Origin of the sequence: Streptococcus caprae, assembly GCF_042649745.1 — a bacterium.
Taxonomy (GTDB): domain Bacteria; phylum Bacillota; class Bacilli; order Lactobacillales; family Streptococcaceae; genus Streptococcus; species Streptococcus caprae.
Window position 1 is genome coordinate 200,889 of record NZ_JBHRZV010000049.1, and the last position, 46,610, is coordinate 247,498.

General features: G+C 44.2%; 49 protein-coding genes (1 of these 49 only partly in view). 39 read left to right on the forward strand and 10 right to left on the reverse strand.

Annotated elements, in window-relative coordinates:
- Positions 1 to 1,000: the 5' portion of a sensor histidine kinase gene (locus ACFORF_RS07220; protein WP_380426816.1), read on the reverse strand. The gene continues 362 nt to the left of window position 1, outside the view; the window shows 1,000 of its 1,362 coding nt (coding positions 1-1,000); its start codon is at positions 998 to 1,000; its stop codon lies off the left edge, out of view.
- Complete coding sequence (locus ACFORF_RS07225) at positions 997 to 1,650, reverse strand: response regulator transcription factor (protein WP_380426818.1); 654 nt, start codon at positions 1,648 to 1,650, stop codon at positions 997 to 999. The genes ACFORF_RS07220 and ACFORF_RS07225 overlap by 4 nt, the downstream gene beginning before the upstream one ends.
- 236 nt (positions 1,651 to 1,886) lie before the next feature.
- Here ACFORF_RS07225 and ACFORF_RS07230 point away from each other — a divergent pair, with 236 nt between their 5' ends.
- Positions 1,887 to 2,594, forward strand: coding sequence for a cytochrome c biogenesis CcdA family protein (locus tag ACFORF_RS07230; RefSeq protein WP_380426820.1), 708 nt, complete (start codon positions 1,887 to 1,889; stop codon positions 2,592 to 2,594).
- Between the two features lie 10 nt (positions 2,595 to 2,604).
- Positions 2,605 to 3,189, forward strand: coding sequence for a TlpA family protein disulfide reductase (locus tag ACFORF_RS07235; RefSeq protein ID WP_380426822.1), 585 nt, complete (start codon positions 2,605 to 2,607; stop codon positions 3,187 to 3,189).
- 226 nt (positions 3,190 to 3,415) lie between these two features.
- Here the strand turns inward: ACFORF_RS07235 and ACFORF_RS07240 are convergent, their stop codons facing one another.
- The 4 genes from ACFORF_RS07240 to ACFORF_RS07255 all read right to left on the reverse strand — a co-directional run bounded on the left by ACFORF_RS07240 (position 3,416) and on the right by ACFORF_RS07255 (position 6,852).
- The gene (locus ACFORF_RS07240; RefSeq protein ID WP_380426824.1) at positions 3,416 to 3,934 is read right to left on the reverse strand and encodes an RDD family protein; all 519 of its coding nucleotides are present in this window, start codon (positions 3,932 to 3,934) and stop codon (positions 3,416 to 3,418) included.
- Between the two features lies 1 nt (position 3,935).
- Positions 3,936 to 4,955, reverse strand: coding sequence for a signal peptide peptidase SppA (sppA, locus tag ACFORF_RS07245; protein ID WP_380426826.1), 1,020 nt, complete (start codon positions 4,953 to 4,955; stop codon positions 3,936 to 3,938).
- A gap of 348 nt (positions 4,956 to 5,303) precedes the next feature.
- Positions 5,304 to 5,861: a sugar O-acetyltransferase gene (locus ACFORF_RS07250; protein ID WP_380427094.1), complete on the reverse strand. Its 558-nt coding sequence runs from the start codon at positions 5,859 to 5,861 to the stop codon at positions 5,304 to 5,306.
- 16 nt (positions 5,862 to 5,877) lie between these two features.
- Positions 5,878 to 6,852 carry an alpha/beta hydrolase gene (locus ACFORF_RS07255; RefSeq protein WP_380426828.1) on the reverse strand — a complete coding sequence of 325 codons (975 nt, stop codon included), beginning with the start codon at positions 6,850 to 6,852 and terminating at the stop codon, positions 5,878 to 5,880.
- A gap of 134 nt (positions 6,853 to 6,986) precedes the next feature.
- Here ACFORF_RS07255 and ACFORF_RS07260 point away from each other — a divergent pair, with 134 nt between their 5' ends.
- On the forward strand, positions 6,987 to 7,907 hold the full coding sequence (locus tag ACFORF_RS07260) for a LysR family transcriptional regulator (protein WP_380426830.1): 921 nt from the start codon (positions 6,987 to 6,989) through the stop codon (positions 7,905 to 7,907).
- A 130-nt stretch (positions 7,908 to 8,037) separates the two neighbouring features.
- Here ACFORF_RS07260 and cysK read toward each other — a convergent pair whose 3' ends face one another.
- The gene (gene cysK / locus ACFORF_RS07265; RefSeq protein WP_380426832.1) at positions 8,038 to 8,967 is read right to left on the reverse strand and encodes a cysteine synthase A; all 930 of its coding nucleotides are present in this window, start codon (positions 8,965 to 8,967) and stop codon (positions 8,038 to 8,040) included.
- Between the two features lie 94 nt (positions 8,968 to 9,061).
- A complete protein-coding gene (locus ACFORF_RS07270; protein WP_380426834.1) occupies positions 9,062 to 9,691 on the reverse strand; it encodes a YigZ family protein in 630 nt (209 codons plus the stop codon).
- A 37-nt stretch (positions 9,692 to 9,728) separates the two neighbouring features.
- Here ACFORF_RS07270 and ACFORF_RS07275 point away from each other — a divergent pair, with 37 nt between their 5' ends.
- The 9 genes from ACFORF_RS07275 to ACFORF_RS07315 all read left to right on the forward strand — a co-directional run bounded on the left by ACFORF_RS07275 (position 9,729) and on the right by ACFORF_RS07315 (position 18,804).
- Positions 9,729 to 11,024, forward strand: coding sequence for a DEAD/DEAH box helicase (locus ACFORF_RS07275; protein ID WP_380426836.1), 1,296 nt, complete (start codon positions 9,729 to 9,731; stop codon positions 11,022 to 11,024).
- 242 nt (positions 11,025 to 11,266) lie between these two features.
- Positions 11,267 to 11,686, forward strand: a complete 420-nt coding sequence (locus tag ACFORF_RS07280) for a ComF family protein (RefSeq protein WP_380426838.1) — start codon at positions 11,267 to 11,269, stop codon at positions 11,684 to 11,686.
- A 78-nt stretch (positions 11,687 to 11,764) separates the two neighbouring features.
- Positions 11,765 to 12,313 (forward strand): ribosome hibernation-promoting factor, HPF/YfiA family, encoded by a 549-nt coding sequence (gene hpf, locus ACFORF_RS07285; RefSeq protein WP_380426840.1) that lies wholly within the window; start codon positions 11,765 to 11,767, stop codon positions 12,311 to 12,313.
- Between the two features lie 167 nt (positions 12,314 to 12,480).
- The gene (gene tkt, locus ACFORF_RS07290) at positions 12,481 to 14,466 is read left to right on the forward strand and encodes a transketolase (RefSeq protein ID WP_380426842.1); all 1,986 of its coding nucleotides are present in this window, start codon (positions 12,481 to 12,483) and stop codon (positions 14,464 to 14,466) included.
- Positions 14,467 to 14,863: 397 nt separating this feature from the next.
- The gene (gene ftsW / locus ACFORF_RS07295) at positions 14,864 to 16,099 is read left to right on the forward strand and encodes a cell division peptidoglycan polymerase FtsW (protein ID WP_380426844.1); all 1,236 of its coding nucleotides are present in this window, start codon (positions 14,864 to 14,866) and stop codon (positions 16,097 to 16,099) included.
- Positions 16,100 to 16,322: 223 nt separating this feature from the next.
- On the forward strand, positions 16,323 to 16,778 hold the full coding sequence (locus ACFORF_RS07300; protein ID WP_380426846.1) for a CopY/TcrY family copper transport repressor: 456 nt from the start codon (positions 16,323 to 16,325) through the stop codon (positions 16,776 to 16,778).
- Complete coding sequence (locus tag ACFORF_RS07305) at positions 16,771 to 16,977, forward strand: heavy-metal-associated domain-containing protein (RefSeq protein ID WP_380426848.1); 207 nt, start codon at positions 16,771 to 16,773, stop codon at positions 16,975 to 16,977. The genes ACFORF_RS07300 and ACFORF_RS07305 overlap by 8 nt, the downstream gene beginning before the upstream one ends.
- Before the next feature lie 392 nt (positions 16,978 to 17,369).
- Entirely contained in the window at positions 17,370 to 17,999 is a 630-nt protein-coding gene (locus ACFORF_RS07310; protein ID WP_380426850.1) for a trimeric intracellular cation channel family protein, read from the forward strand.
- Positions 17,992 to 18,804, forward strand: a complete 813-nt coding sequence (locus tag ACFORF_RS07315; RefSeq protein WP_380426852.1) for a Cof-type HAD-IIB family hydrolase — start codon at positions 17,992 to 17,994, stop codon at positions 18,802 to 18,804. Before ACFORF_RS07310 ends, ACFORF_RS07315 begins: the two co-directional genes overlap by 8 nt.
- 91 nt (positions 18,805 to 18,895) lie before the next feature.
- On the opposite strand, the gene ACFORF_RS07320 is transcribed toward ACFORF_RS07315, so the two are convergent.
- Positions 18,896 to 19,450, reverse strand: a complete 555-nt coding sequence (locus ACFORF_RS07320; protein ID WP_380426854.1) for a TetR/AcrR family transcriptional regulator — start codon at positions 19,448 to 19,450, stop codon at positions 18,896 to 18,898.
- A gap of 136 nt (positions 19,451 to 19,586) precedes the next feature.
- Here ACFORF_RS07320 and ACFORF_RS07325 point away from each other — a divergent pair, with 136 nt between their 5' ends.
- Positions 19,587 to 20,432 (forward strand): DegV family protein, encoded by an 846-nt coding sequence (locus ACFORF_RS07325; RefSeq protein ID WP_380426856.1) that lies wholly within the window; start codon positions 19,587 to 19,589, stop codon positions 20,430 to 20,432.
- A gap of 74 nt (positions 20,433 to 20,506) precedes the next feature.
- On the opposite strand, the gene ACFORF_RS07330 is transcribed toward ACFORF_RS07325, so the two are convergent.
- Complete coding sequence (locus tag ACFORF_RS07330) at positions 20,507 to 21,067, reverse strand: peptidase (RefSeq protein WP_380426858.1); 561 nt, start codon at positions 21,065 to 21,067, stop codon at positions 20,507 to 20,509.
- Positions 21,068 to 21,277: 210 nt separating this feature from the next.
- Here ACFORF_RS07330 and rplK point away from each other — a divergent pair, with 210 nt between their 5' ends.
- From rplK to essC, 26 genes are all read left to right on the forward strand, one after another.
- Positions 21,278 to 21,703, forward strand: a complete 426-nt coding sequence (rplK, locus tag ACFORF_RS07335) for a 50S ribosomal protein L11 (protein ID WP_380426860.1) — start codon at positions 21,278 to 21,280, stop codon at positions 21,701 to 21,703.
- Between the two features lie 61 nt (positions 21,704 to 21,764).
- Positions 21,765 to 22,454, forward strand: a complete 690-nt coding sequence (gene rplA, locus ACFORF_RS07340) for a 50S ribosomal protein L1 (RefSeq protein ID WP_380426862.1) — start codon at positions 21,765 to 21,767, stop codon at positions 22,452 to 22,454.
- Between the two features lie 180 nt (positions 22,455 to 22,634).
- Positions 22,635 to 24,005, forward strand: coding sequence for an MATE family efflux transporter (locus ACFORF_RS07345; protein ID WP_380426864.1), 1,371 nt, complete (start codon positions 22,635 to 22,637; stop codon positions 24,003 to 24,005).
- Between the two features lie 548 nt (positions 24,006 to 24,553).
- Positions 24,554 to 25,624, forward strand: a complete 1,071-nt coding sequence (hisC, locus tag ACFORF_RS07350) for a histidinol-phosphate transaminase (RefSeq protein ID WP_380427096.1) — start codon at positions 24,554 to 24,556, stop codon at positions 25,622 to 25,624.
- Positions 25,625 to 25,635: 11 nt separating this feature from the next.
- Positions 25,636 to 26,625, forward strand: a complete 990-nt coding sequence (locus ACFORF_RS07355) for an ATP phosphoribosyltransferase regulatory subunit (RefSeq protein WP_380426865.1) — start codon at positions 25,636 to 25,638, stop codon at positions 26,623 to 26,625.
- Positions 26,610 to 27,257, forward strand: coding sequence for an ATP phosphoribosyltransferase (hisG, locus tag ACFORF_RS07360; protein WP_380426867.1), 648 nt, complete (start codon positions 26,610 to 26,612; stop codon positions 27,255 to 27,257). Before ACFORF_RS07355 ends, hisG begins: the two co-directional genes overlap by 16 nt.
- Entirely contained in the window at positions 27,254 to 28,537 is a 1,284-nt protein-coding gene (gene hisD / locus ACFORF_RS07365) for a histidinol dehydrogenase (protein ID WP_380426868.1), read from the forward strand. Before hisG ends, hisD begins: the two co-directional genes overlap by 4 nt.
- Complete coding sequence (serB, locus tag ACFORF_RS07370) at positions 28,524 to 29,171, forward strand: phosphoserine phosphatase SerB (RefSeq protein ID WP_380426870.1); 648 nt, start codon at positions 28,524 to 28,526, stop codon at positions 29,169 to 29,171. The genes hisD and serB overlap by 14 nt, the downstream gene beginning before the upstream one ends.
- The gene (locus ACFORF_RS07375) at positions 29,171 to 30,667 is read left to right on the forward strand and encodes an ATP-dependent nuclease (protein ID WP_380426872.1); all 1,497 of its coding nucleotides are present in this window, start codon (positions 29,171 to 29,173) and stop codon (positions 30,665 to 30,667) included. Before serB ends, ACFORF_RS07375 begins: the two co-directional genes overlap by 1 nt.
- A gap of 10 nt (positions 30,668 to 30,677) precedes the next feature.
- Positions 30,678 to 31,262 carry an imidazoleglycerol-phosphate dehydratase HisB gene (gene hisB, locus ACFORF_RS07380; RefSeq protein ID WP_380426874.1) on the forward strand — a complete coding sequence of 195 codons (585 nt, stop codon included), beginning with the start codon at positions 30,678 to 30,680 and terminating at the stop codon, positions 31,260 to 31,262.
- Between the two features lie 46 nt (positions 31,263 to 31,308).
- The gene (gene hisH / locus ACFORF_RS07385) at positions 31,309 to 31,923 is read left to right on the forward strand and encodes an imidazole glycerol phosphate synthase subunit HisH (protein ID WP_380426876.1); all 615 of its coding nucleotides are present in this window, start codon (positions 31,309 to 31,311) and stop codon (positions 31,921 to 31,923) included.
- A gap of 129 nt (positions 31,924 to 32,052) precedes the next feature.
- Positions 32,053 to 32,778 carry a 1-(5-phosphoribosyl)-5-[(5-phosphoribosylamino)methylideneamino]imidazole-4-carboxamide isomerase gene (hisA, locus tag ACFORF_RS07390; RefSeq protein WP_380426877.1) on the forward strand — a complete coding sequence of 242 codons (726 nt, stop codon included), beginning with the start codon at positions 32,053 to 32,055 and terminating at the stop codon, positions 32,776 to 32,778.
- Positions 32,772 to 33,536, forward strand: a complete 765-nt coding sequence (hisF, locus tag ACFORF_RS07395; RefSeq protein WP_380426879.1) for an imidazole glycerol phosphate synthase subunit HisF — start codon at positions 32,772 to 32,774, stop codon at positions 33,534 to 33,536. Before hisA ends, hisF begins: the two co-directional genes overlap by 7 nt.
- Entirely contained in the window at positions 33,529 to 33,849 is a 321-nt protein-coding gene (hisI, locus tag ACFORF_RS07400; RefSeq protein WP_380426881.1) for a phosphoribosyl-AMP cyclohydrolase, read from the forward strand. The genes hisF and hisI overlap by 8 nt, the downstream gene beginning before the upstream one ends.
- 18 nt (positions 33,850 to 33,867) lie before the next feature.
- A complete protein-coding gene (hisE, locus tag ACFORF_RS07405; protein WP_380426883.1) occupies positions 33,868 to 34,182 on the forward strand; it encodes a phosphoribosyl-ATP diphosphatase in 315 nt (104 codons plus the stop codon).
- Positions 34,183 to 34,275: 93 nt separating this feature from the next.
- A complete protein-coding gene (locus ACFORF_RS07410) occupies positions 34,276 to 34,707 on the forward strand; it encodes a GNAT family N-acetyltransferase (RefSeq protein ID WP_380426885.1) in 432 nt (143 codons plus the stop codon).
- Between the two features lie 181 nt (positions 34,708 to 34,888).
- Entirely contained in the window at positions 34,889 to 35,674 is a 786-nt protein-coding gene (yghU, locus tag ACFORF_RS07415; protein ID WP_380426887.1) for a glutathione-dependent disulfide-bond oxidoreductase, read from the forward strand.
- 146 nt (positions 35,675 to 35,820) lie between these two features.
- A complete protein-coding gene (gene pyrH / locus ACFORF_RS07420; RefSeq protein ID WP_380426889.1) occupies positions 35,821 to 36,552 on the forward strand; it encodes a UMP kinase in 732 nt (243 codons plus the stop codon).
- 12 nt (positions 36,553 to 36,564) lie between these two features.
- Entirely contained in the window at positions 36,565 to 37,122 is a 558-nt protein-coding gene (gene frr / locus ACFORF_RS07425; protein ID WP_380426891.1) for a ribosome recycling factor, read from the forward strand.
- Between the two features lie 186 nt (positions 37,123 to 37,308).
- Positions 37,309 to 38,166 carry a CvfB family protein gene (locus ACFORF_RS07430; protein ID WP_380426893.1) on the forward strand — a complete coding sequence of 286 codons (858 nt, stop codon included), beginning with the start codon at positions 37,309 to 37,311 and terminating at the stop codon, positions 38,164 to 38,166.
- Between the two features lie 277 nt (positions 38,167 to 38,443).
- The gene (locus ACFORF_RS07435; protein ID WP_380426895.1) at positions 38,444 to 38,740 is read left to right on the forward strand and encodes a WXG100 family type VII secretion target; all 297 of its coding nucleotides are present in this window, start codon (positions 38,444 to 38,446) and stop codon (positions 38,738 to 38,740) included.
- Between the two features lie 345 nt (positions 38,741 to 39,085).
- Positions 39,086 to 42,208, forward strand: a complete 3,123-nt coding sequence (gene esaA / locus ACFORF_RS07440; RefSeq protein ID WP_380426897.1) for a type VII secretion protein EsaA — start codon at positions 39,086 to 39,088, stop codon at positions 42,206 to 42,208.
- Positions 42,205 to 42,660: a hypothetical protein gene (locus ACFORF_RS07445; RefSeq protein ID WP_380426899.1), complete on the forward strand. Its 456-nt coding sequence runs from the start codon at positions 42,205 to 42,207 to the stop codon at positions 42,658 to 42,660. Before esaA ends, ACFORF_RS07445 begins: the two co-directional genes overlap by 4 nt.
- Complete coding sequence (locus tag ACFORF_RS07450; protein ID WP_380426901.1) at positions 42,661 to 42,903, forward strand: EsaB/YukD family protein; 243 nt, start codon at positions 42,661 to 42,663, stop codon at positions 42,901 to 42,903. It abuts the gene before it with no gap.
- On the forward strand, positions 42,900 to 44,165 hold the full coding sequence (gene essB, locus ACFORF_RS07455; protein WP_380426903.1) for a type VII secretion protein EssB: 1,266 nt from the start codon (positions 42,900 to 42,902) through the stop codon (positions 44,163 to 44,165). Before ACFORF_RS07450 ends, essB begins: the two co-directional genes overlap by 4 nt.
- 11 nt (positions 44,166 to 44,176) lie before the next feature.
- A partial coding sequence (gene essC / locus ACFORF_RS07460) for a type VII secretion protein EssC (RefSeq protein WP_380426905.1) occupies positions 44,177 to 46,610 on the forward strand: 2,434 nt, incomplete at its 3' end.

Here is a 46,610-nt window from a genome sequence, read left to right on the forward strand (position 1 = left end):
CTTGTTGGTTGACAATTGCTAATGCTTGGTAAGTCGGTAAGATTTCCTCTAGCATGGCCTTGGCTGAAAACTGGTCCTGTTCAGGATTCAGCAGTAAGTCTAATTTTGAAGCCTCTAAAATGGACTGGACAAGGCTGGCTTGATCTTTCAAAATTTCATAGCAGTGCTCCAGATATTTGTCACGGTCCTTAAAATCTCCGACATTATAACGCATACCTTCGATCATTCCCATCATACTGGTGATGGGAGTTTTGAGTTCATGGGAGGTCATACGTAAAAAGGCAATCTTTTGTTGCTCACGTTCTAAGGCATGTTGGTTCTCCAGTTCCAGCTCTGCAATGCTCTCCATGAGACGCGCATAAAGGCTGTTAATATCTTCAGCTAGATGGGAAATTTCATCCTGTCCTGAAACGGTGCAAGACAAGGTTTTATCCAACTCTTGTAACCGACGAGTCTCCATAGACAAATCTCGGATGCGCTTGGTCGACCATCGACTATAGAAAAAGGCAGCTGCAATAGCAATCACAACGAAGAGTAAGATAACAAAGGGATAAAGGGTTAGTAGGGTCTGGCTGATGGTGGTCAGAGAAGGGAAAATATATTGGCCTGTCAGAATGATATAGGTTCCCTCGGCAGTCTCAAGAGTTTCAGTCCAATAGCCATTTTCAGTATGATCTGTTTCGAGCCAATTTTCGTCATTAGAACTGTCGTTACTCAATGCCTCTTCATCGGGATAAAATACGGTGCCATCACTACTGGCTAAGGTAAAGTAAATTTCCTTGTAACTCTTGTCATCGTTTTTTAGCTGAGTTACCATTTCAGCTCGTGTTTTTCCTTGCAAACTTTGTAAGACCTGGTTAAAGGTTTGGTGCAGTTCTTCTTTTTTGGTTTGGTTGTAATAAATCGGGAGGGTAAAGTAGGAAATGGCTAAGAAGAAGATGAGAACAAGGCCCAGGGTTGCGCTGAGACCAACGAAGTGTTTACGTGTAATTGTCTTCATCCATCCACCTCAATCTTATAACCGCGACCAATGACTGTCGTTAAGGGAAGAGTCGGGATTTTTTTACGAAGATTTTTGATATGATTGTCTAGAACCCGACTATCCAATTCATTATAGCCCCAAATGGTATACATGAGGTTGTCCCTGGTAACGAGCTTGCCACGTCGCTTAAAGAGAACTTCTAAGATATCATATTCGGTTTTGGTTAAATGCACCTCCTGTTTATCCATATAGGCTGTTGTATTTTCCAGGTCTAATCGAATATTGCCCATCCGAATATCGGTGTTTTTTTGTGAACTTCTTAGAATATTTTCTACCCGTTTCATAAGAATGAGCGGTGAGAAAGGCTTGACTACGTAGTCGCTAATCAGTTGATTAAAACTGAGAAGTTGAGTGTATTCGTCATCCATGGCAGTTAACATCATGATAGGCACGTCGGATGTTTTACGGATGGTCTGTAAAACTTCCAAGCCACTGACGGTAGGAATCATAATGTCTAAAATAATCAGGTCGAATTTTTCTTGGTGAAAACAATCCAGGGCCTGTTTACCATCGAAATGTGAAATTACTTCATAACCTTGCTCTTTCAGAAATTCTGTCACGATTTGATTGATCGTTGTATCGTCTTCAACTACTAAAATCCGTGCCATAACTATTCCTTTCAATATTTCGATTCATGTTATGGCTCCATTATAGCAAAATCAGGTAACTCATTTGGTCCTATTTTAAAAAAACAGGCAAAAATTAGATGGTCGTGAGGAGACAAAGATATCCTTTGGCTATACTAGACACAAGAAAAGACCCCTTGGAATAACTTTTTCTCCACTATTTATTTTTGTCTATCAAGAATCTCGATAGAAAATGCTTTAAAACAAAAGGAGTTTTTATGGAATTTCAACACGTCAAGGTAGTTGCCTTATTTTTGGAAGGCCTACTGTCCTTCTTTTCTCCCTGTGTCTTACCGATTTTGCCTATTTATATGGGAATCCTCGGTGGTCAAATTGAGGAGGGAAGGGAGTCTGCCTATCGCAAGCGAGTCTTGCTGAATACCCTTATCTTTGTGCTTGGCATTGCGACGACCTTCTTTTTACTGGCCTTTGCCAGCAGTTTTCTCAGCCGGTTTTTAAACCAGCATATCCGTATCGTTCAAATTCTCAGTGGGGTGCTCATTTTGGGGATGGGGTTCTTCCAGCTAGGAATTATCCAGTCACGATTGTTGACCCGTGAGTTTTCCGCCAAGAGTAAGGTTTATCAAGCTGGTCAAACCATGACCCCTTTTATTGCTTATTTGATGGGTTTTACCTTTAGCTTTTCCTGGACGCCCTGTATCGGCCCTATCCTAGCGAGCGTATTTTTCTACGCCAGCAGCCAATCAGGCATCTGGAGTCTGCTCTTGCTTTTGGTGTACTGCCTCGGATTTATCCCGCCTTTTATCTTGGTTGCCCTCTTTTCGCAACAAGTTTTGGCTTACTTTAAGCGTCAAACTCGCTTTTTGAAATACACTAAGATGATCTCCGGAGTCTTGCTCATCTTGATCGGCCTGTCCATTTTAACCGGAACCTTTTCACTTTTTAGTCATTTATTCAAACCATAAGGAGAAGATTATGTTGAAACGTTTATTGTTATGTAGTTCTTGTCTTTTTCTTTTGTCCGCTTGTTCAATGGCAGAGCAGCAAAGTTTGCCAGCCCGTGAAGAGGTAGCAGAAACTCAAGGGGATAATGGCTTACAGACGGTCGTTGAGGGGCAAAAAGCTCCCGAACTGAACCTGATGGACCAGGATGGCAACTCCGTTTCTCTAGCAGATTATACAGGCAAGAAAGTTTATATCAACTTCTGGGCTAGTTGGTGCAAACCCTGCCTAAAAGAAATGCCACAATTAGAGAAAATTTACCAAAAGTACAAGGACAATCCCGACTACGCCTTTCTTAGCGTGACCTCCCCAAGCGATGCCAAATTTGCCAATGCCTACCCAGTTGATGAAACCCAGGAAAAAATTTTAGCCACAGCCAAGAAGGCAGGTATTACTTATCCAGTCTTCTTTGATCACAAGGATAGTGCTATTGGTTCCTATACCATCCGTGCTTTTCCTAGTCATGTCTTTATCAATAGCGACGGTACAGTTAGTAAGGTCTTCGCAGGTGAATTGGCACCAGAGCTAATTGAAGCTGGGTTAGAAGCTATGAAGTAGTTTTTAGACCTTGCTAAAATCAAATATACAGATACATCTATTCACTCAAAATCTCATCAGATAAGTCAGATTGATGCAGGCAAAATAGACTTAGACCACGACCTATAGTTTTGATTTTGGAAACGTATTAATTACCTTGGTATCATGAGACCTCATTACTCTTAAACCATGTTTAATGATATAGTAAAGACCACCTTGAAAATTAAATCCAAAGGTGGTCTTGTTTTTATCCAATAGGGTCCTCTTGTAGTCCATCTGGGATAATCAGGCTTGTTTCGTGGACCCGATTGACAAAGTCCACTTGTTTGAGATTGACCACTGCTGTATCGCAGAGCAGGTCCATCAAGTGTTGCCGAAGGTTTGTGAAGACCAAGGTAACTGCCAAGATAGGGAAATAGTAGAGAACAATACGTCCAGCGACTTCACGTATTAGCAGAGTTTGGAAGTCAAGGTCACCAGTTTTAACAGAAACGACTTTTAGATTAAGCAAGTATTTCCCAACAGTCTGTCCCTTAAAGTAAAGCATGGTAGCGACAAAGTAAGCCACAAAGAGGGCCAGCTTAATGAGTTCATACCACCAGTGACCACTAGCAGCGGTTGGCGTTATAAAATGATGGATGGTCAGATTGAGTATAATCTTGGTGATGGCTCCAATCAGCAGGCTATCAATCAAATAGGCAAAGAATCGAATCCAAAAACCACCGAAACATTGCTTGGGCCAATCTTGTAAGGAGAGATGAATCATCTTAGTAGCCTCCTTGTAGTTTATATTCTAATTTCATGTCATCAAGAGATTCAATTTTTTCAATCATCTTATCCATTTGACCGAGAGGGGTTGTGTCTGAAGACAGTCCAAGTTGACCGAGCAAGCTTGGGAAGAAACTACCGAAGCCAAGGTCGTTTGATGTATAGGTGAAGACTTGGGCATCCGTCAAGTCAAAGTCGCTCTTAAGAGCTGCTAGAGCGTCTTTTTCATAACCCATTTCATCAACCAATCCAGCCTGCAGGGCTTGGCTACCGCTGTAGATGCGCCCATCTGCTAGTTTACGGACTTCTTCCTCAGACATGCCACGACCTTCTTCGACGACGTCAACAAAGCGTTGGAAGGACTCGTCGATATAGGTTTGGAGGACCTGGCGTTCAGCATCTGTCATGTCACGAGAGGTTGACATGATGTCTTTCATATCCGCGGACTTGATGACCACAGGCTTAACGCCCAACTTTTCCAGCAAGTCTTGGGTATTGTAGGAACTCATGATAACTCCAATAGAGCCGGTAATGGTTTCTTCAGAGGCAAAAACCTTGTCACCCAGCATAGAGAGGTAGTAACCGCCACTAGCAGCTGTTGACCCCATCGATGCGTAGACTGGAATCTCAATTTCAGCTTGGATTTCTTTCATGCGGTCGTAGACTTCACGAGTCGCATAAACACCACCACCAGGAGAGTCAATACTGAGCAGAACGGCCATAATGGTAGGGTCTTCACGTATTTGATCAATGGAGGATAGGATGAGATCATGGTTGTACGTGCTGCCTGTTGTACCGATTTCTCCCTCGATAGGAATCACTAAAATTCGCTTGCTAGCACTTCCTTCCTCCAGAACCTCTTCTTGAATCTCAGTTGCATTACCCAATAATTGGTTGATACTCAGAGCACTTGTTCCTGTTGCCTCGCTAGTTTCTTCCTTTTTAGGACTGGAACTAAATAGTGAGGTTACCAATACCAAAGCAGCAGCACCAATTACAATACCTTTTTTCTTATCCATAAGCGTTTCCTTTTCATTTTCTTGCTTTCATTATAGTCTTTTTTTAGGAAAATAGCAAAGCAGTTTTAGAAATTGAGCGATAAGCGTAGAAGATTCGCCCTTCACTTTATGAGGGATGTTTATTCCTATCAGAATTTGTGGAAATATGATGAGAAGGGGACTCTAGTCGTAAATTATAGTATGCATACAAAGTTAATCCTTATTTAGAATCTCAAGAGATACAGACACTGGCATCATTAGTCTGGAACGAGACAAAAATACCATATTAAAGAATATGAGTCTAACTAAAAATCCACGGATTGCCGAGAGTTTATCCAAGTAAGGTCTGCAAGATAGGGACAAAGTGTATTAGAAAATGCTTTTTGCGGGGACACCTGCCACAGTGACATTATCTGGAACATCCTTAGTCACGACACTTCCTGCGCCCACAATAGCATTTTCACCAATAGTAACACCAGGTAAGATAATTGCTCCTGCACCAATCCAGGCATTCTTTTTTATATGAACGGGCTTTAGAATTAGTCCACGCCTCAGGTCAGCTTCTTGAGGATGGTTTACCGAAATGAGCATTGCCCGTGGTCCAATCAACACCTTATCTTCTATGGTAATAGACCCCAAATCAACCATCATAACGTCAGTATTGATAAATACTTCCTTGCCTATAGAGATATGTCGTCCAAAGTCTGTTCGAAATGGTAATGCGATTGAACTACTGGCATCTAGTACTTGTCCCATAATCTTTTCCAGTAGCTCTCGTTTGGAAGTTTCCGTCTGAACTTGTTTGTTGAGAGTTTCAACTAGTGGCAGAGTTTCTGCTGTTACTTCATGAATGTACTTATAGACTGGCGAATCCTTTTCTATCACTCGTCCTGATTCGATATAGGTTTTTAAATCGCTATTCAATATAATTCTCCTTTTATCTTTACATATTAGCCTTTGCAAAAGATTCCATTTCATCAAAAGGTATAATGTTTTTTTGGTCATAAAGGTCGGTATGGGTTGCACCTTTAATGGTCATCATTTTCTTATTGTCACCAGTCAGTTTTGCAAAAGCATCTTTCCCGAAGTAGTAAGAGTGAGCCGCATCTCCATGAATTAAAAGTACTGCAGAGCGAATTTCATTGCTGTAATGCAAGAATCTTGTATTGGCAAAGCTAGTATTCGATTGGATGGCCCAACCATTATTTGAGTTGACAGAATTTTTATGGTATCCACGGTCAGTTTTGTAGTAGTCCCAATATTCTTTGAGAAACTGCGGAGCTGGATCTTGAGGGCGTTCTTTTGGCAAGCCACCAGCAAGAGCGTATTCCCCAGACGCAAAATCAGCTGTACGTTGGTCACTCAAAGCCTTACGCTGTTTGTAGCGTCCTTCTTCAGTATCCTCTGCATCAAAGTAGCCATTGCCAGCGATACGAGACATGTCATACATGGTTGAGACAATGCTCACCTTGATACGAGTATCAATAGCTGCTGCATTGAGAGCAATCCCTCCCCAACCACAGATACCAATGATGCCAATTTTATCAGCGTCTACATTTTCTTGGTTAGCTAAGAAATCAACAGCTGCCTGGAAATCTTCAGTATTGATATCAGGTGATTGCATGTAACGCGGAACGCCACCAGACTCTCCAATGAATGATGGATCAAAGGCAATCGTTATAAAACCACGCTCTGCCATTTCTTGCGCATACAAACCAGATGATTGTTCTTTAACTGCTCCAAAAGGTCCAGCCACTGCAAAGGCAGGCAGTTTACCAGTCGCTCCTTTGGGTATGTACATATCAGCTGCTAAGGTAATACCAAAATGATTCGTAAAGGTTACTTTTTTATGGTCAACCTTATCGCTCAGTGGAAAAACTTTGTCCCATGTAGTTGTTAATGTTAGGTGTTCAGTCATGTTTGACTCCTTTTTTCAATTATTTTACAAGAACTATTATAGGATACGGCAAACACATAATCAAATACCTATTATATATAGATAATATGCTTAGAAGGTATGATATAATAAAGCAAAACTTATGGAGGATCCCTATGGATATACGAGTATTGAATTATTTTGTGACTATTGTGCAAACTAAATCTATTTCAAACGCAGCCCAGGTTTTGCACATCACACAACCAACATTATCACGACAAATGAAGGATTTAGAGGACGAACTGGATACCACCTTATTTTATCGCGGTAGTCGAGAAATTCAGCTGACAGAAGATGGCCAATACCTCTACAATCGAGCTATTGAAATTCTGGCAATGGTCAACAAGACAAAGAGCAACATCCGCCGAACAGAGGCTATTTCTGGCGATCTTTATATAGGTGCGGCCGAAACACAATCTCTAGATATTCTTGCTCAGGTTACTCAGAAATTAACAGAATCTTATCCCGAAACCCGTGTTCACCTGAGAAGTGGAAATGCAGACTTTGTACAAGAGAATCTGGATCAGGGAATTTTCGATATAGGCATGACATTTGGCCCCTTTGAAAAGAGAAAATATAATCACTTATCGCTTCCAAATCGAGATACTTGGGGAGTCTTAGTTCCTAAGGGCCATCCCTTGACAGAAATAGAAAATCTAAAACTTGTAGATGTGATTTCTTACCCTCTCATTGTCTCTGCTCAATCCAATGTTGATTTCACAGTTTTGTCTGGACTTGGAGATTATCGTATTGTAGCCACATATAATCTCTTATATAATGCCTCACTCTTGGTAAAGGCAGGTGTAGGAATTGCCTTAGCGCTAGATGGAATTATTCCAACAGATTATGACCATAGTCAGTTAGAGTTTTTAAAATTGCAAGAACGAGAAAAGGATTCACTTCAAGTCATCTGGAAAAAGCAAGGAACTCTATCACCTGTTGCGAAAGAATTTTTAAAAATGTTAGAGAAGGTTATCGACAGGCCTGAGAAGCGTATTGTAAATAAAAAACAAGGGTTGGAGGAAACCCTTGTTTAACTGAGTTGAATGAGTGATTCATACTCTTCCCAAATCAAAGCTATAGGTCCTTAGGTTTCCTTGCCTAACTCCAGTTATGCCTAGGTCAACCTGCCTTGTCTCTTTTGAGTTTGAGTGAGTATCAGATTTTCTATTGTCCAAAATCATAGAGGGCTGTAGAAAGATAACGTTCTCCGTTATCTGGCAGGAGGGCCAAGACCTTTTTACCAGCGCCAAGTTCTTGGGCAACCTGGATTGCAGCATGGATCGCTGCTCCTGAAGAAATACCAACTAGGAAGCCTTCCTTGCCTCCGATAGCCCGTCCTGTAGCAAGGGCATCGTCAGATGTCACACGAATAATGCCGTCATAGGCTGCTGTGTCGAGAGTCTCTGGGATAAAGCCAGCAGAAAGTCCTTGAATCTTGTGGGGACCAGGTTTTTCACCTGACAAGACTGCTGACTCATCAGCCTCAACTGCGTAGATCTTAACGTCAGGATTGGCTTTTTTAAGGATATGGGAAACACCGGAAATAGTTCCGCCGGTTCCTACACCAGAAACGAAGGCATCAAGTCCAGTTTCTCCAAAGGCTTCCAGAATTTCTGGACCTGTTGTGGCCTCGTGGATGGCTGGATTGGATGGGTTGTTGAATTGAAGTGGCAACCAAGCACCTTGGGTCTCTGAAATTTCTTTTGCCTTGGCAATGGCTCCCTTCATGCCCTCGCTACCAGGAGTCAAGACGAGCTCAGCACCGTAGGCTTGAATCAGTCTGCGACGTTCAATGGACATGGTTTCAGGCATGGTAATGATGACCTTGTAGCCCTTGGCAGCTCCAACCCAAGACAAACCGATACCCGTGTTTCCGCTGGTTGGTTCAACGATGGTATCACCAGGCTTGATGATGCCCGCCTTTTCAGCATCTTCAATCATGGCCAGAGCAATACGGTCCTTAACGGATGAACCTGGGTTGAAGGCCTCCAGTTTGACGTAGACGTCTGCAGCTCCTTCAGGCACGACACGATTGAGTTTAATAACCGGAGTATTTCCAACCAATTCGGTAATGTTGTTAATAATTTTTGCCATCTTAGCACCTCACTTTGAATGATACACTCAGTATAAGCCAAGAAAAAAGACTTGTAAAATACAAATCTTTTATCTAAGTGATAGGTAATGCTTATCAAGCAACGGGGAGTTCAACGACCTTTTCCCCTATATTCCTCGTGGCGACCTTGCCATGGTAGTAGTCGTTCAAGCTATCGATGAGAGGGGGAATAGCCTCTTTTTCCAAATAGACGGAGGTTTTAATGTCAGCCTCGAATTGGGTGTCTTGCTCAATCAATCCTTCTTTACTGAGAAAGCCAGCAAAGGTCTGGTACTGGGGATAGCTGAGCTGGATTTCAAGTCCTGATAAGGTTTTAACCTGGACCTTGCCCAATTCCTCGATGGCCTTGGCAACCGCTCCGCCATAGGCCCTAATCAGACCGCCTGCCCCAAGTTTGATGCCTCCGAAGTAGCGGGTTACCACCACGGCAATATCGGTAAGCTCATGCTTTTCAAGCACCGCCAGCATAGGAACGCCAGCAGTTCCAGCCGGTTCACCGTCATCCGAGGTTCGCTTGATATCAGATTTTTCTCCAAGGATAAAGGCAGAGCAGTTATGGTTGGCCTTGTAATGTTCCTTCTTGATGGTCGTGATAAAGTTACGGGCCTCTTCTTCGGTAGTCACTCGTTTAACATGACAGATAAAGGTAGATTTTTTGATGTCTTCTTGACTCTGGCCGTCTTGGGCAATGGTTTTGTAGTTCATGCCCCCATTTTATCAGAAAAAATGCGAATGATAAAGTATGACTCAAGAAGATTATTACGGTCGTTTATTGACGGAAAAGGAAGTTACAGAGGACCTTAGAGACCTAGTACAAGCCATCCCAGCCTTTTATGAAGACAGGGGCAAGCTACACTGTCAGCGCTGCGGAACAGCAGTAGATGAAAGACATCTTTTGCCCAATGGTGCTTATTATTGTAGGGAATGCCTGATTTTTGGGAGGAATCAGACGGATCAAGACCTGTATGTCATTGCCCAGCAAAAATTCCCTGTCCAGTCCTCTTTGATTTGGCAGGGGCAGTTGACAGAGTATCAAAGGGAGGTATCACAAGCCCTCCTCAATGCCTTGGACCAGCATGAGAATATCTTGGTCCATGCTGTGACAGGGGCAGGTAAGACAGAGATGATTTACGAGACGGTGGCGCGTGTCGTCGATCAGGGCGGGGCTGTCGCCTTGGTCAGTCCTCGCATTGATGTCTGTAAGGAACTTTACGTCCGCTTGCAGAGGGATTTCAGTTGCGACATAGTCCTCTTGCACGGGGAGTCAGAGCCTTACCATCGAGCTCCCCTGGTCATTGCAACGGTTCATCAACTCTATAAGTTTTATGAGGCCTTTGATTTGATACTGATTGATGAGGTAGATGCCTTTCCCTATGTGGACAACCCCAGTCTTTATCACGCTGTTGCTAAGGCAAAAAAACCGGATGGTCTAACCTTCTTTTTGACAGCGACCTCTACTAATACCTTGGACAAAGAAGTGAAGTCTGGCAGGCTCAAGCAAGTTCACCTGGCTAGACGTTTCCACGGCAATCCCTTAGTCGTTCCTCAGACACGCTGGCTCTCAGGTCTTAATGAGGGAATTACCAAGGGACATCTCCCTAAACCTCTTTTACATTATATTCAAAGCCAGCGTCAAACAGGTTATCCCTTGTTAATTTTCTTTCCTCATATTGAGATTGGGCAGCAGTTCACAACTCTCTTGCAGGAGGCGCTACCTGACCAGGCCATTGGCTTTGTGTCGAGTAAAACCGAAGAAAGGGCTGGCCTGGTCGATGAATTTCGACAGAAGAAGCTAGATATCCTTGTGTCAACAACAATCTTGGAACGTGGCGTGACCTTTCCCTGTGTTGATGTGATTGTGCTTTGGGCCAATCATCGCCTCTACACGAGAAGTAGCCTGGTCCAGATTGGAGGGCGCGTCGGACGGAGTATGGACCGACCGACAGGTGACCTGATTTTCTTTCATGATGGTCTAACCAAGGCCATCAAACAGGCTATCCGAGAGATTAAGGATATGAATCAGAAGGGAGGGTTTTAATGGAGTGCTTGCTCTGCCATGAGACCTGTCAAGAAAAGACAGGCTTTCTATCGATTTTTTTGTTGAAAAGGACTGAAAATTCTATCTGTCAAACTTGTCGTGCGACTTTTAAAAGGTTGGAAGGCAATCTCTGTACACGCTGTTGTAAACCTAGTGAGGACGATGTTTGTAGGGATTGTTTAATCTGGGAAAAACAGGGCTATTTGGTCCAGCACCAGGCCCTCTATCGTTATAATATAGCCATGAGGGATTATTTTAAACACTATAAATTTTTAGGGGACTATCTTCTGCGTGAGGTCTTTGCAGGTGAGCTTAGGCAGGCGCTTAAGGCCTACAAGGACTATACCATTGTCCCCGTACCTGTTAGCTCAGAGACCTTGTTAGACAGAGGCTTTAATCAGGTGACGGGTCTGCTTGAAGGAGCGGGGATTTTTTATCAGGATTGCCTGAGTAAGGAGGAAGCTGCCAAGCAATCTCACTTGACCCGTCAGGAGCGTCTGGCTCTGAAAAATCACTATAGCTTGGCGACTGAGCAGGCCTTACCAGAGAGGGTTTTGTTGGTGGATGATGTCTACACGACGGGAGCGACCATCGTCAGTATCGCTCTGCTATTTCATGAAAAAGGAGTGAAAGACGTGAAAACTTTTTCGCTAGCACGTTAGAAAAACGTTTACATTTTTTTGAAATGTGATATAATAAAAGTGTAAATAAAGTGCTTAGCACAGAAAAGAGGTACACATATGATTAGATTTAGTATTCGTGGCGAAAATATCGAAGTAACTGACGCCATCCGTGCCTACGTTGAAGCCAAAATTGCTAAGATTGAAAAATACTTCAACGATGACCAAGAATTGAGTGCCAAGGTAAATCTTAAGGTTTATCGTGAAAAAACTGCCAAGGTTGAGGTGACGATTCCTCTCGGTTCTGTAACCCTTCGTGCTGAAGACGTATCTCAAGACATGTACGGCTCTATCGACCTTGTAACGGACAAGATTGAGCGTCAAATCCGTAAGAATAAGACAAAAATCTCTCGCAAGCATAAGGAAAAAGTGCCAACTGCTCAGGTCTTTACAGCTGAATTTGAAGCAGAAGAAGTGGAAGAAAATTCTGCTGTTAACGTTGTTCGCACTAAAAACATAGAACTTAAACCTATGGATGTAGAGGAAGCGATTCTCCAAATGGATCTTTTGGGACATGATTTCTTTATCTACACAGATGCTGAAGATGGGGCAACTAATGTCCTCTATCGTCGTGAAGATGGCGAGTTCGGCTTGATTGAAGCTAAATAAGAGATAATGATAATGAAGAGGTTGAACTTGGTTTCAACCTCTTTTTACGTCTTGAAATAAGAACGTTTTACTGGAAGCCTCTTGTATTCGTTCTCATCTTAACCAGTTTATGGTATAATAACAACCGTAGTAAAAAATTAGGCACAACATTAGAAAGGTCTTTGACAATGACGTTTGATACTATCGATCAATTAGCGGTAAATACCGTTCGTTCTCTTTCCATTGAAGCCATTCAACAGGCGAATTCAGGCCACCCTGGATTACCGATGGGTGCTGCTCCGATGGCTTATGTTCTCTGGAACCGTTTCTTAAACGTGAACCCTAAGACGAGCCGTTCTTGGACCAACCGTGACCGCTTTGTTTTGTCAGCTGGGCATGGATCGGCACTTCTCTATAGCTTGCTTCACCTGTCAGGCTATGATCTTTCTATGGAAGATTTGAAAAACTTCCGTCAGTGGGGCTCTAAGACTCCGGGTCACCCAGAAGTAGACCATACAGATGGGGTTGAGGCGACATCTGGACCGCTTGGTCAAGGGATCGCCAATGCTGTCGGTATGGCCATGGCAGAGGCTCACTTGGCAGCCAAGTTCAACAAACCTGATTTTAACATTGTTGATCACTATACCTTTGCCCTTAACGGAGACGGTGACTTGATGGAAGGGGTTAGTCAGGAAGCAGTCAGCCTTGCAGGACACCTCAAGTTGGGTAAATTGGTCTTACTCTATGATTCAAATGACATCTCCCTAGATGGTCCAACTTCAAAAGCCTTTACAGAAGATGTTAAGGGACGCTTTGAGGCCTATGGTTGGCAACATATCTTGGTTAAAGATGGGAATGATTTAGACGCTATTGAAGCAGCGATTGCTGAAGCCAAGACTGAAAGCAACAAGCCAACGATTATTGAAGTAAAAACCATCATCGGATACGGTGCGGCAAACCAAGGGACTTCAGCAGTTCACGGCGCGCCAATTGGGCAAGAGGGAATTGACCATGCTAAGGCTGTTTATGGTTATGACTACCCAGCCTTTACGGTACCAGCAGAAGTAGCTGATCGCTTTGCTCAAGGGATTCAAGACCGTGGTGCCAAGGCAGAGGCAAAGTGGAATGAACTCTTTGCAGCCTACCAAGCAGCCTACCCAGAATTGGCAGCTGAGTATGAAGCAGCCTTCTCAGGTCAACCAATTTCTGTTGACCTTGAGGGGCACGAACTCGGTGAAAACTTGGCCAGTCGTGTCACCAGCCAACAGGCTATTCAACAAATCTCAGCACAGGTTCCATCTTTCTGGGGTGGCTCAGCTGACCTTTCAGCTTCTAACAACACCATGGTTAAGGCTGACACTGATTTCCAATCAGACAATTACGCTGGCCGTAATATTTGGTTTGGTGTCCGGGAGTTTGCCATGGCCGCAGCGATGAACGGGATTGCCTTGCACGGCGGAACCCGTGTTTACGGTGGAACCTTCTTCGTCTTCTCAAATTATCTCCTCCCAGCGGTCCGTATGGCTGCCCTCCAAAACTTGCCAACTGTCTATGTCTTGACCCATGACTCGATTGCTGTGGGTGAGGATGGACCAACTCATGAACCTGTGGAACAATTGGCTAGCGTTCGTTCAATGCCAAACCTTAATGTCATTCGTCCAGCGGATGGAAACGAGGTCAATGCGGCTTGGAAGATTGCCTTGGCAGAAACTAAACGTCCAACAGCTCTCGTCTTGACCCGTCAAAACCTGCCTGTTCTTGCTGGAACAGCTGAGTTGGCTCAGACTGGAGTTGACAAGGGAGCCTACATCCTCTCAGAGGCTCAAGGTGACCTGGACGGAATTCTTATTGCAACAGGTTCTGAAGTTAAATTGGCCCTGGATACCCAGGCAGCCTTGGCTGAAGAAGGGGTACATGTGCGCGTGGTTTCTATGCCTGCCCAAAACCGTTTTGATCAACAAGATGCAGCCTACCAAGAAGAAATCTTACCAAGTTCAGTTACCAAGCGTTTAGCGATTGAAGCTGGTAGCAGCTTTGGTTGGGGTAAATACGTTGGTTTAAAAGGTGCGACTTTGACTATTGACACCTGGGGAGCGTCTGCACCTGGTGAACGTATCTTCAAAGAATATGGCTTTACAGTTGAAAATGCAGTTTCCCTTTACAAAGGCTTATAATGATTAGAGAGTGAGTTTCTGACTGCTAATTGCGTGGTCAGACTCACTCTTTTTGTCTGGTTTGAGAGTGTCTTTTTTTAAGGAATCGTGATATAATGCTAACTGGATTATATTGATACACACTCAAAAAATAAAACAAGACGAGGCAGGTTGATGTGGCCATAAGAGACTTAGGTAAGGAAACCTAACGACCTATGGTTTTGATTTTGCAAGAGTATAGCTCAAAATTTCGTGAGACAAGGATAGATGTAAGAAAACTTGGTAGCACCTTGTCTGGATTTTGGAAGAGGATAAATTGGTGGATAGTCTCATTGGGGCAGATTCATCAGAGGATAAATACCTGCGAGAAAGGGCATGATTGTGTTCTTTTGGCTTGCGGAGATTAACTAGGTGACTCATGAAGATAAAGAAACGACATTTATTAAATTATTCGATTCTCATTCCCTACCTGATTCTATCGGTGTTAGGGTTGATTATTGTCTATTCGACAACAAGCGCAACATTGATTCAGGCTGGTGCTAACCCCTTTAGGTCAGTGCTTAACCAGGGTGTTTTTTGGGTACTGAGTCTGATAGCAATCTTGTTTATCTATAACTTAAGGCTCGATTTCCTGAAAAATGGGAAGGTTCTATCTGCAGCCATGATTGTGGAGTTTATACTCCTTCTTGCATCGCGATTTTTCCCGGCAGTCAATGGTGCCCATGGTTGGATTGTACTTGGGCCGGTTAGTTTCCAACCAGCTGAATATTTAAAGATTATTATGGTTTGGATGCTGGCCTACTTTTTTGATCAAATGCAAGGTGAAGTTGGTATTTATGATTACCAAGCCATCTTTAAGGGGAGATTGTTCCCACAAGTTTTTCATGATTGGCGTGTTTATTTCACGATACTTATCGTCATGGTTATGACCTTGCCTGATTTAGGAAATGCGACTATCATTGTCTTAACTTCCATCATCATATTCTGTGTCAGTGGTGTTGCCTTTCGTTGGTTTTCAACCCTCTTAGTAACGATTATAGTTGGTTCAGGCACCTTTCTTGGATTGATCGGTCTTATCGGGGTTGAAACATTCTCCAAGGTACCTCTTTTTGGATATGTAGCTCGACGTTTCAAGGCTTATTTTAACCCATTTTTGGATGCGACTGATTCTGGTTTACAGATGACTCATTCTTACTATGCCATGAGTAACGGTGGCTGGTTTGGGCGTGGTTTAGGAAATTCCATTGAAAAAGAGGGGTATCTGAGAGAAGCTCAGACTGACTTTGTTTTCTCAGTTGTCATTGAGGAGCTTGGTTTTGTTGGAGCAAGTTTGATTTTAGCTCTGCTATTTTTCCTCGTTCTTCGAATGATTATGGTAGGAATTAAGGCCAAGGATGCCTTTAACTCTATATTGGCTATGGGTCTGGCGGCATTTTTACTGATGCAAACCTTCGTTAATATTGGTGGGATTTCAGGAATTATTCCTTCAACAGGTGTAACATTTCCCTTCCTCTCACAGGGTGGGAATAGCCTTTTAGTTATTTCAATCGCGGTTGCTGTTGTTCTTAACATTGATGCTAATGAGCGTCGTCAGGCAATCTATCAAGAAGCGGAACAGGCCTATTACCAAGAGGCGGATGGCTATAGCAATTAGTAAAGAATGTATCAAAGCTTCTTAAAGATTAACGATGCTCCAGTTGTCCGACTAGAAAATGTAATATTTTATAAGGTTCTCTATCCTTGAACCGCACCCCATTCGTTAGATTGTCTGTCTAACTTTTGGAGTGCGGTTCACCTTGGGGTAGGGGCTTTTTTTGACAAATAGCAAAGCGAGTAGTATAATTAATTTACAAATGTAAATATAAGGTGGTGGTTAGATGGAGGTGTCCAAGGCTGAGTGGGAAGTGTTACGTGTTATTTGGGCCCAAGAGCCTGTTAAGAGTTCCCGTATTATCGAAATCTTGGGAGAGAGTTACGGTTGGGCAGATTCTACCATAAAAACCTTAATTGGCCGTCTAGTGGATAAGGGGGTTATCGTTAGCCAAAGAGAGGGTCGCTCCTACCTTTACAGCAGTTTAATGACTGAGGAAGCAGCCTTACAACAAGAAGTGCAAGAACTATTTGATCGAATTTGTATACGACAACATGCGGATTTACTGATTGCACAGCTGGCTAAGACCCCCTTACGATACAGGGACGACCAATCAATTCGCCAATTATTATCTCAAAAGCAAGATGCACTGGTCGAAGAGGTTCCTTGCAATTGTATTAAAGGACAGTGTAACTGTTCCCGCCACATGTTAAAGATAAAAAAGGAGGAGACAAATGACTAAAACCTATGCGATTGAAGGTATGAAATGCCAAGGCTGTGTTGATACAGTTACAGAAAAATTATCTAATGTTCTGGGTGTGACTGGAGTTACTGTCGATTTAGCAAAAAATCAAGCAGAGATAGAGGGCTTAACAAGCAAATTTTTATTAAATAGGGCGCTTAAAGGCACTAAATTTTCAGTTGGCCAAGAACTGAAGTAAATAATTGGAAAATCGGTTTGAAAATTTTCAAACTGATTTTCTTTTCAAAATTTCATGGCGATTTCTACTCTTCGTGATACAATAGTAAGTGAGCAGATGACTTAGATGAGGGTGGGAGATGTTAATATTACCCTTATCGACCTCATTTAAAAAACTAAAAAACAGAATCAAAGTTAATGCGCTGGAAATGTTTATTTAAGCTTAGCTGAGGCCTCTCTCCATAACGAATTTTATCGGTGAAAATTTAGAAGAGTTTGGATAGTCATTCCATACAGTGATAACTAAAGACGACAGATTCGTTAATCTCTGATAGGAATGGAGAGGTTGAGACGTCTACCTAATTCCGACATTGCTTTTAAATACGCAATACTCAAAAGAAAAGGAACATTAGAATGGATAATGCCATTTGGGAAGTTTTGGGAATCGTTGGGACTATTGCCTTTGCCCTGTCTGGGGCAGCCGTTGCGATTGAAGAAGATTTTGACCTGCTGGGAATTTTTACGTTAGGATTCTTAACTGCTTTTGGCGGGGGTGCTATCCGCAATGTTATGATTGACTTGCCAGCTTCAACACTTTGGAGCCAGGGCTTGGAGTTTAATTGTGCCCTGGTGGCTATTTTGCTCATGTTCTTCTTACCTAGCTTGGTGAATCGACATTGGAGACGCGTGGGAGTATTTACGGATGCGGTTGGACTTGCCGCCTTCAGTATTCAAGGTGCTCTCCATGCTCAAAATTTGGGTCAACCTCTGAGTGCGGTCATTGTGGCAGCAGTCTTGACAGGAGCAGGTGGCGGTATTGTCCGTGATGTTTTGGCTGGACGAAAACCTGGAGTTCTGCGGAGCGAGATTTATGCAGGCTGGTCTATTTTAGCGGCTGTGCTTATTTATTTTCAAGTTGTCAACAGCAATATCGACTATTTGATTTTAGTGGTGCTGATTTCGGCCTTGAGAATTATCGGCTACAGAAAAAATTGGCAATTGCCAAAGGTCAAGTGGAAAGTAGAGGAAACAAAAAATGATTAAACTAATCGCGATTGACTTGGATGGGACCTTGTTGGATTCCCAAAAGCAATTATCACAAGAGAATATTTCTACCTTGCAGGCGGCAACGCAAGCAGGGGTCAAAATCGTTATCTGTACAGGTCGGCCTATGACTGGAGTGCGCCCAATCTTTGACCAGCTAGGCTTCACTGAGCAGGAATACATGATTATCAACAATGGCTGTTCAACCTATGAAACCCAGAACTGGGAGCTGGTTCATGATTATCACTTGACGGCAGAAGAGTTGACTAGGCTTTATGAGACTGTAGCTGAAGAAGACGGTATCCAGCTAGTGATTTCAGATTCAGCAGACCATTATTATGTGGTTGGTGAAGCGCCATCTGACCTCGTGACCTACGATGCCAGTCTTGTCTATACCACACCGACCCAGATTTCACTTGAAGACCTGCTTGCTAAACCAGATGTTCAGTTTCAGGCTATGTTTATGGGAGAAGAGTCCCTGCTAAATGCCTTCCAAGACAAGTATGAAGATCAATTGTCTCAACTGTTTTCGACTGTTCGTAGCCAGTCCTACATTTTTGAAGCTATGCCACAGGGGGCAACAAAGGCCACTGCCTTAGCCCAGCTCTGCCAAGATTTGGACGTTCCAGCCAGTCAAGTCATGGCTATCGGTGATGCCAATAATGACTTGGAGATGCTCCGCTATGCCTACCACAGTGTAGCTATGGGCAATAGTGAGGACCACATCAAGGACCTCTGCCGCTATACGACAGCAACCAATAACGAATCCGGTGTTGCAAAAATTATTCAAGAGCTGGTGCTTTAAGCCTTGGCTACAAGTCGAGTTTCTTAGATCGGTGATACAACAAAATTAAAAGAAAAACTGCCTCGTTGGAAACAAGAGGCAGTTTGCTATTTTATAGATTAGGAACAAGAGGGAGTTCCATGGAGGCCATCTCCTCGGCAGAAACAACCATACCATCAGCTAGCCAGTTGCTTAAAACTGAGACGATAGCATTACTGAAAAAGAAGGTTGCATAGGAGGAGTGCTTACGTTTGTGATAGCGTTGATAGGCCTTAAAACGTTTGGCAATGATAGAAGTCAGAGCTTTTTCGAGATGATTTTGGAAGGCCAGTTTAAGAATGGTTGCTTCTTTTTTGACTTCAGTAAAGAGGTAGAGCCAGGCCTGGTAGACTTGACTGCGAAGGTCAAACTGGGTGATTCCTCGGAAAATTCGTCTCAGAACGCTGGTGACGATTGTTTCTAATATTTCTTCCTTGCTCTTATAGTGTCGATAAAAGGCATTACGTGACACGCCAGCCTTTTTGACCAATTCTGAAATGGTAATCTGAGAGAGGTCTTTCTGTTCAAGGCAAAATAGCAGAGCTGTTTCCAAGGATTCCTTGGTTAATTGTTTATTTTCGCGGTTAAAGCGAGCCAGGTTTTCCAAAGATCTTGAAGCGACAGCCATGACAACCTCCTCCTAAATGTGACATCTGATTTATGGAGCTTAGAAAAAAGCCCTTTCATGTTATAATTGTAGTGAATATTATTTTTTTTGTCAAATGTTTGGATGGTCCAAATAGTTGATATGAAGGAGAGCCACTATGTCTTGGAAAATTGTTGTTGATACAGGCTGTGACTTTAAAGAAATGCCAAATCTAGCACCAGACACGACTTTTGAGCGTGTCCCCTTTACGGTGCAGGTGGGAGACCGTGCCTTTTTAGATACACTGGATCTAGATATTGATGAGATGATGGAAGTTATGTATGCTTCTTCAGTCGGTGCAGGTTCTGCCTGTGCGGGTCCTGAGACCTTTTTGGAGACCTACCGTGGGGCGGATAAGATTATCGTCATGACCTTGACAGGAACCTTGTCAGGTAGCTTTAATAGTGCTCGTGTTGCCAAAGATATGTTGCTGGAAGAAGCGCCAGAAACTCAAATCCATCTGATTGATTCCCTTTCAGCAGGTGGAGAAATGGACTTGCTAGCTTTGGAAATCAACCGTCTGATTGCAACAGGTCTAGACTTTGATGCCATCGTTGAAGCAATCACAGCCTACCAGGCTAAAACCAAGCTGGTCTTCGTCTTAGCTAAGGTTGATAACCTAGTAAAGAACGGACGTCTTAATAAACTGGTCGGTAAGGTTGTAGGCCTGCTCAATATCCGCATGGTTGGTGAAGCCTCTGACCAAGGAACCTTGGAATTACTCCAAAAACCGCGTGGTCAAAAGAAGGCGGTTAAGGCAGCTATCGAAGAAATGCTCAAGGCTGGCTATAAGGGAGGTAAGGTTGTTATTACCCACCGCAATAATCTTGAAATTTGTCAGCAATTTGAAGACGGTTTACGTGCCCAATTTGGGGATGTAGACTTTACATCAGTTCCGACCTCAGGACTCTGCAGTTTCTATGCAGAAGAAGGTGGGATTTTGATGGGGTATGAGATTAATTAGAGAAAAACCTGCAGTTCAACTAGAACTGCAGGTTTGTTTTATCAAGAGAACAAAAAGTTTTCTCCCCATGTTAATTATGGTTGTTGAACAGTCGCTTGTTCTGGACTAGGATTAGTTGGTGACTGTTGTAGTGATGTCAAGTAAGATTGGATATTAGCTGAAACAATATCAAGTCGATTTTGTAACTCTGTTTTTACACTTGGAGTTGTTAATTGGTCAACTAAGGCTTGAGCTGCATTGAGATTTTCCGTACTTTGATAATTTTCTGCGGTTACAACAGCAGTTTCAGCAGAAGCTTGTAATGTTAGTTCATTAGAAACAGCGTTCAGACGCTCTTGATAAGTATCCTTGTCTTCGGGATTAAGTTTATCTAACTTATTTTGAAGATTTGAGAGAGCAGCTTGAGTCGGATTGTCTTCTAAATCAGCCATAGCTTCCTCGAATTCCTGTAGATCATCCTTACTTGAATTTTGATCATCCTTATCTTTATGGGATGAGCTAACCTGTGAACTTTGAGGAGAGTTGGATGTACTAATTTGATAACGATCTTTAAAGCTGAGGTAGATGAATCCAGCAAAAATTAGGACGACTAAACTGAGTATCAAGTATAAAATTTCAGTGCGAGATGATTTCATTGTTTTTCCTTGTAAGCAAAATTTTGAAGTGCTCAGAAACACTAGCACAATCTATTATAAGCAAATCTGAGATTTTTTCAAGTCTATTCGTGACATTTTACTTGCATAAAGTGAAAAAAATGATATACTAGTTGAGTATGTGTTTGCATACTTGTGGGAGGTAAAAATCTATTCATTACCGCCAAAACCACAATAGGAGGATTTTATATCATGGCTAAAAAAGTCGAAAAACTTGTGAAATTGCAAATCCCTGCCGGAAAAGCTACTCCAGCTCCACCAGTTGGTCCTGCGCTTGGTCAAGCCGGTATCAACATCATGGGATTCACAAAGGAATTTAACGCTCGTACAGCTGACCAAGCTGGTATGATCATTCCAGTTGTTATCTCTGTGTATGAAGATAAATCATTTGATTTCATCTGTAAAACACCACCAGCTGCTGTTCTTTTGAAAAAAGCTGCAGGTGTTGAAAAAGGTTCAGGTACACCAAACAAAACTAAAGTTGCAACAGTTACTCGTGCGCAAGTACAAGAAATTGCTGAAACTAAAATGCCTGACTTGAACGCTGCTAACCTTGAAGCTGCTATGCGTATGATCGAAGGTACTGCTCGTTCTATGGGATTCACTGTTGCTGACTAAGCATCGGTCCCAACCGTTCAGATAAGAAATCATCTAGACAGATTACAAGGAGAAATAACACATGGCTAAAAAAAGCAAAAACTTGCGTGCTGCTCTTGAGAAAATCGACAGCACAAAAGCTTACAGCGTAGAAGAAGCTGTAGCACTTGCAAAAGAAACTAACTTCGCAAAATTTGACGCTTCTGTTGAAGTGGCTTACAACCTTAACATCGATGTACGTAAAGCTGACCAACAAATCCGTGGTGCAATGGTATTGCCAAACGGTACTGGTAAAACTGCTCGCGTTCTCGTATTTGCTCGTGGCGCTAAAGCTGAAGAAGCTAAAGCTGCTGGTGCAGACTTTGTTGGTGAAGACGAACTCGTTGCTAAAATCAACGGTGGTTGGTTGGACTTTGACGTGGTTATCGCAACACCTGATATGATGGCTGTTGTTGGTCGCCTTGGACGTATCCTTGGCCCACGTAACCTCATGCCAAACCCTAAAACTGGTACTGTAACAATGGACGTTGCAAAAGCAGTTGAAGAGTCTAAAGGTGGTAAAATCACTTACCGTGCTGACAAAGCAGGTATCGTACAAGCCCTCGTTGGTAAAGTTTCATTCGAAGCTGACAAATTGGCTGAAAACGTTAAAGCTTTCCACGATGTTATCGTAAAAGCTAAGCCATCTACTGCTAAAGGAACTTATATCACAAGCTTGACAATCACAACTACTCAAGGTGTTGGTATCAAAGTAGATCCTAACTCACTTTAATTAGTAGATAAAAATAACATTGCTTTGGCAGTGTTATTTTTTCATGATTGAATTAAACTTCCTAGAAAAACAGGAAGGACTTGAGTGCTAAAATAAAAAATAGATGGTTTTAGAATCATTTGTTTTTTTATTATACTGGTACAGTTATTGTTAAGTACGTATTATCTGTAAAGGAGAATCATGAACAGAGAAAATCATCCCTTTGGAAAACGTCCCATTCCAACCTTATTGAAAGAATTGGCGCTACCTGCGGTCATCGCCAATGTTGTCAATGCCCTCTATAATATTGTCGACCAGATTTTTATCGGACAGGGAGTCGGTTTCTTAGGCAATGCGGCGACCAACGTATCCTTTCCGCTGACGACTATCTGTATGGCTCTGGGGCTGATGGTCGGAATCGGTGCGGCGTCTAAGTTTAATCTGGAGCTGGGTCGCAAACAAGAGGCTTTGGCTAAAAAGGCAGTTGGAACTGCAGCAGTCAGCTTGCTGGTTATCGGTGTTCTTCTTTGCATTGTGATGCGGGCCTTTTTGGACCCAATGCTTTATGCCTTTGGGGCAACAGATGCGATTTTGGACTACGCCAGAACCTACACAGGAATCACCAGTCTTGGGATTCCCTTCCTGCTCTTTTCTTTAGGGACTAATCCCCTGGTGCGGGCGGATGGCGCAGCCAAGTACTCCATGATGGCCATCATCGCAGGAGCGGTGATGAACACGGTGCTCGATCCGATTTTTATCTTTGTATTTGGCTGGGGGATTGCAGGAGCTGCCTGGGCAACCGTGGCCAGTCAGTTGGTTTCGGCCCTGATTTTGGCAGCCTACTTCAGACGTTTCCGTTCAGTTAGTTTGGCACGCACGGATTTAAAGTTGGACTTCTCCATGCTACGGACTATTTGTTCTCTGGGGATGGCGTCCTTCATCTTCCAGTCGTCAAATGTCCTGGTCCAAGTCGTGACCAACAATGCCCTTAAAACCTACGGAGCAGCCTCTATCTACGGAGCGGATATTCCCATCGCTGTCGCAGGTGTGGTGGCCAAGGTCAATGTTATCTTTGTGGCGGTGGTCATCGGGATTACCCAAGGATCTCAGCCCATTGTCAGCTTTAACTACGGTGCCGGTCTTTATCATCGGGTGCAGGAGACCATCCGCTTGGCCCTCAAGGTCAATGGTCTGGTGTCGCTGGTCGCTTGGCTTTGCTTTGAGCTCTTTCCCAAACAGATTTTAGGTATTTTTGGGTCAGGCGATGACCTCTATGTTCAGTTCGGCATCCATTACATGCGGGTCTTCTTCCTGCTAATCTGTGTCAACGGCATCCAAATCTTCTCCTCTACCTTCTTCCCAGCCCTTGGGAAGGCCAAGGTTGGGGCAACTATTTCCTTAATCAAACAAGTTGGCTTGATCGTACCGTTCTTGCTGATTTTCCCACACTTTTGGGGTGTGGAAGGTTTGGTTTTCGCCTTGCCAGTCGCAGACTTCTTGTCCTTCTTATTGGCCAGTTACCTGCTTTATCGGCAGTACCAGGCCCTGAAAATCTCTCCGAAAACGGCCTGATAAATCCTTTAAGGAGGCATTGTGAAATAATTGTGTGGAGCTGGCAGGATATCTATGTTAAGGGTAGCTTTATCCCAGCTCTGCTATTTTTTACTAAAACTCTTGCAATTATCTGAATTTTTATGTAGAATAGAAAAAAATATAAAGCGATGAGAGAAACAGTTTAAGACAACAGACAGAGAGCGCCTGGTGGTGAGATGGCGTGCAATCCTTAGACGACACATTCTTGAGTGCAGGTGCGAAAGATTTCGAGTAGTGCCTGACGGTTGGTTCCGTTACAGACCAGAAGTTTTGAACTTCCTGAGGGCAATTTGGGTGACCGATTGCTGAATTAAGGTGGAACCACGTGTCAACGTCCTTGCAAATGAATTTTGCGAGGGCTTTTTTTGTATCTCTTGACAACAGTGGTTGGTTTTGGAAGTACCTAGCCAGAAGATTTACTTTTAAGCTGAAATTCACTACCGGCTATGGTGTCGGCAGTAGCATTGCTTCAGTCGGACAAGTTTGACTTCAGGAAATAAAAAGGAACAAGAAAAGAAGAGAGGACTATCATGGAATTAAAAGGTTTACGGCAGATTGCTCCCTATGTGCCAGGGGCTCAACCCAAGGTTGAAGAGATGATTAAGCTCAACACCAATGAAAATGCCTATGGGCCAAGTCCCAAGGTCAAGGCAGTCTTGGAGTCTTTTCAGACAGATAGCTTACGATTGTATTCTAGTCTGGATCAGGCTCCTCTACGTCACGAACTTGGTCAACTCTTGGGAGTCAATCCAGAGCAGATTATCTTGGGGAATGGCTCCGATGACATTTTGTCCATGGCCTTTCTCGCCTTTTTCAACAGCGGAGAGCCCGTGCTCTTTCCTGATTTGACCTACGGTTTTTACAAGGTCTGGGCTGATTTATATCATATTCCCTACCGTGAAATTCCTCTCAATGAGCGATTTGAGCTAGAGACTGAGGATTACTTGCTCCAAAATGGGGGCATTGTTCTGGCCAACCCCAATGCTCCGACGGGGATCTATAAGCCCCTGGATGAGTTGGAGGCCATTATCGTCGCCAATCAGGATGTCGTTGTTATTGTTGACGAAGCCTACATTAACTTTGGAGGCCAGTCTGCCCTTCCTCTACTGGACAAGTATGAGAATCTCTTTATCACGCGGACCTATTCCAAGGATGCAGCTCTGGCTGGCTTGCGTGTGGGTTATGGGATTGGTAGTCCTAAACTCATGGGCGTCATCCATGCGGTCAAAAATTCCGTCAATCCCTATAATGTCAATCGACTTTCGGAAGAAGTGGCGACAGCTGCGACCAAGGATTGGGCTTACTATGTTGAGACCTGTCAAAGGATTGTGGAGACGCGGGATTGGTTCTCTGGGAAAATGGCAGAGCTGGACTTTGAGGTGCTGCCTTCTAAGACCAATTTTGTACTGGTAGAGCATGCAAGAGTCTCTGCTCAAGAACTCTTTAATCATCTGGAGAGCCAGCATATCTATGTCAGGTATTTCCCAAAAACAGAACGCATTGCCAATAAATTACGCATTTCAATTGGGACTGAAGAGGAAATGCAGAAGGTGCTTGAAGTCATCGACCAGTACCTGTCGACACAAGCGACCCTGTAAGGAGGCCAATCATGAAAAAAACAACCTTGCCTGTTGGCATGCACGATAAACTCTTTAAAAGAGCCAATGTGACCTATCGGATTGAACGGTCTATCAGTGACCTCTTGATTAGTAGAGGCTTTAACCGTATTGAGACTCCGACCTTGGAACACGTTGAAGTATTTGGAGATGAAATCAACAATCGCCACTACCATCTCTTTGATAAAACGGGAAACCTATTGGCCTTGAGGCCAGATATTACCAGTCAGATTGGTCGGGTCATCGCCTCGACTCGAGTGGAGACTCCGATTAAATTTTCTTATTCTGGCAAAGTGTTTCATTACAATGAGGAAATGCGCGGCCTGGCCAATGAACTGACCCAAGCAGGGATTGAAATCGTCGGCTATCCTGCCCAGGAAGCTCTCCAATCAGCCTTGAAAGCCGCTCAGGAGGCCCTTGTCGCTTCAGGTGTGCAAGATTACCAGTTTGAATTTTCCCATGCCAGTATCATGGCAGTAATCTTTGAAACCCTCAATCTGGATGAGGAGCAGGCTAATCAGCTGGCTGGCTTGATTCGGGATAAGAGCATCACGGGTCTACGCATGTTTACCCAGGCCAATCCGAGCGATTTGGATGATTTTCTCACCCATCTGCCCCTGCTTTTTGGGGAGACGGAGACAGTCCTGACAGAGGCCCGGGAGCTGACCCAGCACCCTCAGATTTTAGAAGGGTTGGATGCCATTGCTGAGTTGACTAGGTCTGTGTCAGATAGTCTGCCTCAGACGACGGTTGACCTTGCCCAACTGCCAACCATGCCTTATTACACAGGGATTATGTTCAAGGTTTTTGGGGATAAGATTCCGGATGCCTTTGTCTCTGGTGGGCGTTACGACAAGCTGTTTGAACGTTTTGGTGCCAAGGAGTTGACAGCAGTTGGTTGGGCCATCGATATTGATTCCGTCTACCAGGCGATCCAAGATAGCATTGTCTTTGAAGGAGGAAACGCATGGCAGAGCGATTAACCATTGCCCTGATGAAGGGCAGAATTGAACAGGAAACCTTGCAATTGTTAGGCAAGGCAGGTTTTGATGTGACCTTTATGGCGGACAAGGGACGGCATTTGATTTTTGACAGTCCTGATGGACGCTTCAGGTTTTTGTTGGTCAAGGCACCTGATGTTACCACCTATGTCCGTCATGGCGTAGCGGATGTGGGCATTGTTGGGAAGGACGTTCTCATGGAACACCCAAGTGGCTATTTGGAGATGCTGGACTTGAATTTTGGGCTCTGCAAATTTTCCGTAGCCTCCACCAAGGACTACAATCCCACTGACCATAAGCGCAAACGGATTGCGACCAAGTATCCGACTGTGGCTCGGGAACATTTCAATCGCAAGGGAGAGGATGTTGAAATCATCTCCATTCAGGGTTCGGTGGAGATTGCTCCGATTATCGGTCTAGCGGATGCTATTGTCGACATTGTCGAGACGGGGAGTACCCTGGTGGCCAACGGTCTTGAAGTCTACGAAGACATTTGCAGGATTTCAGCTCGGCTCATTGTCAACAAGGCAGCCTTGAAAAATAAATCAACCCTCTTGCCCTTTATCCGTCAACTAGAGGGCATCGTCGGAAATAGGGAGGTCCCATTTGTATGAAACGACTCACTGGAACAACACAAGAGATTGCCAAGCGTCTCTATGAAGAGCAGTTGGAATTAGCCAAGGATAATCGTGATGTTGAAGCGGTTGTCCGAGACATCTTAGAAGCAGTCAAAGAAGGAGGCGATGAGGCTTTGCGGGCCTATAGTCGCCAATTTGACCAAATTGATGTGGCAGACCTTGCGGTCAGTCAAGCAGTGATTGATGAAGCTTTTAAAGCGATTGATCCAGCGGTCTTGGGAGCCCTGGAGCGTGCCAAAGCCAATATTGAGTCCTATCACCGTTTGCAATTGGAAAAGGGCTTTGAGGACCAGCCTAGCAAAGGCGTGATTCGTGGCCAACTCATTCGGCCGATTGAACGGGTGGGGGTATACGTTCCTGGTGGTACGGCAGCCTACCCCTCGTCTGTCCTGATGAATGTAATCCCAGCCAAGATTGCTGGGGTCAAGGAAATCATCATGATAACGCCACCGCAAAAGGAGTACGTTCCTGCCATTTTGGTCGCGGCTAAATTGTCCGGCGTTGATAAAATCTATCAGGTCGGTGGTGCCCAGGGAATTGCTGCCTTGGCCTACGGAACTCAAACTATTCCCAAGGTGGACAAGATTACTGGCCCAGGCAATATCTATGTCGCAACAGCTAAAAAACTGGTCTTTGGTCAGGTGGGGATTGACATGGTGGCAGGTCCTTCCGAAATCGGTGTTATTGCGGACCAATCTGCCCGACCAGATTATGTGGCGGCCGACTTACTATCACAGGCAGAGCATGATGTGCTGGCCCGTGCGATTTTGGTTACGAATTCAGCTTCTCTGGCTGAAGCGGTTGAAGGAGAAATCGAACATCAGCTCCAACTCCTGCCCCGTGAGGCCATCGCTCGAGCTTCCATCGAAAATAATTGGCGGATCATCCTCACCGATAGTGTGGAGAGCATGTTTGAACTCATGAATTTGGTGGCGCCCGAGCATTTGGAAATTGCCATGGATGACGCCTACGATTATCTCGATAAGGTTGAGAATGCGGGCTCCATCTTTCTTGGGCACTTCACCAGCGAGCCGATTGGAGACTATTATGCAGGGACCAACCATGTCCTGCCGACTACGGCAACCAGCCGCTTTTCTTCAGCCCTGGGGGTGCATGATTTTATTAAGCGTATCCAGTATACACAATACGATAAGGCTGCCATCTTAGCAGCAGAACAAGATATCACCAGCCTGGCCTACGCTGAAGGACTCCAGGCTCACGCAAAAGCAATAGAGGTAAGAAATGACAACAACTAAAGGACTTTTAGTCATGGATGTGGACTCAACGTTGGTCCAGGAAGAGGTGATTGACCTGCTCGGCGAAGAGGCTGGAGTTGGGGAGCGCGTGGCTGATATCACAGAACGGGCCATGCGGGGAGAATTGGACTTTAAGGAAGCCCTGGACGAACGGGTAGCGACCTTGGCAGGCCTGCCAGAATCTATCTTTGACCAGGTCTATGCCCGCATTCATTTCAATCAGAATGCCAAGGAATTGGTAGACGAACTCCACCGCCGTGGCTATAAGGTCGGCCTGGTTTCCGGTGGCTTTCATGAAACGGTTGATCGGTTGGCTGCAGAAATTGGTATTGACTATGTCAAGGCCAACCACCTAGAAGTCCGTGATGGTCAATTAACCGGCCGTGTCTATGGAGAAGTGGTAACCAAGGATGTCAAGGTCCGCATGTTGAAAGAATGGGCCCAAGAAAATGGTTTGGCCCTCTCGCAAACTGTTGCCATGGGGGACGGAGCCAATGACCTGCCCATGATTCAGATGGCTGGTGTGGGAATCGCCTTTTGTGCCAAACCCATCGTCCGTGAGCAGGCTCCCTACCAAATTACTGAACCAGACCTTTACCAGGTGATTGAGATTTTGGATGAGGTAAAAATGTAATGTTTATTTCGAAAATTACTTTAGAAAATTTTAAATGTTTTAGTGGAAAAACAGAAATCTTTTTAGATAGTGGAATGAATTTTTTTGTTGGCGATAACAATGCTGGTAAAACTACTATTTTCAAAGCAATTGAATTTATTAAATCTGGGAAAATAAAGGAAGATTGGATTACTAAAAGTTTATCTGATAAAGATGAAGTGTCGGTGGAATTAGAGTTGAGAGGTGAAGATCTCTCAAGTTTACTTGAAACTGAGAAACTTAAAAAATATAAACCTTATCTTATAGATGAAGAAAAGATAATTATAAGGAGAAGTTCGAAGGAGACAACCTGGGAAGATTCAAAGGGCAAGAAAAAATCTATTACTTTGAAAAATATTACTTTTTATAATCCAGAAACTAAAGATTTTGAAAATCCTTCAGGAATTGATACAGTCCTTTCATCTTTATTTGAAACGCAATTTATTTATTCTGATTTGAAAAATGAAGATTATCAAGGTTTTGGGAAGACTAATATTGCAGGAAGACTTATCAGTGATATTACAGAGGAATTTAAAAAGAGTAAAGAGTGGGAAGAACTAGAAAAAGCACATGATAATGCTTTCAGAGCAGAGGGTTTGACTAAATTATTATCACGGGTTCAAAATAGAGTGGAAGCAATTCTTAACGAACAATATGGTGAAGCTTCTGTAGAATTTAATTTTGGTTTACCTACGTTAGATAATTTTTTTAAGAATGGGAATATTTTATTAGAGGAAAACGGGATAAAAACGGATATCAGTGAAAAGGGAACTGGTATGCAACGAGCATTAGCGCTAAGTCTTATTCAAGTTTATGCAGATATTGATCAGCCTTCTGCTTCGGATATGAAAACACCACTATTTTTCTTTATTGATGAACCTGAAACATTTTTACATCCACAAGCTCAAGATAAACTGTTGAATTCTCTTGAAAAAATTTCACTTAATTCACAAATTTTTATTACGACTCATTCGCCTTACTTATTAAGAAACTATGATAAGTTAAAACATAAATTATTTATTTTCTCGAGACAACCTCATGTTGATAGGATTCAAGAGGATTGTCAAATTGGTATTCTTCCTTACAGTCCATCTTGGGGTGAAATCAATTATTTTGCATTTAAAGTAGCTAGTGCAGAATTTCATAATGAGTTATTTGGTGAATTACATAATTTAGCAAATACGAAAAACAAGACTTTTGATAGTGGAAATAAAACTGTAGGTAAAGGGATTACCAGTTTTGACGGGTGGCTTGCAGAGAGAAAGGGAATGCTTCCTACAAGTGATGATTACATCAATAAAAACCCTTCAGGTGATTATGTTGATAAAACTCTGTCAAGTTACATCAGAAATTATATTGATCATCCAGGAGATGATGAAAGTTTGCCAGAAGGTCAAAAAAGGAACAAACCTACAATAGAAGATATAAAAAAATCCATTGAATTTTTGCTATCTGTTTATAATACCGAATTAAAGTAAGGAGGATAAAATGAGAACAGCAACGATTGAACGCAATACCTTTGAAACCAAGATTAAGCTCAGTCTAAACTTGGATGCTCAAGAGCCCGTTGATATCAATACAGGCGTGGGATTTTTTGACCATATGTTGACCCTTTTTGCCCGTCATAGCCGGATGTCCCTCGTTGTTAAGGCTGATGGCGACCTCCATGTGGACAGCCACCACACCGTTGAAGATGTGGGCATTGTGTTGGGTCAAGCCATTCGCGAAGCCCTGGGGGACAAGGCGGGGATCAATCGCTATGGGACAAGCTTTGTACCCATGGACGAAACGCTGGGCATGGCCAGTCTGGACTTGTCTGGACGCAGTTATTTGCTCTTTGATTGCCACTTTGACAATCCCAAGTTAGGCAGTTTTGATACGGAGCTGGTGGAGGAATTTTTCCAGGCCCTGGCTTTTAATCTTTTGATGAACCTGCACCTGAAGATTTTACACGGGAAAAATAGCCACCACAAGGCAGAAAGTCTCTTCAAGGCGACTGGACGGGCCCTGCGCGAGGCCATTACTCTAAATCCTGATATCAAGGGTGTGAACTCAACCAAGGGTATGCTCTAAGCAGCTCTGCTATGTTTCAACAGCAAGAGAGAGGGGTTGAAAAGCCATGTTAATTGTCATTGATTATGATGCGGGCAACACTGCCAACGTCCTGCGTGCCCTGGCCAAGGTTGGGGTGGCTGCAGAACTGTCGAGTGACCCAGAGAAAATTCTGTCAGCCAAGGGCTTGATTTTGCCGGGAGTCGGCGCTTTTCCGACGGCCATGGCGGAGCTCCACCAACGGGGCTTGGTGGCTGCCATCCATGAGGCTGTTGCATCAGGCATTCCCTTATTAGGCATCTGCTTGGGCATGCAGGTCTTGACAGAGGTGGGCTTGGAACACCAAGAAACGGTTGGCCTTGGTTTGATACCAGGAGTCTGCCGTCCCATTCCTGTTCAACCGGGTTATCCCGTTCCCCACATGGGTTGGAATAAGTTGGAGCTTCAGCAGGAGACACCGTTGACTTTAGGCCTTAATGAGGAGGCAGTCTACTTCGTCCATTCCTACTACACGGATGTTCCAGAGGACTATATCGACGCCACAGCAAGTTATAGTCAATCTATTCCAGCCATGATTCACAAGGATCTGGTGTTTGGAGCACAATTTCACCCAGAAAAATCTGGGACCACTGGTTTAGGGATTTTAACGCAGTTTGCCAAGGTCTGCGGACTCTTGGACTGATACTCACTCAAAATACTAATAGACAAGTCAGACTGACTCTGATGAGTGCCAGATAAGAAATCCTAAGGCCCATGTTTTATTTGGGAAGAGGATAGGGCAGTTCCCACGATTGAATGAAAAGGAGAATCCATGCAAATTTTACCTGCTATTGATATTAAGGATGGCCAAGCTGTCCGCCTCTTTAAGGGAGATTTTAACCAACAAACAGTTGTCAACCCAGATGTGCTGGGCCAGGCTCGGATTTTTGCGGATGCGGGTATGGAGTATATTCATGTTGTCGATTTGGACGGAGCCTTGGAAGGTCGAGCAACCAACCGAGACCTGATTGCGGCTCTCAAGGTGGCCACAGGCCTCAAGGTTGAAGTTGGGGGCGGCATTCGGACCCTGGAGCAGATTCAAGACTACCTCAATGTTGGGATTGACCGCGTGATTATCGGTTCGATGGCCGTTAAGGCTCCCGACCTTGTCCAAGAAGCCCTGGAAACATTTGGTCCCGACAAGATTGTGGTTGGGATTGATGCCAAGGACGGCTTTGTCGCGACAGAAGGCTGGCTGGAAACCTCCACAGTGGATTATATCAGTTTGGCCAAGGCCATGGAGGCTAGAGGGGTTCAGCTCTTTGTCTATACGGATGTGGACCGAGATGGAACGCTGACGGGACCAAATTTTGCCCATTATGAGCGTTTGGTTGCTGAATTGACGACGGCTCGTGTCATTGCTTCTGGGGGCATAGCAGAGCTGTCAGACCTGGAACGTTTGGCAGAAATAGGCGTGGCTGGCACCATTGTCGGCAAGGCCTACTACAATGGCAACATCAGCCTAGACCAATTAAAAGAGGTGGAACAGTCATGCTAGCAAAACGGATTATACCCTGCCTGGATGTCAAGGACGGCCGGGTGGTCAAGGGGGTTAATTTTGTCAACCTTGCGGACATTGGGGATCCTGTCGATGCGGCCAAGGCCTATTATGAAGCAGGCTGCGATGAACTGGTCTTTCTTGATATTACCGCCACCCATGAGGAACGGGATACAACTCTAGACATGGTAAGGCAGGTGGCTGAGCAAGTCTTTATCCCTTTTACGGTTGGTGGCGGAATCCGCTCGGTTGAGGACATGAACAAGATGCTCAAGGCTGGTGCGGATAAGGTTGCTGTCAACTCGTCTGCCTTGGCCAATCCCCGACTCATCAAGGATTGCGCTGAAAAATTTGGCAACCAGTGCGTGGTGGTGGCCATAGACGCTAAAAAAGAAGACGATGGCTCCTGGCATGTGTATGTGGCTGGAGGTCGCAAGGATACAGGACGAGACTTGATTGACTGGGCTCAAGAAGCTGTCCAACTGGGAGCAGGTGAAATCCTCTTAACTAGCATGGACAAGGATGGCACCAAGTCAGGCTTTGATGAGGACATGCTAAATGCAGTTGCTCAGGTTGTTGATGTTCCCATAATCGCCTCAGGAGGCGCTGGAAATCTAGAACACATGGTTCAAGTTTTTGAACAGACTCCTGCAACAGGGGCCTTGGCTGCCTCAATCTTCCACTATGGGGAGGTCAAGATTGCGGAAGTCAAGGCTGCTATGAAGGCTAGAAATATTGAGGTGCGTGACCATGTCTAATATACAAATCGATTTTGACAAGCAGGGTGGCTTAGTGCCTGTCATTGTGACAGACTACCAAACAGGCCAAGTCCTCATGCTGGCCTATATGAACGAGGAAACCTACCGCCTAACCTTGGAGACCCAGCAAATGCACTATTGGAGTCGGTCTCGTCAGGAAATTTGGCACAAGGGTGCGACCTCAGGTCACTACCAGGCGGTCAAGTCTATCAAAACGGACTGTGACCAGGATACCCTGTTAATTGCGGTAGAACAGACGGGAGCAGCCTGCCATACGGGTGCCAATTCTTGTTTCTACACAGATATTTTTTAAGATTCGGAGGAAAAAGTCATGCTTGAGACACTTTATCAAGAAGCTAAAAGTCGCAAGACTAATCCCAAAGAAGGCTCCTACACCAACTATCTTTATGACAAGGGCTTGGACAAGATTTTGAAAAAGGTAGGCGAGGAAGCGACAGAAGTCGTCATCGCTGCGAAAAACCAAGACAAGGCTGAAATCGCCAATGAAACGGCTGACCTGCTTTATCATTTGGTAGTCCTATTGGTTGAGTCAGGTGTTGGCTTAGATGAGGTGGAAAGTGTCCTTATCAACCGTCAGGGTAAACAGAGCAAGACTCAGGACCGGGCGGCCATCACAGACTATTAGGGGTGACTTAGCTCCTATAAAGATCTAGAAAAACGTTAGGAAACTTGTTGAGGCATTTGGCCCGCAACAAACAATAGAAAGATTTTGATGAAGATGGCCTATTTATTTACCAAGAGCAAGGCAGATTTTTCGAGTTTTTTCAAGACGGTTTTCGACCGTCAGTTTGAGGAAGTCTTTGAGACAGAGCGTACTAGTGCCAGCAAGGACAGTTTTACCTTTGTACTGAGTCAGGGGCAAGAAATTGTGGCGGCAGCAGCCTGTCAACGCCTCTATGAAACCCTAAAAATCAATGACTTGGCTGTCGATCCCAACCTGCAAAAACAAGGATTGGGAAGCCTCATGCTGGACCACATCAAGGACTATGCAGTTAAAGAGAAGATTCACACGCTGATTCTGACCACTCGGTCCTACCAGGCCAAGGATTTTTACCTTAAAAATGGCTTCGACCAGTTTGGCTATCTGGAGAACATGCCTTTTACAGGAGTGGGGACCTACTACATGGTCCACCGTCTGTCACAAGACTAAGATTCTCGCAAATTCAGTCTTGCTGTTGACGGATTTCCTTGCGAACCCTCGGCTATCAGGCTGATCAAGTATCAAAAGGAAACGTTAGACTTTAGCAAGGCTTTTTGCCAAAATCGGTTGAGGTAGGAGTAGCCTAGCCCTACAATCACTATTCTTATCACCTATCAAAGAAGGAGAATCTATGACAGATTACCAAAAACCAGCTGTTTGGAGCTGGAAAGAAGAAAATGACAATCGCACCGGCAATCGTCCGACAGCAGGTGCTCGCTTTGAGCAGACCTTGCCTAAGGGAGACAAGCCCTTACAGGTCTATTCCTTGGGAACGCCAAATGGTCTCAAGGTGACCATTATGCTGGAAGAACTCCGGGAACGGGGTGTGACTGAGGCGGACTATGACCTCTTTTTAATTAATATCATGGAGGGTGACCAGTTTGGGTCCGACTTTGTCGCTATCAATCCTAATTCTAAAATCCCAGCCTTGGTGGATTATACTGGAGACCAGCCAGTTTCAGTTTTTGAATCCAGCCACATCCTCCTCTACTTAGCGGATAAGTTTCAGCACCTCTTGCCAGGGTCCTTCGCTGAGCGGACAGAAGTCCTTAACTGGCTCTTTTGGCAGACTGGGGCTGCTCCCTTTGTCGGTGGTGGCTTTGGGCATTTCTACCACTATGCACCGACGGCTCAGGAGTATCCCATTGACCGCTACGCCATGGAAACCAAGCGCCAGCTGGATGTCTTGGACCAGCTCTTAGCTAGCCGTCCCTATGTAGCGGGTGACACCTATACCATTGCAGATATTGCGATTTGGTCCTGGTATGGTCGTCTGGTAGAGGGCAAGCTCTACGAGGGTTCGGCCCACTTCTTAGGCGTTTCCAGCTATGCCCATGTTACTGCCTGGGCGGAGAAAATAGCAGAGCGGCCAGCTGTCCAGAGAGGACTAGCTGCTGACTACAGGCCGATTAAGTAAGTGAGACTAGAAAAATAAGCAGGGCAGGTGACCTCAGAGTGCCAGCTCTGCTATTTTTTATCCTCAAAGAAGAATTTCAAAGATTTAACTACATAAATTCTGAGAAATGTGGTAGAATATTAGGGATAAAATGGAGGAGTAAATTCATGTCACAACCTAAATATGACCGTATCTTAATTAAACTCTCTGGTGAAGCTTTGGCTGGTGAGAAAGGTGTAGGAATTGACCTGCCGACAGTGCAACAAATGGCTAAGGAAATTGCTGAAGTTGCCGAGTCAGGTGTGCAGATTGCCTTGGTTATCGGTGGTGGAAACCTCTGGCGTGGGGAACCTGCTGCCGAAGCTGGGATGGACCGTGTCCAAGCGGACTACACAGGTATGTTGGGAACTGTTATGAATGCCCTTGTAATGGCAGATTCCTTGCAACAGTACAGTGTTGATACACGTGTGCAGACAGCCATCTCCATGCAAAATGTCGCAGAGCCTTACATCCGTGGCCGTGCCCTTCGCCACCTGGAAAAAGGCCGTATCGTCATCTTCGGTGCAGGCATTGGTTCGCCTTACTTCTCAACAGATACGACGGCAGCCCTTCGTGCCGCTGAGATTGAAGCAGATGCCATTCTCATGGCTAAAAACGGAGTTGATGGTGTCTACAACGCCGACCCTAAAAAGGATGCCAATGCGGTTAAGTTTGACGAATTGACCCACCGTGAAGTCATCAAACGTGGTTTGAAAATCATGGATGCAACAGCCTCAACTCTCTCTATGGACAACGACATTGATCTGGTCGTCTTCAACATGAATGAGCCAGGTAACATCAAGCGTGTTGTCTTCGGGGAACAAATCGGAACAACTGTTTCAAACAAAGAAAATCAATAAAAGGAAAGACTCATGACAAAAGAAATCATTGCAAAAGCTAAAGAACGCTTTGAACATTCACATCAATCCCTTTCACGTGAATTTGCGGCTATCCGTGCAGGTCGTGCCAACGCTAGCCTCTTAGACCGCGTGTCTGTAGAATACTATGGCGCTCCAACACCGCTTAATCAGTTGGCTTCAATCACTATTCCAGAAGCGCGGGTGCTCTTGATCACACCATTTGACAAGTCTATCCTCAAGGACATCGAGCGTGCCATCAACGAATCTGACCTCGGCATCAACCCTGCCAATGACGGTTCTGTTATCCGCTTGGTTATCCCAGCCTTGACTGAGGAAACGCGTAAGGACTTGGCTAAAGAAGTGAAAAAAGTGGCTGAAAATGCAAAAATTGCTATCCGCAACATCCGTCGTGATGCCATGGATGAGGCTAAAAAAGCTGAAAAAGCCAAAGAAATTACTGAAGACGAATTGAAAACCTTGGAAAAAGATATCCAAAAAGTCACTGACGATGCGGTTAAACACATCGACGGTATGACAGCTTCTAAAGAAAAAGAACTCTTGGAAGTATAATCACCAAACCAGGAAAGGGCGAGCTGAAACATCACTAGGTCAGTTCGCCTTTTTTAGCAAATTTAGACTCACTCAAAATCAAAAGGGACGAGGCCAGTTGAGGCAGACTATAAGAAAGTTGGGCAAGGAAACATAACGATGTATAGTCTTGATTTTGCAAGAGTATTATATTACTAGGAGGAAACCATGAATAACCTACTCGCTACTATCATTACAGCATTGATAACCGATGAGAATGATGATTTTTACTACGCTCAAAAGGATGGATTAACCTTTGCCTTGCCTAAGTCTGAAGGGGAGCACCAACTCGGTCAGATGGTCAAGGGCCTGGCCTACACAGATATGAAGCAAAAGCTCCGCTTGACCACACGTGAGCTGGGCTTGGACCGGAATCACTATGCCTGGTCAACAGTGACGGATGTTCGTCGAGATCTTGGAGTTTTTGTTGATGCGGGTCTACCAGACAAGGAAATCGTTATTTCCCTTGACGTTCTCCCAGAGCTCAAAGAGCTCTGGCCTAGAAAAGGTGATCAGTTGTATATTAAATTAGATGTGGATAAGAAAGACCGCATCTGGGGCCTACCAGCTGAGCCTGAGGTTTTCCAACGTTTAGCGGGACCTGCCTATGATAATATGCAAAACCAGAGTCTACGAGCTATTGTTTACCGCCTCAAGCTAAATGGTACCTTTGTCTACCTGCCGGATAATAAGATGCTGGGCTTCATTCATCCAAGTGAACGTTACAACGAGCCTCGCTTGGGAGAAGAAGTAACGGCCCGCGTTATCGGCTACCGTGAGGCGGATCGTACCCTTAACCTCTCTCTCAAGCCTCGTTCCTTTGAGATGTTGGAAAATGATGCTCAGATGATTTTGACCTATCTAGAGAGTCAGGGAGGCTTTATGACCCTCAATGATAAATCCTCACCAGATGAAATTAAGGCTACTTTTGGCATTTCCAAGGGTCAGTTTAAAAAAGCCCTCGGTGGGCTCATGAAGGCTGGAAAGATCAAGCAGGACCAATTCGGGACAGAAGTGGTTGGGTAGATAGCCTAGGTGGCTATTCAAATCCCCCTTAAGGCGAAACTAGTCCTATACTTGAAGAAACTGAAAAATAGGAATTCCTACCTTGTTTTGGAAGTTTTTCATTATTAAAATAACTAAAAACATTAGTTTTCTGAATAAAATTCGATAATTTTCTGAAAAAAGTTATATTTTCAGTTGGTTTCCATTATAAAAAACAATTTTATAAAAATTTTGAAAATTATTGACTTATAGTTTGAATTATGATATAATTATGGAAAAGATTTAGGAGGTCATCCAAATGACATTGATTAAGTTAACCCCACAAGAACTTCGTGATTCTGCTGTAAAATATACTAACGGTTCACTACAAGTAACTGAAGTTTTAGAAACTTTGAGCAGAGAGCAAGAAGTTATTGCTTCTAACTGGTCTGGTACCGCTTTTGATAGCTTTGAAGTTCAATTCAATGAATTATCACCAAAAATTCAACAATTTGCACAACTGCTTGAAGATATCAATCAACAATTGAACAGCGTAGCTAATATTATTGAAACTACTGACGCTGATATTGCTGCTCAAATCCCTGGTTTGTCTTAATATATAAGTTAGTTTTATGGGAGGCAGTTGCCTCCTCTTTTTATTTTAAAAGCTTATTGAGTAAAAGTGAGGGTTAAAAAGATTAAGAGTCCCTTATTGGGATAAGAAATGATCTTTTTGTAGGACTTCCTTGAAGCTAAATCAGTAAGTCACAAGGCAAATCAGTTAGTTCTGCTATACATTTACCTTAAACATAGAAGAAAATCAGGTAAGGGTAACTACGAATCAATCCTAAATGGAAACTTTTTCTAAATATCATACTGTTTAGAAGGAGTCGGACTAGAAAAGTATGAGTAGTCTCTGGTAATTTCAGAGATTTTACTAAAATTTGATAGGAATTTAAACATGAAAAAGATAAATCTTTCGCAACCGATTCGCTATGCAATCAACATAGCTCTCATCCTGTTACTGTTGGCAGGTGTTGTTTTTTTGAATTTCAACCTTCAAAATAAAACACAGACAGAAAACGAGCAGGTTTCTAAAGTTTCACAGAAGCTCAATGTAGCGGTAGTCAATGAAGACAAGTCCGTCGAATCAGGTGGGGAAATCTATAATCTGGGCTCTAGCTACATTAAGAGTATTGAACGTGATGACAAGCACAATTGGGTAGTTGTAAGCCGAAGTATTGCTGAGGCAGGTCTTAAAAACGGAGACTACCAATTAGTTGTTTATATTCCTAGTGATTTTTCTAATAAAATTCTCGATATCAACAATGTCAATGTCGAAAAAACAACCGTGACTTATAAGGTTAATGCTAACGGTAACCTTCAAGTGGAAAACCTGGCTAACCAACTCGGTAAAGATATTATTTCGGACTTAAATACGCAGTTGGTGGATATGTACATGGTGAGCATCATGAGTAATCTCTACTCAGCTCAACAAAATGTTCAAAAAATTGCCGATACTCAGACGACAAACATTGCCAGTTACAAGAAAAACCTCTATGATACCGCAATCTCATTCCAGGATCTCTTTCCAAATTTGGTGAGCACATCTGAAAGTTCTCTCCAAGCTAATAATAGCTTGATGGAGTCTTTGATGTCTGTAACTAGCTTGCATCAAGCGGTGGACACGGCTCAAACTGAGTTTAATACCAGTTTAGAGGAATTGGTTGCTCGCCATAGCAGTGGGGACTTGTCCTATGAAGAATTGACGGCAGCCATCCTAAGTATGAACACTCAAGTTTTGAATGCAGAAACCTCAAGTCTGTTTGAGGGCTTGCAATCTCAACAGGCAACCTTGGTCTCTGAATTAGAATCCATAACTGGTACGACAACAACAGATGAGAACGGGTTGGTAACGTCAGCTACTGGTGTTGCCCAGATTTCTGCACAAATTGAAGCTTTGGAAGCCAGTCTTCAAATTGAAAAAGATAAGTTGCAGGCTCAAATTGATGCTGTCGCTGCAGATGCCGAAACGCTTCTAGATACCTACTTTGCTAGAACAACAACGGGTGAAGCGATTAGCTTACGAGAATTCTTAAATGCAGATGCAACTGCTAGCACAACAAGTGGTTCATCAACCTATGAAACTCTGCTAGCACAAATGGTAAATGAATCGGCTACGGATTTGGTTGAAAAATCAGCTGAAGAGTTGCCTGCTGCAAAGGTTTCAGACATCCAAAGTTTCCTACAATTTTCTGGGACTGACTATTCTACAGCGATAACTGAGTATGACTCTGCTGTAGAGACTATTGTGGCAAGCAATGCAGGCTCTATTAAATTCAATGAGAAACTCTTCAAAGCCTTACAGGATGCCCAGGCTGATTTAGCAAAACTACAGCCTGACTATGAGAACAGTCTCAAATCGATAACACCTGCTGGAGAGGACACGACCCTGACTGTCAGTGATGTTGATGATTCAAGTACAGTATGGTCAGTAGATATTACCACAGCGGATGGAAAGACAACAACTGAAACTCATAAGAGTGGGGACTCAGTGTCAATTCCAGCTGGTGCAACCTATAACATTACAACTACAGTCTCAACTGGAGCAGCAACGCCAGCAACAGGAACAGGAGCGACACCTCCGGCCATTACAGATCATACCTTAAAAGTAGTACAAACAACACTTGCTGGAACGGGAAAGGCAACCTTTAATTATGAAAATTACATTTTAGCCCTGACCAACTATAATACCTTGGTTCAACGAGTTATTTCTGCATACAACCATGTGGGAACTCTGGCAGCAGAGGCTTACAACCATGATACTGTTCTAGCTACAAAAATTCTTGATATGGATGTGAGAAGTGCCTTGAAAACACTGGTAGCGAGTGCATTGGCCAACAACCTAACCAGCTATCAGACGGCCCTGGCAAATGATTCGACTCTGGCAAAACAATTGCAAGACTTGAAAGACTCTAAGGACAGCATTGCCACCCAGTTGGCGAATGTTCAAACAACCAACACCTCAATTTCGGAGCAAATCAAGGAGCAATTAGCCCTCTTGGAAAGCTTGAAAACACAGGCCAATACAATTACTGATGCGCAAGCCAAGAGTGATACATCACAAAGTGAGACAACGAGCGGATTAACAGCCCTCAGTTCACAGTTGCAATCCTTGGTATCAGCCTCTGACAGCGTCAAGGCAAGTTCTGAAGCGAACTCAACAGAAGCAAACTCTGTTAACCAAATCTTTACAAACTTTAATAGCCAAGTTGAATCTGCTCAACAGAGAGGACAAAACCTTTCAGCAGAGGCTTCTGTTTTGATGGGACAATTCGAAGCTGAACTTAATGAGAGTGGAGATTTTGCAAGTTCATTCGCCTCTGTTCTCAATAATGCCTACAGTAATGGCGTTCCAAATGAAGTGCTATTAGACTTCCTTTCAAACCCTGTCTTGCAAAAGACTTCCTCAATCAAAGCGACGACCAATGTCTATCGTCCATTTACATGGATTCTTTTGTTGGAAGTGGTAACTCTCTTTACAGCCTACCTCTTTGCGACACAGGATTTAGCCAAACGCGTCAAGAATCAGTTCAAACTGGACAAACTTTACCATACAGACTTTTTAAACGTAGCCTTGCTCTCTGCACTTGCCCTGCTGATTGGAGTGGTTATCGGATTAGTATCTTACCATCAATTGATGGTTGAGAGCGAGTATGTTCCGATTTGGGTACTTTTAGTGGTGCTCTTTAGCTTCCTATTAACCCAGGGACAATACTTCCTCCTTAAAAATCTCAGAGCTTTAGGGATGGGCTTGATTCTCTTCATGATTATCAGTTTCGTCTATTTATCAAATGCAATCGGGACAACTGTTAACTTGTCAGGATCAACTGCAACCCTAAAATCACTCAACCTCTTATCGGTTCTTGAAAATCAATTGTCTGGTTATTTTGACGGACGAACAGCTAGTCTTCTCTTCGTCCTCTTGACGATTGCTGGTATTATTGCACTTAGTGTGCTTAATACCCTCTTCACATGGCCGAGCGGACAGAAAGCGTCACATACACAAGAAGGACTTTCATGAAAAAAAGTATAGGCTTGATGCTACTCTTAGGACTGTGTCTAACCCTTCCTGTTAAGGCAGATGATTTGGGAGAGTCCCCTCTGATTATCGACAGCAGTCGTCTTGAACAAGATATAGACAAGGGAGACTTGGGCACACAATCTGAGTTGATTCAAGGATTGTTTTCGGAAAAAGACCAAGAACTTCTGGAAATTCAAGAAGATAAAAAACAGGCTGCATTTGAAGCGAATCGACAAGAACTCTTTAAAAAAGGGAATATCAAAGCCATTAATCTTGAAACAATGGACTTGTTTCAAGGTGATTCGGTCATGGTTAACACCAAGGTCGATTCAGCCTATGATTATAAAATGACGGCAGGAACTTGGATTCAAATTGGATATGTAGGACTGGTTCTCTTGACCATAGCTGGAGCAAGTTACCTGTCCTACCGTGTATATATAAGCGAGGGTTAAATGCAAGAACATATCAATATTAGTTTAATCAGAGAGGGTGTCTCAAGGGACTTGCGTATACCAACACGTATTGAAGTACGGACCTTAATCATGGAGTTAAACAAAATTTTTGGCTTACCACTTATGATGCGCAAATGCCAACTACGAGTGGTAAACAAAGGCATTCTACTTGATGAAGGTAAAGTCCTAGCAGATTACCCCGTAACCAGTGGAGATGTGATAGAAATTGAGGAATTTGAATGACAAGGACTGAATTTACATTTGACAAGCAATTGTTCGTGGTGAATAAGGAAACAGACCGTTGGGAGGTGCCAATCAAGCGCTCCGCTATTGCCACACATGACACCAGTGAGTTGTTGTTACTGAATGTGCAGCATCCACTCTTTCTTCCGCTCACTTATCAGGTGGACGCTGACCAAGTGAATTTCAGCTACCAGCTTGAAGAGGATGGCCGGACCTTTACCCAAGCAAAGGCCCAATCTTTAGCGGAAAAGCTCCGTCTATCTTTGAACATTACAGAGTTTCAGACAGCTTTAGACCTTCCGATTTCCTTCTTATTGCATCCTGAGAATGTTTTTATCACAAAAAATGGCCAGTTTCGTCTAGCGCATCGTGGTTTGCCAGGGATTATGGTTCCCTTGACCAAGAGTGAGGATGACTTGCTCCGTCAGGTGAAATGTCTAATCATGACCCTGTTTACCGAAGAGTCCTTCACGGATCTCTATGAGGGAGCGCTAGAAGTGGTTGAGGTTCCTGAATTTTTGAGTCAGTTACGGCAACAGGGGGATTTTAAGAGTTTAACCGATTACCTCAAGGACTTGTACCGTTTGAAATCTCAAGAGGAAGACAAACAGACCTCGCGCGTGTCTAAGCAACAGTTTAAACTGTTCAAGTATGCGTCCATCTGGTCTTCCGTTCTGGCAGTCTTGCTATTAGTGCCTCTGATTTACTTGGTGTTTGTCCGAGGGCCATTTATGCAGAATATGTTGGATGCCGACACGGCTTTCATCAAGCAAGACTATTCGACCCTGATTGATGAATTGGACCATGTGTCACTCGGCAAACTTCCTTATACGCAGAAGTATGAATTGGCAACGGCCTTTGTCACTCTTGAAAATCTCAGCGATGAACAGCGGACCATCGTCCTTAACAATGTAACACTCAAGTCGGATGAACTCTACTTGGATTACTGGATTACCATCGGACGAGGAGAAACGGAGACTGCTGTTGATACTGCCAAGCGATTGGACGATGTCGACTTGATTCTCTATGCCCTGGCTACTCAAATCCAGGAAACGCGTCAAAATTCAACCCTGTCTGGTCAAGAACGTGAAGAAAAGTTGGACGAATTAACCTCTGATTACGAACGTTATTGGGAACAACGGTCTACTAACTTAACCGATTCCTTAGATAAGGATGGAAACAGTGTGGAGACAGAAACATCTGTGACAACGAGTTCAGAAGATGCGACGATGAGTGATGCCTCAACGACGAGTGGGAAATAGGAGGAGATGGAATGGTCACACTTATAATCTATTCCAAGGGGTTTCGTTATGAACTTGTACTCCAAGCCGGTAAGGCTGTCCTTGTTTCCCAAGTCTTTCCTGGTATAACGGATGCAATCACACTAACCCTGAGTGGAGAAGTGGTAGATTTTACCTTTGAAGGAAACCAGGGTCAGATTAGCTCAGGTATAAAACTAGGAGATACTCGAGTCTACCTTCAATCACAGGAAAGACGCGTCTATAAATTACTTCAAAAGAATCAGCTTCTTCTGTCAGATCAGGTCGGTGCAGATATTCAATGGCCTCAGTATCCTTGTCAATTTATCATCCGAAAATCTCAAGATCAGGTTTGGGAACTTCAGGAGCTTTCGGGTCAAATCTATGTTGACAATATTCTGCTGACAGCACCATCGGTTCAACTGAAACTTGGTAGTGAACTGGCCGTAGAAGATAAGAAGATTAAGTTTTATGGAGATGAACTCCACATCCAAGGCGAGGCAAGGGTTTCCCAAGAGCTTTTAGAAGTCGCTCATTCTCGCTATGCCTTTTACGCAGACTACCCTGATTATCACCGTTCTCCTCGGATTATTTATCGTCCTAGTGAGGAGAAGATTACTCTCAATGCGCCCAGTGCGGAGCCTAAACCGCCCCAAGGGGAACTGTTACGAACGATTTTACCTCCTCTGCTCATGGTGACCATGACATTGGTGGTGACCATCTTCCAACCGCGTGGGATTTATATCCTAGTAACGGTGGGGATGTCTATCGTGTCAACGATTTTTGCGGTTCAGTCTTACTTTAAGAACCGTCGCAAGCATAAAGATGAGGTGGCGGACCGGATTCGTTCCTATAAGCTTTATCTGGTGGACAAGTCCATGGAGTTGTCCAAGCTCGATAAGGCCCAAAAGGAAGGTCAGCTCTACCACTATCCGTCTCTAGAGACTCTGGATGCCTTGACGGAGCAATACGACCACCGCATCTATGAAAAGACGCCCCAGCACTTTGACTTTCTCTACTACCGTCTGGGTCTGGGTCAGGTGCCGACCAGTCACCAGCTCAGCTATTCGCAGACGGAACGTTCTGGGGTCAAGGACCCGCTGGAGGTTGAGGGCTACACGCTCTATTCAGACCATCTCTTGATCGATGACATGCCGATTGTGGCCAATCTCAAGCATGGGCCTGTTGGTTATATCGGACCGCGTGACCTGGTCTTGGAACAGCTCCAGCTCATGGTCTACCAGTTGTCGGTCTTCCACTCTTACCACGATGTGCAGTTCATCACGATTCTGCCTGAGGAGGAGAAAGACCAGTGGAACTGGATGCGCTGGTTGCCACATGCGACCCTGCAGGAGATGAATGTCCGTGGCTTTGTCTACAACCAACGGACCCGAGACCAGGTGCTCAATAGCCTCAATCAGATTCTCAAGTTCCGCAAGGCTCAGATAGAAAGCAAGGAAGTGCGGGAGTCGTCGCTCTTTCGTCCCCACTATGTGGTGCTGGTGACGGATGAGAAGTTGATCATGGACCATGTCATCATGGAGTTCTTCACGGAGGATCCAACCGAGCTTGGGTGTTCCCTGATCTTCGTCGAGGATGTCCTCTCCAGCCTGTCTGAGAATGTCAAGACCATCGTGACCATCAAGGACCGCAATACCGGCCAGTTGGTTATCGAAGAGGGGAACCTGGTTGAGAAGGACTTTCGCCTGGACCACTTCCCAGCGGACTATGACAAGGAAAGCCTGCCACGGCGCCTCGCGCCCCTCAATCACTTGGAGAACCTCAAGTCCTCCATCCCTGATGTAGTAACCTTTATGGAACTTTATGAGGCAGAGGACTTTGAAGACCTCCACGTGCCCCAGCGTTGGGAGAAGAACGCCCCTTACAAGTCCTTGGCGGTACCTCTGGGTCTGCGGGGACAAGGGGACATCGTCTCCCTCAACCTTCATGAGAAGGCCCACGGGCCTCACGGTCTGGTGGCGGGGACGACGGGGTCTGGGAAGTCTGAGATTATCCAGTCCTATATCCTGTCTCTCGCGGTTAACTTCCACCCCCACGATGTGGCCTTTCTCCTCATCGACTACAAGGGTGGAGGGATGGCCAACCTCTTTAAAGACCTGCCTCACTTGCTTGGGACGATCACCAACTTGGATGGTGCCCAATCCATGCGGGCCCTGGTTTCCATTAATGCGGAGCTCAAGCGCCGGCAACGGCTCTTCTCCCAGTATGAGGTTAACCACATCAACCAGTACCAGAAGAAGTACAAGCTGGGCGAAGTGCCTGAGCCCATGCCTCATCTCTTCTTGATTTCGGATGAATTTGCGGAGCTCAAGGCCAACCAGCCTGAGTTTATGACCGAGTTGGTGTCGACCGCCCGTATCGGACGGTCCCTGGGGATTCACCTGATTCTGGCGACCCAAAAACCCGCTGGGGTGGTCAATGACCAGA

Excerpts from the sequence above, each read along its gene's own strand:
- essB (WP_380426903.1), top strand. The coding sequence starts at position 42,900 with ATGACAAGGACTGAATTTACATTTGACAAGCAATTGTTCGTGGTGAAT.
- ACFORF_RS07345 (WP_380426864.1), top strand. The coding sequence starts at position 22,635 with ATGAACAGAGAAAATCATCCCTTTGGAAAACGTCCCATTCCAACCTTA.
- ACFORF_RS07270 (WP_380426834.1), bottom strand. The coding sequence starts at position 9,691 with ATGAACTACAAAACCATTGCCCAAGACGGCCAGAGTCAAGAAGACATC.
- rplA (WP_380426862.1), top strand. The coding sequence starts at position 21,765 with ATGGCTAAAAAAAGCAAAAACTTGCGTGCTGCTCTTGAGAAAATCGAC.
- tkt (WP_380426842.1), top strand. The coding sequence starts at position 12,481 with ATGACGTTTGATACTATCGATCAATTAGCGGTAAATACCGTTCGTTCT.
- ACFORF_RS07445 (WP_380426899.1), top strand. The coding sequence starts at position 42,205 with ATGAAAAAAAGTATAGGCTTGATGCTACTCTTAGGACTGTGTCTAACC.
- ACFORF_RS07225 (WP_380426818.1), bottom strand. The coding sequence starts at position 1,650 with ATGGCACGGATTTTAGTAGTTGAAGACGATACAACGATCAATCAAATC.
- frr (WP_380426891.1), top strand. The coding sequence starts at position 36,565 with ATGACAAAAGAAATCATTGCAAAAGCTAAAGAACGCTTTGAACATTCA.
- yghU (WP_380426887.1), top strand. The coding sequence starts at position 34,889 with ATGACAGATTACCAAAAACCAGCTGTTTGGAGCTGGAAAGAAGAAAAT.
- serB (WP_380426870.1), top strand. The coding sequence starts at position 28,524 with ATGACAACAACTAAAGGACTTTTAGTCATGGATGTGGACTCAACGTTG.
- ACFORF_RS07275 (WP_380426836.1), top strand. The coding sequence starts at position 9,729 with ATGACTCAAGAAGATTATTACGGTCGTTTATTGACGGAAAAGGAAGTT.
- ACFORF_RS07280 (WP_380426838.1), top strand. The coding sequence starts at position 11,267 with ATGAGGGATTATTTTAAACACTATAAATTTTTAGGGGACTATCTTCTG.
- ACFORF_RS07325 (WP_380426856.1), top strand. The coding sequence starts at position 19,587 with ATGTCTTGGAAAATTGTTGTTGATACAGGCTGTGACTTTAAAGAAATG.
- ACFORF_RS07235 (WP_380426822.1), top strand. The coding sequence starts at position 2,605 with ATGTTGAAACGTTTATTGTTATGTAGTTCTTGTCTTTTTCTTTTGTCC.
- hisD (WP_380426868.1), top strand. The coding sequence starts at position 27,254 with ATGAAACGACTCACTGGAACAACACAAGAGATTGCCAAGCGTCTCTAT.
- ACFORF_RS07255 (WP_380426828.1), bottom strand. The coding sequence starts at position 6,852 with ATGACTGAACACCTAACATTAACAACTACATGGGACAAAGTTTTTCCA.
- hisA (WP_380426877.1), top strand. The coding sequence starts at position 32,053 with ATGCAAATTTTACCTGCTATTGATATTAAGGATGGCCAAGCTGTCCGC.
- hisE (WP_380426883.1), top strand. The coding sequence starts at position 33,868 with ATGCTTGAGACACTTTATCAAGAAGCTAAAAGTCGCAAGACTAATCCC.
- ACFORF_RS07355 (WP_380426865.1), top strand. The coding sequence starts at position 25,636 with ATGAAAAAAACAACCTTGCCTGTTGGCATGCACGATAAACTCTTTAAA.
- hpf (WP_380426840.1), top strand. The coding sequence starts at position 11,765 with ATGATTAGATTTAGTATTCGTGGCGAAAATATCGAAGTAACTGACGCC.
- ACFORF_RS07410 (WP_380426885.1), top strand. The coding sequence starts at position 34,276 with ATGGCCTATTTATTTACCAAGAGCAAGGCAGATTTTTCGAGTTTTTTC.
- ACFORF_RS07435 (WP_380426895.1), top strand. The coding sequence starts at position 38,444 with ATGACATTGATTAAGTTAACCCCACAAGAACTTCGTGATTCTGCTGTA.
- hisB (WP_380426874.1), top strand. The coding sequence starts at position 30,678 with ATGAGAACAGCAACGATTGAACGCAATACCTTTGAAACCAAGATTAAG.
- ACFORF_RS07310 (WP_380426850.1), top strand. The coding sequence starts at position 17,370 with ATGGATAATGCCATTTGGGAAGTTTTGGGAATCGTTGGGACTATTGCC.
- cysK (WP_380426832.1), bottom strand. The coding sequence starts at position 8,967 with ATGGCAAAAATTATTAACAACATTACCGAATTGGTTGGAAATACTCCG.
- hisH (WP_380426876.1), top strand. The coding sequence starts at position 31,309 with ATGTTAATTGTCATTGATTATGATGCGGGCAACACTGCCAACGTCCTG.
- pyrH (WP_380426889.1), top strand. The coding sequence starts at position 35,821 with ATGTCACAACCTAAATATGACCGTATCTTAATTAAACTCTCTGGTGAA.
- ftsW (WP_380426844.1), top strand. The coding sequence starts at position 14,864 with ATGAAGATAAAGAAACGACATTTATTAAATTATTCGATTCTCATTCCC.
- ACFORF_RS07450 (WP_380426901.1), top strand. The coding sequence starts at position 42,661 with ATGCAAGAACATATCAATATTAGTTTAATCAGAGAGGGTGTCTCAAGG.
- ACFORF_RS07375 (WP_380426872.1), top strand. The coding sequence starts at position 29,171 with ATGTTTATTTCGAAAATTACTTTAGAAAATTTTAAATGTTTTAGTGGA.
- hisF (WP_380426879.1), top strand. The coding sequence starts at position 32,772 with ATGCTAGCAAAACGGATTATACCCTGCCTGGATGTCAAGGACGGCCGG.
- esaA (WP_380426897.1), top strand. The coding sequence starts at position 39,086 with ATGAAAAAGATAAATCTTTCGCAACCGATTCGCTATGCAATCAACATA.
- ACFORF_RS07330 (WP_380426858.1), bottom strand. The coding sequence starts at position 21,067 with ATGAAATCATCTCGCACTGAAATTTTATACTTGATACTCAGTTTAGTC.
- hisG (WP_380426867.1), top strand. The coding sequence starts at position 26,610 with ATGGCAGAGCGATTAACCATTGCCCTGATGAAGGGCAGAATTGAACAG.
- sppA (WP_380426826.1), bottom strand. The coding sequence starts at position 4,955 with ATGGATAAGAAAAAAGGTATTGTAATTGGTGCTGCTGCTTTGGTATTG.
- ACFORF_RS07305 (WP_380426848.1), top strand. The coding sequence starts at position 16,771 with ATGACTAAAACCTATGCGATTGAAGGTATGAAATGCCAAGGCTGTGTT.
- rplK (WP_380426860.1), top strand. The coding sequence starts at position 21,278 with ATGGCTAAAAAAGTCGAAAAACTTGTGAAATTGCAAATCCCTGCCGGA.
- hisI (WP_380426881.1), top strand. The coding sequence starts at position 33,529 with ATGTCTAATATACAAATCGATTTTGACAAGCAGGGTGGCTTAGTGCCT.
- ACFORF_RS07230 (WP_380426820.1), top strand. The coding sequence starts at position 1,887 with ATGGAATTTCAACACGTCAAGGTAGTTGCCTTATTTTTGGAAGGCCTA.
- ACFORF_RS07300 (WP_380426846.1), top strand. The coding sequence starts at position 16,323 with ATGGAGGTGTCCAAGGCTGAGTGGGAAGTGTTACGTGTTATTTGGGCC.
- ACFORF_RS07430 (WP_380426893.1), top strand. The coding sequence starts at position 37,309 with ATGAATAACCTACTCGCTACTATCATTACAGCATTGATAACCGATGAG.
- ACFORF_RS07320 (WP_380426854.1), bottom strand. The coding sequence starts at position 19,450 with ATGGCTGTCGCTTCAAGATCTTTGGAAAACCTGGCTCGCTTTAACCGC.
- ACFORF_RS07315 (WP_380426852.1), top strand. The coding sequence starts at position 17,992 with ATGATTAAACTAATCGCGATTGACTTGGATGGGACCTTGTTGGATTCC.
- ACFORF_RS07260 (WP_380426830.1), top strand. The coding sequence starts at position 6,987 with ATGGATATACGAGTATTGAATTATTTTGTGACTATTGTGCAAACTAAA.
- ACFORF_RS07240 (WP_380426824.1), bottom strand. The coding sequence starts at position 3,934 with ATGATTCATCTCTCCTTACAAGATTGGCCCAAGCAATGTTTCGGTGGT.